Here is a 57,671-nt window from a genome sequence, read left to right as displayed (position 1 = left end):
AGGCTGTTGACCTTGAATACCACGCCGTCGATCTCGTACGGCAGGTCGTTACGCCGGGCGCCGATGTCGTGGTAGTAGGCCAGGCATTCTTCGATGCCGGCGGCGTGCTTGAGCTCGCGGCTGATGGGCATGCCCCAGGCCTTGAGCTGTTCGAGGATGCCGATATGGGTGTCGCCCACGGGTGCGGACACCTGGCCGATGCCGTAGCAGCAGAATTCCAGCGGGCGGCTGGCGGTGATCTTCGAGTCGAGCTGGCGCAGGCTGCCAGCGGCAGCGTTGCGCGGGTTGGCGAAGGTCTTGCCGCCGATCTCGGCCTGGGAAGCGTTGAGCTTTTCGAAGCCGGCCTTGCTCATGAAGACTTCGCCGCGCACTTCCAGCACCTCCGGCCAGCCCTCGCCGTGCAGCTTGAGCGGGACGTTGCGGATGGTGCGGACATTGACGCTGATGTCTTCGCCGGTGGTGCCGTCGCCACGGGTGGCGCCCTGGACGAGCTGGCCGTTGCGGTAGAGCAGGCTGACGGCCAGGCCATCGAGCTTGGGCTCGCAGCTGTAGTCGACCGGGGCGCCGCCACCGAAAAGGTCGCCAGCCGGCAGGTCGAGGCCTTCGACGACGCGGCGGTCGAATTCGCGCAGGTCGGTTTCCTCGAAGGCGTTGCCGAGGCTGAGCATGGGGATTTCATGGCGAACCTGGGTGAAGGCCGAGAGCGCGGCGCCACCGACGCGCCGGGTCGGGGAGTCCTCGGTGACCAGCTCCGGATGCTCGGCTTCCAGGGCCTGGAGCTCGCGGAACAGACGGTCGTACTCGGCGTCGGGGATGCTGGGTTCGTCGAGCACGTAGTAGCGGTAGTTGTGCTGGTCGAGTTCGGCGCGCAGTTCGAGGATTCGGGTTTCGGCATTCATGGTTCTGGGTCTCTTGCTATGAAGAGCAGTCGGGCGATGGTCGGTTGAAATGGACAACCAGAGAACGGCGCTGACCCTGTGGGAGCTGGCTTGCCAGCGATTGCTGTGGTGAGTTCACTGCCGCTATCGCTGGCAAGCCAGCTCCCACAGGGTTCGCGTCTCTCTGTAAGCACAAGGGCCGCTAAGCGGCCCCTGTGGTATCAACTGCGTGCTTCAGCGTTTCTGGGTCAGCGCACGGCGCTCGAATTCGACGATGCGCTGGCGGTAGTGTTCGATGGTTTGCGCGGTCATGACGCTGCGCTGGTCATCCTTGAGTTCGCCATTGAGTTCGTGGGCCAGCTTGCGTGCGGCAGCCACCATCACGTCGAAGGCCTGCTTCGGATGACGCGGGCCCGGCAGGCCGAGGAAGAAGCTGACGGCGCGGGTGCTGAAGTGGTCGATGTCGTCCAGGTCGAAGACCCCCGGCTTGACGGCGTTGGCCATGGAGAACAGGACTTCGCCGTTGCCGGCCATGCTTTCGTGACGGTGGAAGATGTCCATTTCGCCGAAGCGCAGGCCGCTCTCGAGGATGTTCTGCAGCAGGGCCGGGCCCTTGAAGCCGCCTTCGTCGCGGGAGATGACGCTGATCACCAGCACTTCCTCGACCGGTGGCAGTTCCTTGCCTTCAGCGGCGGTACCGTAGCCGGTGGTCGTGGTGGTGCGGGTGTTTTCCGCCGGGAAGTCGTCTTCGGCGTCGGCGAACAGGTCAGGCTCGCGCGGTTCGGCGCTGAGGGCGAGGTCGCCCTGCAGCGGCTCGCCGCGCTTGCCACGCTTGCTGGCCTTGCCCGCCTTGGGCTCGCGCGCCGGGGCGCTCATCGAAGGCAGGTCGTCTTCGTCGAGTTGCGGTTCCTGGTGCGTGTCCAGCACGCGGGACGGGCCGAGCACTTCGGCGTTGCTGTCGTCGTCAGGAAGATTGGAGAAGCTGCGGTCCAGACGGAATTTCAACTTGCCCTTGCCACCGCGCATGCGGCGCCAGCCGTCGAAGAGAATACCGGCGATAACTATGATGCCGATGACGATCAGCCATTCGCGCAGACCGATTTCCATGTAATCCCGTGCCTCTGTAAAAAATGCTGAAAAATAAAAGGGTTAAAACCCTTTAAAACGTGGCGCCAACTCTATGTTCTGACTGACGTTTTACCCACGCACGAAAAATTGACATTAAGCTAGCACGACCAAAGATAACTTTACACCGTCTAGGCCACTTGACCGGCGCATTTGCCCAAAGATCGTGCATAAACTCCCGTTTCAGGCGTCGACCATGGCCATCGCCTCCTCCACATCCACCGCCACCAGCCGCGAACAGCCGGGTTCATGCATGGTCACCCCCATCAGTTGATCGGCCATCTCCATGGCGATCTTGTTGTGGGTGATATAGATGAACTGGACGGTCTGGCTCATCTCTTTGACCAGCCGCGCATAGCGGCCGACGTTGGCATCGTCCAGCGGCGCATCGACTTCATCGAGCATGCAGAACGGTGCCGGGTTCAATTTGAAAATGGCAAATACCAGGGCCAGGGCGGTCAGCGCTTTTTCACCGCCGGAGAGCAAATGAATGGTGCTGTTCTTCTTGCCTGGCGGCCGCGCCATGATCGTTACCCCTGTATCGAGTAAATCTTCGCCCGTCAGTTCCAAGTAAGCGCTGCCGCCACCGAAAACTTTCGGGAAAAGTGCCTGCAATCCGGCATTTATCTGATCGAAGGTATCCTTGAAGCGGTTGCGGGTTTCCTTGTCGATCTTGCGGATGACGTTCTCGAGGGTGTCCAGGGCTTCCACCAGGTCGGCGTCCTGGGCATCGAGGTAGCGCTTGCGCTCGGATTGCTGCTGGTATTCCTCGATGGCCGCGAGGTTGATCGCGCCAAGGCGCTGGATGCGGCCGTCAAGGCGCTCGAGTTCGGCTTCGGCCTCCAGCTCGCTGGCCTCCGGGGTCAGGGTGGCGATCACGCCGTCGAGGTCGTAGCCGTCGGCGTGCAGTTGTTCTTGCAGGGTCTTGCGCCGCACGCTGAGGCCCTGCCATTCCAGGCGGTGCTGTTCGAGCTGGCCGCGCAGAAGCTGCGACTGCTGCTCGGCCTGGCTGCGGCGTTTTTCGGCGTCGCGCAGCTGGCGGTCGGCGTCGTCCATGTGCAGCCGCGCCTGACGCATTTCCTCGTCGACGCTCATGCGTTTTTCCAGCAGCTCCTCCAGCTTCAGGCGCAGCTCTTCCAGCGGCGCCTCGCCCTCCTCCAGGTTGAGGCTGAGCTGTTCGCGCTTTTCGGTGAGGCGTTCGGATTGCAGCTCCAGGCGTTCCAGGGCCTGGCGCGTGGAATCATGCTGGGCCCGCAGGGAGCCGAGGCGCACGGCCAGCTGGTGGGCGTGGTCCTTGTGTTGGCGGGCTTCCTGGCGAACGCGGTCGAGGTGCTCGCGCAGGCCGTCGCGCTGGGCCAGCAGCAGCTCGCGCTGCTCGGTGTCCTGGGCCATGAGCTCCAGGGATTCCTGCAGGATCAGGCGCGACTCACCCAGTTGCTCCTGTTCGATCGCGCGCTGTCCAGCGGCCTCGGCCAGTTCATCTTCAAGACGCTGGCGACGCAGGTTGAGCTGTTCGGCGCGGGCCTTGCCGGCGGACAACTTCGCTTTCAATTCACCTTGCTGGCGGGCTTCTTCCTGGGCACGACGACGCAGCTGTTCGCGGCTGTCTTCCAGGTGACGCTGCTGCTCGCGCAGTTCCCCGAGCTGCTCGTCAAGCTGGGCCAGGCGCGCCTCCTGCTCCTCTTGCTCCAGCCCCAGGCGCTCCAGTTCCTGGCCACGGGCAAGCACACCGCCTTGGGCATCGCTGGCCCGGCTGACCCGCAGGAAGTGCCGCCCCACCCAGTAGCCGTCACGGCTGACCAGGCTTTCGCCCTCGCCCAGTTGCCCACGCTGTGCAAGGGCCTGGTCCAGGGTTTCCACCGGGCGTACCCGGCCCAGCCATGGCGCCAGGTCCACGGCGCCTTCGACCTTGTCCAGCAGGCTACCGGGCAGGCGGGTCGCGCCGGGCCTGGCATCCAGCAGGCGCAGTTCGCCCTGGGCGAAGCCGTCGAAGGCCAGGGTGTCGAAATCCTCCACCAGTACCGCTTGCAGGTCGGCACCGAGCACGGTTTCCACAGCCAGCTCCCAACCGTTTTCGACCCGCAGGCCCTCGGCCAGGCGCGGGCGCTGTTCCAGCCCCTGCTCACGCAGCCATTCGGCGGCGCCTTTGCCCGGTTCCAGCGCCGCCTGCTGCAAGGCCTCCAGCGAGGCCAGCCGGCCGCCGAGGCGCTGCAATTCGCCCTGCGCCTGCTGCTGGGCCTGGGTCGCCTGTTGCAGTTGCTCGCGCAGCGTGTCGAGACGCTCCGCGGCCTGTTGTTCTTCCAGTTGCAGGTCTTCCAGCGCCAGTTCGCTGCCGGCGACCTGTTCGGCCAGTTCGAGAATGGCCGCGTCTTCCGGGTCGGCGCTGAGCTGATCGCGCTCTTCGCCCAGCTTGCGCTGGCGCTCGGAGAGGCGTTCGATGCTGTGCTCCAGTTGCTGGATCCGCGACTGCTGCACCTCGGCCTGGCGCCGTGGCTCGGCGGAGCGGGCGTTGAAGGCGTCCCACTGTTCCTGCCAGCCGTGCATGGTGGTTTCCGCTTCCTCGAGGGTCGCGGCAGCTTCCTCGGCGGCGGCCAGGGTCATTTCCTGTTCCGGCTCGAGCATTTCCAGCTCTTCGCCGAGGGTCGCCAGCAAGGTGCGGTCGTGGCCGAGGTGGGATTCGGTTTCCTGGCGCGAGCGCTCGGCTTCCTTGAGGTCGTCCTGCAACTGGCGCAGGCGCTGCTGGCCGTGCTGGATGCTTTGCTCGATGCGCGCGATATCGCCGCCTACCGAATAGAAGCGCCCCTGCACCAGATTGAAGCGCTCGGACAGCTCATGGTGCCCGTCACGCAGCCTTTCGATGCTCGCGTCGGCATTGCGCTGGTCCGCCACCAGCGCCTCGAAGGACACTTCCTGGTCGCCGATCACGCTTTCGCGCTGGCGTACCTGCTCGTCCAGCGCACGCCAGCGCAGGGCCGCCAGCTGCGCCTTGAGCTGGCGTTCCTCGGCCTTGTATTCGGTGTATTTCTCCGCCGCCTGGGCCTGGCGATGCAGGCGCTCCAACTGGCGCTCCAGCTCTTCGCGCAGGTCGGTCAGGCGCTCGAGGTTTTCCTGGGTGCGGCGGATGCGGTTCTCGGTTTCGCGGCGGCGCTCCTTGTACTTGGAGATGCCCGCGGCTTCCTCGATGAAGTTGCGCAGCTCTTCCGGCTTGGCCTCGATCAGCTTGGAGATCATGCCCTGCTCGATGATCGAGTAGCTGCGCGGCCCCAGGCCGGTGCCGAGGAAGATGTCGGTGATGTCCCGGCGTCGGCATTTGGTGCCGTTGAGGTAATAGGTGTTCTGCCCGTCGCGGGTCACCTTGCGGCGGATCGAGATCTCGGCATAAGCGGCGTATTCACCCACCAGGGTGTTGTCGCTGTTGTCGAAAACCAGCTCGATGCTCGCCTGGCTCACCGGCTTGCGGCTGGTGGAGCCATTGAAGATGACGTCGGTCATCGATTCGCCGCGCAGGTTCTTCGCCGAGCTTTCGCCCATCACCCAACGCACCGCGTCGATGATGTTGGACTTGCCGCAGCCGTTGGGCCCGACCACTGCGGCCATGTTGCTGGGGAAGTTGACCGTGGTCGGGTCGACGAACGACTTGAAGCCCGCCAGGCGGATGCACTTGAGGCGCATGGTCAGTCGGCCACCAGGGCCGAGAGCACCAGTTCGCAGCTGCGGCTGCAGTAGGTACTCAACACCTCGCGGACCTTGGCCAGGTCACGAGCGACCACGGCCTGAAGCAACTGGGCAAATAGCACCAGGAAGTCGTTCATCTGCGCCTTTCGCCGGTCCAGCGCCAGGTAATAGGCACGGCTCATGGCCGGCTGCAGGTTCTCGACAGTTTCCTGCAGGTAGGGGTTGTTGGCGAAGGGATAGGCGGCGCGCATCACCGCGAAGCTTTCCTCGACGAAGGTCTGGATGTCCTTGCGCGCGCAGGCCTCGGTGAGCCGTTGCTGGATGCCGAGGAACGGCGCCAGGTCGGCCTGGCTCTGGTGCCCGGTGGCGACCGAGTTGCCCAGCAGGATGTACAGCTCGCCCATCAGCGCGCAGAGGCTGCGCAGGTTGTGCTCGTTGAGTTCGGTCACGTGGGCGCCACGGCGCGGCAGGATGGTCACCAGGTGACGGCGTTCGAGGATCAGCAGCGCTTCGCGCACCGAGCCGCGGCTGACATTCAGCGCCTGGGTGACCTTCTGTTCCTGGATGCGTTCGGCAGGCTTGAGTTCGCCCCGGATGATCCGCTCGGCCAGGTAGTGGGCAATTTGCTCGGAGAGGCTGTCCGGCGCCTTGAACGTCATGGTTGTCCTTCGCAATCGTTGAACGGCTAAAAACCCGGAAGTGTACCGCAAATGCCCTTTGCCAGCATGAAAGACGCCGTCAACCTGCACGAGCTTTTCGTGCCTGGCGTACGACTTTTCATGGGTCCGAGGGCATTCCTCAGCGTACGCCCGACTCCCCGCGAAGAATTCAGTCAAGGCTAGCCGAGAATTGGGCATGCTGCTTGCAACCGTTCACTCATCCATCTCAGCGTTTTCCTACGTGATCGGTGCTTAACTGAAGACAGGGAAAAGCGCTGCGGATGACCGTGCGTGGAAAATTTCCTGACCCTTAAGTCAGAAAATCATTGACCGGAAAGTCAAGGCTGAATACATTCCGCCTCAGTCCGCTCAACAACAATAAATTCGCTTGTGAGGCCCTTCCGTGATCCAGTTTCTCTTGAACCAGGAATTGCGCAGTGAGCATGCCCTGGATCCCAACATGACGGTGCTCGACTACCTGCGCGTGCACCTGGGCAAAACCGGTACCAAGGAGGGCTGCGCCAGCGGTGACTGTGGTGCCTGCTCGGTGGTGGTGGCCGAGCTCGCTACCGACGCCCAGGGCAAGGAAAGCCTGCGTTACCGCAGCCTGAACTCCTGCCTGACCTTCGTTTCCTCGCTGCACGGCAAGCAGTTGATCAGCGTCGAGGGCCTCAAGCACCAGGGCAAGCTGCACAGCGTGCAACAGGCCCTGGCCGATTGCCATGGCTCGCAATGCGGTTTCTGCACCCCGGGCTTCGTCATGTCGCTGTTCGCCCTGCAGAAGAACAGCGACGCGCCGGACCTGCACAAGGCCCAGGAAGCCCTGGCCGGCAACCTCTGCCGCTGCACCGGCTACCGCCCTATCCTCGCCGCCGCCGAGCAATCCTGCTGCCAGGCCAAGCCCGACCAGTTCGATGCCGCCCAGGCGCAGACCATCGAGCGCCTGAAAGCCATCGCCCCGAGCGAAACCGGCGAACTGAACAGCGGCGACAAGCGCTGCCTGGTGCCGCTGACCGTAGCCGATCTGGCCGACCTCTACGGCTCGCACCCGGAAGCCCGGCTGCTGGCCGGCGGTACCGACCTGGCGCTGGAAGTGACCCAGTTCCACAAGACCCTGCCGGTGATGATCTATGTGGGTAACGTCGCCGAACTCAACCGCATCGAGCACTTCGACGACCGCATCGAGATCGGCGCCGCCACCCCGCTGACCGACTGCTACGACGCCCTCAGCGCCGAGTACCCGGACTTCGGCGAACTGCTGCACCGCTTCGCCTCGCTGCAGATCCGCAACCAGGGCACCCTGGGCGGCAATATCGGCAACGCTTCGCCAATCGGCGACTCGCCACCCTTGCTGATCGCCCTCGGCGCGCAGCTGGTGCTGCGCAAGGGCGAGAGCACCCGCACCCTGAAGCTGGAAGACTATTTCATCGACTACCGCATCACCGCGCGCCAGGACAGCGAGTTCATCGAGCGCATCATCGTGCCCAAGGCGCGCAGCCACTGGGCGTTCCGCGCCTACAAGGTGTCCAAGCGCCTGGACGACGATATCTCGGCGGTGTGCGCGGCCTTCAACCTGCGCATCGAGAATGGCGTGATCGAGCAGGCCCGGGTGGCCTTCGGCGGCATGGCGGCGATCCCGAAACGCGCCCGTGCCTGCGAGGCGGCGCTGACCGACAAGCCGTTCAACCAGGCCACCCTGGAGAAGGCCTGCCAGGCCCTGGGCGAAGACTTCACCCCGCTCTCGGACTTCCGCGCCAGCAAGGAATACCGCCTGCTGGGCGCGCAGAACCTGCTGCGCAAGTACTTCATCGAACTGCAAACACCGCACATCGAGACCCGGGTGACCGCTTATGTCTAACCATCATCACGTGGCCAAGAGCCAGGCCGAACTGGCCGAACTGTTCAGCCAGGACCTGACCACCGGGGTCGGTCGCAGCGTCAAGCACGACAGCGCCGACAAGCAGGTGTCCGGTGAAGCGGTGTATATCGATGACCGCCTGGAATTCCCCAACCAGTTGCACGTCTATGCCCGCACCGCGGACCGCGCCCATGCGCGCATCCTGAAGATCGATACCAGCCCGTGCTACGCCTTCGAGGGCGTGCGCATCGCCATCACCCACGAGGACATTCCCGGCCTCAAGGACATCGGCCCGGTGGTGGCCGGCGACCCGCTGCTGGCCATCGACAAGGTGGAGTTCTTCGGCCAGCCGGTGATCGCCGTGGCCGCCCGCGACCTCGACACCGCGCGCCGTGCGGCAATGGCGGCAATCATCGAGTACGAGGACCTGGAGCCAGTGCTCGACGTGGTCGAGGCCCTGCGCAAGAAGCACTTCGTGCTCGATAGCCACACCCACCAGCGCGGCGACTCGGCCAGCGCCTTGGCCAGTGCCCCGCACCGCCTGCAGGGCACGCTGCACATCGGCGGCCAAGAACACTTCTACCTGGAAACCCAGGTGTCCTCGGTGATGCCCACCGAAGATGGCGGGATGATCGTCTACTGCTCCACCCAGAACCCCACCGAAGTGCAGAAGCTGGTGGCCGAGGTGCTGGACGTGCCGATGAACAAGATCGTCCTCGACATGCGCCGCATGGGCGGCGGTTTCGGCGGCAAGGAAACCCAGGCGGCCAGCCCGGCCTGCCTGTGCGCGGTGATCGCTCGCCTGACCGGCCAGCCGACCAAGATGCGCCTGCCGCGGGTCGAGGACATGACCATGACCGGCAAGCGCCACCCGTTCTATGTCGAGTACGACGTGGGCTTCGACGACGACGGCCGCCTCCACGGCATCAACTTCGACCTGGCCGGCAACTGCGGTTACTCGCCCGACCTGTCGGGCTCGATCGTCGACCGCGCGATGTTCCACTCCGACAACGCCTACTACCTAGGCGATGCCACGGTGCACGGCCATCGCTGCAAGACCAACACCGCATCGAACACCGCCTACCGCGGCTTCGGCGGGCCGCAGGGGATGGTCGCCATCGAGGAAGTGATGGACCGCATCGCCCGGCACCTGGCGCTCGACCCGCTGGCGGTGCGCAAGGCCAACTATTACGGCAAGACCGAGCGCAACGTCACCCACTACTACCAGACCGTTGAGCACAACCTGCTCGAAGAAATGACCGCCGAGCTGGAGGCCAGCGCCGACTACGCCGAGCGCCGCGAATCGATCCGGCGCTTCAACGCCAACAGCCCGATCCTCAAGAAAGGCCTGGCGCTGACCCCGGTGAAGTTCGGCATTTCCTTCACTGCCAGCTTCCTCAACCAGGCCGGTGCGCTGATCCATATCTACACCGACGGCAGCATCCACCTGAACCACGGCGGCACCGAGATGGGCCAGGGCCTGAACACCAAGGTGGCGCAGGTGGTGGCCCAGGTGTTCCAGGTGGACATCGAGCGCATCCAGATCACCGCGACCAACACCGACAAGGTGCCCAACACCTCGCCGACCGCCGCCTCCAGCGGTGCCGACCTGAACGGCAAGGCGGCGCAGAACGCGGCCGAGATCATCAAGAAGCGCTTGGTGGAATTCGCCGCACGGCACTTCAAGGTTACCGAGGAAGACGTCGAGTTCCGCAACAACCATGTACGAGTGCGCGACGAGATCATTACCTTCGAAGCGCTGATCCAGCAGGCGTACTTCGCCCAGGTGTCGCTGTCCAGCACCGGCTTCTACCGCACGCCGAAGATCTTCTACGACCGCAACCAGGCACGCGGCCGGCCGTTCTACTACTTCGCCTTCGGCGCGGCGTGCTGCGAAGTGATCGTCGATACCCTGACCGGCGAGTACAAGATGCTGCGCACCGACATCCTGCATGACGTCGGCGCCTCGCTGAACCCGGCCATCGATATCGGCCAGGTCGAGGGTGGCTTCGTCCAGGGCATGGGCTGGCTGACCACCGAGGAGCTGGTGTGGAACGCCAAGGGCAAGCTGATGACCAACGGCCCGGCCAGCTACAAGATCCCGGCGGTGGCGGACATGCCGATCGACCTGCGGGTGAAGCTGGTGGAGAACCGCAAGAACCCCGAGGACACCGTATTCCACTCCAAGGCCGTGGGCGAGCCGCCGTTCATGCTGGGGATCGCCGCGTGGTGCGCGATCAAGGATGCGGTGGCGAGCCTGGCCGATTATCGCGAACAGCCGAATATCGATGCACCGGCGACGCCGGAACGGGTGTTGTGGGGCTGTGAACAGATGAGGAAGAAGGTGGCGCAGCGACAGGCTTCGGTCGAGGTCGAGGCGGTCACCGAATAAAGGGCTGGCCTGTTTATGGAAGGCTGCTGGCCCTATCGCTGGCAAGCCAGCTCCCACAGGTTCACCACTGCCCTGAGTGCGGCGCAGTACCTGTGGGAGCTGGCTTGCCAGCGATGAGGCCAGTAGAAGCACCACAAGATTCCTGGAGAGGACATCAATCATGCACCAATGGATCAACGCCCTCGCCGAGTTGCAGGCCCAGGGCGAGCCCTGTGTCCTGGTGACCATCATCGAGGAGCGCGGCTCCACCCCGCGCAACGCCGGTTCGAAAATGGTGGTCAGCGCCTTCCAGCTGTACGACACCATCGGCGGCGGCCATCTGGAGTTCAAGGCCATGCACATCGCCCGCCAGATGCTCGCCGAAGGCCGCGAAGCGCCCCACCTCGAACGCTTCAGCCTGGGCGCCAGCCTCGGCCAATGCTGTGGCGGCGCCACCGTGCTGCTGTTCGAACCCATGGGCGCGGTGCAGGCGCAGATTGCCGTGTTCGGCGCAGGCCATGTCGGCCGCGCTCTGGTACCCTTGCTCGCCGCCCTGCCCTGCCGGGTGCGCTGGATCGACTCGCGCGAGCAGGAATTCCCCGCGACCCTGCCCGCCGGGGTCAGCAAGATCGTCGCCGACGAGCCGGTGGACGAGGTCGATGAACTGCCCCCAGGCAGCTACTGCATCGTCATGACCCACAACCATCAGCTCGACCTGGAACTCACCGCCGCCATCCTCAAGCGCAACGACTTCACCTGGTTCGGCCTGATCGGCTCGAAGACCAAGCGCGCCAAATTCGAACACCGCCTGCGCGACCGCGGCTTCGATGCCCAGCGCCTGCAGCGCATGCGTTGCCCGATGGGCCTGGCCGAGGTCAAGGGCAAGCTGCCGATCGAGATCGCCGTGTCCATCGCCGCCGAGATCATCGCCACCTACAACGCCAGTTTCGGCCAGCACAACCCGGCCGCGAACGCCGAACCCATTGCTCAATTGCTGCCGCCCTCACGGCGCAGCCAAGCCATTTGACGAGACCGTTATGAGTGCAACCCGCAAAGCCTACCGTTCCGCCATCCTGCACAGCATCGCCGACCCTGCGGAAGTCGGCATCGAGGCCTCCTTCGAGTATTTCGAGGACGGCCTGCTGGTGGTGGAAAACGGCAAGATCAGCCGTGTCGGCCATGCCGGCGACCTGCTGCCGACCCTGCCCGCCGATATCGAAGTGGTGCATTACCAGGACAAGCTGATCACCCCTGGCTTCATCGACACCCATATCCACTTCCCGCAGACCGGCATGATCGGCTCCTACGGCGAACAACTGCTGGACTGGCTGAACACCTACACCTTCCCCTGCGAGAAGCAGTTCGCCGACAAGGCCCATGCCGACAAGGTGGCCAGGATCTTCATCGAGGAACTGCTGCGCAACGGCACCACCACCGCCCTGGTGTTCGGCAGCGTGCACCCGGAGTCGGTGAACGCCTTCTTCGAAGAGGCCGAACGCCTCGACCTGCGCATGATCGCCGGCAAGGTGATGATGGACCGCAATGCCCCGGACTACCTGACCGACACCGCCGAATCCGGCTATGCCGAAAGCAAGGCGCTGATCGAACGCTGGCACGGCAAGGGCCGCCTGCACTACGCGGTCACCCCGCGCTTCGCCCCGACCAGCACCCCGGAACAGCTGCAACTGGCCGGGCAACTGCTGGGCGAATACGACGGCCTGTACATGCACACCCACCTGAGCGAAAACCTCAAGGAAATCGACTGGGTGAAGTCGCTGTTCCCCGAGCGCAGTGGCTACCTGGATGTGTACGACCACTTCAAGCTGCTCGGCGAGCGCTCGGTGTTCGCCCACGGTGTGCACCTGTGCGATGCCGAATGCCAGCGCCTGGCCGAGACCGGCTCGGCCGTGGCGTTCTGCCCGACATCGAATCTGTTCCTCGGCAGCGGCCTGTTCAACCTGCCACAGGCGGAGCAGTTCAAGGTCAAGGTCGGGCTGGGTACCGACGTGGGTGCCGGCACCAGCTTCTCGCTGCTCAATACGCTGAACGAGGCGTACAAAGTTATGCAGTTGCAAGGGGCTCGGTTGCATCCGTTCAAGTCGCTGTACCTGGCAACCCTGGGTGGCGCGCGGGCGCTGAGCCTGGATGACCGGATTGGCAGCCTGAAGGCCGGCAACGATGCCGACTTCGTGGTGCTGGACTACAAGGCCACGCCGCTGCTGGATTACCGCCTGCAGCAATCGAACAGCATCGAGGAGACGCTGTTCGTGCTGACCACCCTGGGCGATGACCGCACCATCAGCCAGACCTTTGCAGCGGGTGTTTGCGTCCATCAGCGCGGCTGAACGCTGAACCTGTGGGAGCTGGCTTGCCAGCGATAGCTATGGTGAATTCACTACAGCAATCGCTGACAAGCCAGCTCCCACAGGGTTATTCATCGCCCACAAAAAGGGGCTCATTCATGAGCCCCTTTTCGCATATGTGCAGTTTTCAGCCCTTGGCCGACACCGCCCCACCACGCTTCTTGCTCTGCAACAGATGCGAGAACACCGCATGCAGATCATCCGAAGCGCTTTCCTCGTCCAGGTTCAGCTTGCTGTCGATGTGGTCCATGTGGTGCATCATCAGGTCCACTGCCTTGGCCGCGTCGCGGGCCTCGATGGCGTCGATCAGTTGCATGTGCTCGTCATAGGAACAGTGCGAGCGGTTGCCGCTTTCGTATTGGGCGATGATCAGCGAGGTCTGCGACACCAGGCTGCGCTGGAAGCTGATCAGCGGCGCATTGCCGGCAGCCTCGGCGAGCTTGAGGTGGAATTCGCCGGAGAGACGGATACCGGCGCCACGGTCGCCACGGGAGAAGCTGTCGCGCTCCTCGCGCACCATCTCGCGCAGTTCATTCAGTTGCTCGGCCGTGGCGTGCTGCACCGCCAGCTCGGTGATCGCCCGCTCCACCATGCGCCGGGAGAAGAACACCTGGCGCGCTTCCTCGACGGTGGGGCTGGCCACCACCGCACCGCGGTTGGGCCGCAGCAGCACCACGCTTTCATGGGCCAGGCGCGACAGGGCGCGGCGGATGATGGTGCGGCTGACGCCGAAGATCTCGCCCAGTGCTTCCTCACTCAACTTGGTACCCGGGGCCAATCGCTGTTCGAGAATGGCTTCGAAGATATGCGCGTAGACAATATCGTCCTGGGTGCCGCTGCGACCGCCGGTCTTGCCGGCCCGCGGGGCTTTCTTGAGGGGTTGTAACTGTTCGTTCATGGGCACTCGCGCACGAAGATTCACCTATCGGGCCTCGACTGTAATACCAGCCAGTGGGGCGATGGCAAGTCCTGGGTAGAAAAATGACGGCATAAGGTATTGCCGCATTGTACACAGCAATTGGCATTTCCGCAGGTGCCATCATTCGTTATAGCCCTTGTGACAAACAAACTGCGCACACCCAATAAAACAGTATTTGCATTCTTTGTATACAAAAGCATAATCCACCGGGCAACTTCCTGACCCAGAAGTCAACTCAGAGTCCGGAGTCGCCGACACCTTCCCTCGCAGAGCCCCCAGTCAACGTGCAGGACCAGCTCTGAAAAACAAGAAAGACTTGAGGAGTACTCGCTGTGGAAAGCCGCAAATCCGACGCCCCTACGCTGGATCTTGCTCCACCGCTCGAAACGAGCTGGCTGGAACGGATTTTCAAACTCAAGCAACACGGCAGCACCGTCAAGACCGAGATGATCGCGGGCCTGACAACCTTCATCACCATGGCCTACATCATCTTCGTCAACCCCAACATCATGGCCGATGCCGGCATCGATCACGGTGCGGCGTTCGTCGCCACCTGCATCGCCGCCGCCCTCGGCTGCCTGCTGATGGGGCTGTACGCCAACTGGCCGGTGGGCCTGGCGCCGGGCATGGGGCTCAACGCCTTCTTCACCTACACCGTGGTCGGGACCATGGGCTACACCTGGGAGGCCGCGCTGGGCGCGGTGTTCGTGTCCGGGGTGCTGTTCATGTTCCTCACCCTGTCCCGCGTGCGGGAGTGGCTGCTCAACAGCATCCCGGTCAGCCTTCGCCACGCCATGGGCGCCGGCGTCGGATTGTTTCTCGGACTGATTGGCCTCAAGACCGCGGGCATCGTGGTCGATAGCCCGGCCACCCTGATCAAGCTCGGCCACCTCAACGAGCCCGGCCCGCTGCTGGCGGCGCTGTGCTTCCTGATGATCGCGGTGCTCAGCTATCACCGGGTGTTCGGCGCGATCCTCATCAGCATCATCACCGTGACCCTGGCCGGCTGGGGCCTGGGCCTGGTGGAATACGGCGGGGTGTTCTCGCTGCCGCCAAGCCTGGCGCCGACCTGGATGGCCATGGATGTGGCCGGGGTGTTCAACGTCAGCATGATCGCCGTGGTCCTGGCCTTCCTCTTCGTGCATATGTTCGACACCGCCGGCACCCTGATGGGCGTGGCCCAGCGCGCCAACCTGGTGAATGCCGACGGGCGCATCGAAAACCTGTCGCGGGCGTTGAAGGCAGACAGCGCCTCCAGCGTGTTCGGCGCCGTGGTCGGCGTACCGCCGGTGACCAGCTACGTGGAAAGTGCCGCGGGCGTCGCTGCCGGCGGGCGTACCGGGCTGACTGCCGTGGTGGTGGGCGTACTGTTCATCGCGGCGATGTTCTTCGCCCCGCTGGCCGGCATGATCCCGGCCTATGCCACCGCCGGTGCGCTGATCTACGTGGCGATGCTGATGATGGGCAGCATGGCCCATATCGAATGGGACGAAGCCACCGACAGCATCCCGGCGATCGTCACCGTGATCATGATGCCGCTGACCTTCTCGGTGGCCGACGGCATTGCCCTGGGCTTCATTACCTATGTGGTGCTCAAGGCCTTCACCGGCAAGCACAAGGAGATCTCGGCCAGCCTGTGGGTGCTGTGCGCGATCTTCATTGCCAAGTTCATCTTCCTGTAAGGGTTGGATGCAGGGCAGAGAGCCTCACCTTCGGGTGGGGCTTTTTTGTGGGTGCTCTCCCGGGCCTCATCGCTGGCAAGCCAGCTCCCACAGGGCAATACAGACCCTGTGGGAGCTGGCTTGCCAGCGATGAGGCCCAGAAGAACACCACAAAAACAGCAGACGAAAAAAAGCCCGCCAGTGTGAGCGGGCCAAGGACCTACGAAGATTCTTCTAGCGACCAACTAGCTTCCGCGATAGGTCGAGTAACTGTAGGGCGAGATCAGCAGCGGTACGTGGTAATGATCCTGCTTGTCGTTGATGCCGAACCGCAGCACCACCACATCGAGGAATGCCGGCTCGGGCAGTTGCACGCCACGGGCGCGGTAGTAGTCGCCGGCGCTGAACTGCAGTTGGTAGACACCACTGCGGTAGTCATCACCCTGCAGCAGCGGCGCGTCGACACGGCCGTCGCTGTTGGTCAGCGCGGTGGTCACCAGCTCCAGTTGCTGGCCTTCGACGCGGTACAGCTCGACCTTGATCGAGCTGCCAGGGCAGCCATGTGCGGCATCCAGTACATGCGTGGTCAAACGTCCCATTGCTTGATCGCCTCGTGTTCACTCTATGGGCAAAAAATACCCGCCTGCACCAGAGGGAAACACAGTGGCAGGCGGCGGTGGAAGCATTAAGACATTTTATCGAAAAATTGTACACAATTTTTCTGGCAATTTTACGATTCAGCGCTACACATGCCCGGCAACCCTCCATTAATCGCCAAGCCGCGCCTGATAAAGACGCGGCCGTCATTAGCTGACCAATCAGGCAGGTTTCTTGCTAGGCATATAGAGCAGGGTGCGACGAAGAAATGGGAAAAAACAGGCTTACAAATCGTAAATAAAGTTGTATACAATCACTCCATCGTCGTGGCCCACCGCAAACCTGCGCATGCCACCACCCTCCGTTTTCACGTACAAGAAGGAAGACTGCAGTGAGCGCTGATTATCCTCGCGACCTGATCGGTTATGGCAATACCCCTCCTCATCCGCACTGGCCGGGGAATGCGCGCGTCGCGTTGTCTTTCGTGCTCAATTACGAAGAAGGTGGCGAGCGCAACGTCCTCCACGGCGACAAGGAATCCGAAGCCTTCCTCTCCGAGATGGTCGCCGCCCAGCCGCTGCAGGGCGTGCGCAACATGAGCATGGAGTCGCTCTACGAATACGGTAGCCGCGCCGGCGTGTGGCGCCTGCTCAAGCTGTTCAAGGACAGCGGCGTGCCGCTGACCATCTTCGCCGTGGCCATGGCCGCCCAGCGCCATCCGGACGTGATCCGCGCCATGGTCGAGGCCGGCCACGAGATCTGCAGCCACGGTTACCGCTGGATCGACTACCAGTACATGGACGAGGCCCAGGAGCGCGAGCACATGCTCGAAGCCATCCGAATCCTCACCGAACTGACCGGCGAGCGTCCGCTGGGCTGGTACACCGGCCGCACCGGCCCGAACACCCGGCGCCTGGTGATGGAGGAAGGCGGTTTCCTCTACGACAGCGATACCTACGACGACGACCTGCCCTACTGGGAGCCGAACAACCCGACCGGCAAGCCGCACCTGGTGATCCCCTATACCCTGGACACCAACGACATGCGCTTCACCCAGGTCCAGGGTTTCAACTGCGGCGAGCAATTCTTCCAGTACCTGAAGGACGCCTTCGACGTGCTCTACGAAGAAGGCGCAACCGCGCCGAAGATGCTCTCCATCGGCCTGCACTGCCGCCTGGTCGGCCGTCCGGCGCGCCTGGCCTCGCTCAAGCGCTTCATCGACTACGCCAAGAGCCACGACCAGGTCTGGTTTGCCCGTCGCGTGGACATCGCCCGCCACTGGCACGCCACCCACCCTTTCAACGCCGAGATTTCGCAATGACCGCTTTCAAGACCCTGACTCCCTCGACCCTGGACCGTGCCGCGTTCATCAAGGCGTTCGCCGACATCTACGAGCATTCGCCCTGGGTGGCGGAGAAAGCCTACGACCTCGGCCAGCTCCAGGAGCTGGACCAGATCGAGAACCTGCACCAGCGCATGAGCGACATCCTTCTCAGCGCCGATCACGCCGCCCAGCTGGCGCTGATCAACGCTCACCCGGACCTCGCCGGCAAGGCCGCGATCCAGGGCGAGCTGACCGAGTCGAGCACCAACGAGCAGGCCGGCGCCGGCATCCACCAGTGCACCGCCGAAGAGTTCGCCCGCTTCACCGAGCTCAACGACGCCTACAAGGCCAAATTCAAGTTCCCGTTCATCATGGCGGTGAAAGGCAGCAACCGGCACCAGATCCTCGCCTCCTTCGAGACCCGCATCCATAACGATGCCGATACCGAATTCAAGGAAGCCCTGGCGCAGATCAACCTGATCGCCCTGTTCCGCCTGCTGCAACTGTAAGAACTGCACCGCAGCGCCTGACGACATACAACACAGAATTCAGAGAATAAAAGCATGCGTACTCTAGTGATCGAGCCCCTGACCAAAGAAGCCTTCGCCCCCTTCGGTGACGTGATCGAAACCGACGGCAGCGACCACTTCATGATCAACAACGGCTCGACCATGCGCTTCCACAAGCTGGCCACGGTGGAAACCGCCCAGCCGGAAGACAAGGCGATCATCAGCATCTTCCGCGCCGACGCGCTGGACATGCCGCTGACCGTACGCATGCTGGAACGCCATCCGCTGGGCAGCCAGGCCTTCATTCCGCTGCTCGGCAACCCCTTTCTGATCGTGGTCGCGCCACTTGGCGATGCACCTGTATCAGGTCACGTCCGTGCCTTCGTCAGCAATGGCAGGCAGGGCGTCAATTACCATCGCGGCGTCTGGCACCACCCGGTGCTGACGATCGAAAAGCGGGATGACTTCCTGGTGGTTGATCGCAGTGGTTCCGGCAACAACTGCGACGAGCATTTCTTTACCGAGGATGAGCAACTGATCCTCAATCCCCACCAATAAGAGAAGGCCGAACACCGTATTTCGGTGGCCGGCAAGAGGTACAAGACTGTGGAAGCACATCTGTTGGAATGGCTGAACCTGAGCGTGCGCTGGGTTCACATGATCACTGGCGTGGCCTGGATCGGCGCGTCGTTCTACTTCGTCTGGCTGGAAAACAACCTGAACCGCGCCAACCCGCGGGACGGGCTGTCGGGTGACCTTTGGGCGATCCACGGTGGCGGTATCTACCACCTGGAGAAGTACAAGCTGGCACCGCCGAAAATGCCGGAGAACCTGCACTGGTTCAAATGGGAAGCCTACTTCACCTGGATGTCCGGCATCGCCCTGCTGTGCCTGGTGTTCTACTGGCAGCCGACCCTTTACCTGCTGGCTCCGGGCAGCACCCTGACCGGCTTCGAAGGCGTGGCCATCGGTGTCGGCTCGCTGATCGCCGCCTGGTTCATCTACGACTTCCTCTGCGACTCGCCACTGGGCAAGCAACCCGCCCTGCTCGGCCTGGTCCTGTTCGTACTGATCATCGCCGCCTGCTACGGCTTCAGCCAGGTGTTCAGCGGTCGTGGTGCTTACCTGCACACCGGCGCCATCATCGGCACCATCATGGTCGGTAACGTGTTCCGCATCATCATGCCGGCCCAGCGCCAGCTGGTAGCGGCGATCGAAGCCAACCAGACCCCTGATCCGGTGCTGCCGGCCAAGGGCCTGCTGCGCTCGCGGCACAACAACTACTTCACCCTGCCGGTGCTGTTCATCATGATCAGCAACCACTTCCCGAGCACCTACGGCAGCAAGTACAACTGGGCGATCCTGGCCGGTATCGCGGTCGCGGCGGTGCTGATCCGTCACTACTTCAACACCCGCCACGACAGCAACAAGTACGCCTGGGCCCTGCCTGCCGGCGCACTGGCGATGATCTGCCTGGCCTATGTCACCGGTCCTGCACGAGTACCGAGCACTGCACCGGAGCAAGCTGCGGCGAAGATCGAATACCAGCCGCTGCCGGAAACCGCACTGGGTGGCAAGACCGCCGCCGAGCGTGCCGAGGAAGAAAAGGCCGCCGCCTGGCAAGCCGCACAGGCCAAGCCTGCCGAACCGGCCGCACCAGCCGCCCCGGCCGAAGCCCCTGCGCAAGCCACCGCCGCTGCGGGCGGTGCCGGTTTCGACAAGATCCATAACGTCATCCAGGAACGCTGCACCGTGTGCCACTCGGCCAAGCCGACCAGCCCGCTGTTCAGCGCCGCACCTGCCGGCGTGATGCTCGACACCCCGCAACAGATCCAGGCCATGGCCCCGCGCATCCAGGCCCAGGCCGTCGCCAGCCAGATCATGCCGCTGGGCAACATCACCCAGATGACTGCCGAAGAACGCAAGCTGGTCGGTGACTGGATCGCCAACGGCGCCAAGGTCAACTGATCCGCCCCGCAACACGCGTAACACCGCTGCAAGCTTCACGCGGCGCCCCGGACGGGAACCACAGGCCGAAAGCCCTGCCGCCCGGGCGCTGCGGCTCAAAAAAATAACAACAAAACTCGAGGTGCTGCATGTCCGAGTCTCGCCAGGCGTACATCCCCGATGCGCCGCCACGACAGCCGCTGCCCCTGCTGCAACTCATCCTCGTGGGTCTGCAGCACGTATTGCTGATGTACGGAGGCGCCATCGCGGTGCCGCTGATCATCGGCCAGGCTGCCGGACTCTCCCGAGAAGAAGTCGCTTTCCTGATCAATGCCGATCTGCTGGTCGCCGGTGTCGCCACCATCGTCCAGTCGTTCGGCATTGGTGCTGTCGGCATCCGCATGCCGGTGATGATGGGTGCCAGCTTCGCCGCCGTGGGCAGCATGGTGGCCATGGCCGGGATGCCGGGCGTCGGTTTGCAGGGGATCTTCGGCGCGACCATCGCCGCCGGGTTCTTCGGCATGCTGATCGCGCCCTTCATGTCCAAGGTGGTGCGTTTCTTCCCGCCGCTGGTCACCGGTACGGTGATCACCTCCATCGGCCTGTCGCTGTTCCCGGTGGCGGTGAACTGGGCGGGTGGCGGCGTCGAGGCGTCCACCTTCGGCTCGCCGATCTACCTGACCGTCGCCGGCCTGGTGCTGGCCACCATCCTGCTGGTCAACCGCTTCATGCGTGGGTTCTGGGTCAACGTGTCGGTGCTGATCGGCATGGGCCTGGGCTACATCCTTGCTGGCTCCATCGGCATGGTCGATCTCACCGGCCTGGACCAGGCGCCCTGGCTGCAAGTGGTGACCCCACTGCACTTCGGCATGCCGACCTTCAGCCTGGCGCCGATCCTGTCCATGTGCCTGGTGGTGGTGATCATCTTCGTCGAGTCCACCGGCATGTTCCTCGCCCTGGGCAAGGTCACCGACCGCGAAGTGACCCCGGGCATGCTGCGTCGCGGCCTGATGTGCGACGCCGGTGCGTCGTTCGTCGCCGGATTCTTCAACACCTTCACCCACTCCTCGTTCGCCCAGAACATCGGCCTGGTGCAGATGACCGGCGTGCGCTGCCGTTACGTAACGGTGGTGGCCGGTGGCTTGCTGATCCTTCTGAGTCTGCTGCCGAAAGCGGCCTTCCTGATCGCCTCGATTCCTCCGGCGGTCTTGGGCGGTGCCTCGATCGCCATGTTCGGCATGGTGGCCGCTACCGGGATCAAGATTCTCCAGGAAGCCGATATCAGCGACCGGCGCAACCAGTTGCTGGTGGCCGTGAGCGTCGGCATGGGCCTGATTCCGGTGGTTCGCCCGGAGTTCTTCGCGCAGATGCCGCAATGGATGGAGCCCATCACCCATAGCGGCATTGCCATGGCGACGGTTAGCGCGCTGGTGCTGAACCTGCTGTTCAACATTCTCGGCGGCGCCGAACGCGCCTCGCACAACCAAGCCGCCGCGCACCATTGAGGCTTTAGGGGTGGCGCACGGCCACCCCGCACTCCCCGAGCAACACGCAGTACCGCCGACCCGTGGGAGCGGGCCGGTCGGGGCGCTTCGCGCCGAAGAAAGCGCAACGAACAACAATAATTAGCCGGGAATCACAACATGAAACGCACCACCACTTCCCTTCTCCTGGGCAGCAGTTTGCTGGCGAGCCTTCCAGCGGTAGCGGGGGACCTTCTGCTGTGGCAATCCAACAGCCTCAGCTATTTGTACGGCAAGGACTTCAAGGTCAACCCTGCGATTCAGCAGACCATCACCTTCGAACACGCCAACAAGTGGAAGTACGGCGACACCTTCCTGTTCGTCGACAAGATCTTCTACAACGGCCAGGCCGACCGCGGCAAAGGCTACCGCACCTACTACGGCGAGTTCACCGAGCGCTTCTCCTTCGGCAAGATCTTCGACCGCAAGATCGAGCTGGGCCCGATCAAGGACGTGCTGCTGGCCCTGAGCTACGAGTCCGGCGAAGGCGACAACGAGGCCTACCTGATCGGCCCCGGCTTCGACCTGGCGATTCCCGGCTTCAACTACTTCACCCTGAATTTCTACAACCGCCACACCGAAGGCAGCCGCGCCGGCGATAACGTCTGGCAGATCACCCCGACGTTCTCCTACACCATCCCCGTGGGTTCGTCCGACATCCTGATCGATGGCTACATGGACTGGGTGGTGGACAACGACGAGACCAAGCGCCGCGGCACCTACCACGCCAACCTGCAGTTCAACCCGCAGGTCAAGTACGACCTGGGCAAGGCCCTGAAACTCGGGGCCAAGCAGCTCTACGTAGGTATCGAATACAGCTACTGGAAAGACAAATACGGCATCGAGAACAGCGACCGGCTCGATACCAACCAGAGCGTGACCAGTGCGTTGATCAAAGTGCACTTCTAAAAAAACCTGATCTGCGTCAGGTGCTTCTGGAGAGGGGCACTTGAGGGCCAGCGCGCAAGCCAGTAATCTGCGCGCCCCCTCGACCCGGGCGGAGGGATTCCGCCCGCGTTTGCTGACCGTCCAGTCAATGAAAACGGGCGGTTGGCCAGCGCAAGCGCCAACAGTCGTAACCGTTGTGAACTGTTCAGAAAGACGTCGAGCAGGATTGCTGCACCCTTCCGGGAAGGTGGGACCAGCGCTTGCCCTTTTTCCGTGGGCGATCGCAAAAAGCTGACCCGAAAGACAACACGCTCAACCCGACGACGCCGACTCAAGAGCGTTGCTAACAGAATCGATCAAGGGAGCTACCCGATGCGCTTTACCAACCGCCTGATCCTCGCCGGGGGCCTGCTGGCCGCCAGTTCCGCGATGGCCGACGACCTGCTGTTGTGGCAGAACAACAGCCTGACCTACCTGTACGGCAAGGATTTCGCCGTCAACCCGGAAATCCAGCAGACCTTCACCTTCGAGCACGCCGATGCCTGGAAGTACGGTGACAACTTCCTGTTCATCGACAAGATCTTCTACAACGGCCAGAAAGACGCGAACAACGGCCCGAACACCTACTACGGCGAGTTCAGCCCGCGCCTGTCGTTCGGCAAGATCCTCGGCCAGGACCTGTCCTTCGGCCCGGTCAAGGACGTACTGCTGGCCATGACCTACGAGTTCGGCGAAGGCGACACCGAGGCCTACCTGATCGGTCCGGGCTTCGACCTCGACGTGCCGGGCTTCGACTACTTCCAGCTGAACTTCTACAACCGCCACACCGAAGGCAGCCGTGCCGGCGACAACGTCTGGCAGATCACCCCGGTCTGGGCCTACACCATTCCCGTGGGCAAGTCCGACATCCTGATCGACGGTTTCATGGACTGGGTGGTGGATAACGACGAGAACAGCAAGGGCACCTACCACGCCAACCTGCACTTCAACCCGCAGATCAAGTACGACCTGGGCAAGGCCCTGAACTTCGGCGAGAAGCAACTGTACGTCGGTATCGAGTACGACTACTGGTCGGACAAGTACGGCATCAAGGACAGCAAGTTCTTCGATACCAACCAGAACACCGCCAGCCTGCTGGTCAAGGTGCACTTCTAACCGCGTCGTTCGCCGCTGCGGCGGCAACCTGTCCGGGCCCTGCACCGCAGGGCCTGAACAGGTCCAGTTCCTCGCGATAGACCGAGGTGCTGACGCCCATGAGGCCCAGCATTGAATGGAACAGGTTGTCGTGGGACAGCGGGCTGTCACGCCGCCCGCGCAGGCACTCCATGCTCGCCCCGCCGCTTCTGGCGAAACCTTCCGACAGCCACGCCACCATTGGTACCCGGGTCTGCTCGCTCGGCGCCATGGCATACGGCAGCCCGTGCAGGTAGACGCCCTTCTCCCCCAGCGATTCGCCATGATCGGACACATAGAGCATGGCCGTGTCGAAACGCTGTTCGCGCGCCTTCAGCAGATCGAGCAGTTGCCCCAGCACGTGGTCGGTGTAAAGGATCGAATTGTCGTAAGCATTGACGATGGCGGCGTTGTCGCATTTGTCCAGCTGGCTGCTGTCGCAGGTCGGGGTGAAGCGGCGGAAGGCCTGGGGATAGCGCTTGTAGTAGGCCGGGCCATGGCTGCCGAGCATGTGCAGGACGATGAGGGTATCGTCGCTGCTGCTGTCGATCCGCTCCGCCAGGCCATGCAGCAAGGCTTCGTCGAAGCAGCCATCGGCGTTGCAGATTCCGGGGATCTGCAGCTTGTCCACCTCCTCGCTGGGCACCCGGTCGCAGGCGCCCTTGCAGCCCGAGTTGTTGTCGCGCCAGAGCACCGCCACACCTGCCCGCTGCAGCACATCGAGCAGGTTTTCGCGACTTTTGCCGTGGATGCTGCGGTACTCGCGGCGGCCAAGGTCCTGGAACATGCAGGGCACCGAGATCGCCGTGGCGGTGCCACAGGCGCTGACCTCGCTGAAACTGACCACCTCGCGGGTCGCCAGCGCCGGATTGGTCTGCCGCTCGTAGCCGTTGAGCGAGAAACTCGCCGCCCGCGCGGTTTCACCGACCACCAGCACCACCACCTTATGCCGGCCGCCGGCGGCGGAATTGACCTGGCGCGCCGCATCCAGCCCGACCTGCTCCAGGGTCAAGGGCGTGCGCAATTGGCGCTTGGCATAGCTGTGCACCGCACCGACCAGGTTCGACGGCACCAGCATCAGGCGCAGTTCACGGTGGTTGCGCAGCAGCGAGGCGTAGGACTGATAGGCCAGCGCCAGGATCAGGGCGATCAGCGCCAATGCCACCAGCACGCTGCCCGCCTTGGACAGGCCCGCCCTCGCATAGCCAGGCCGGGCCACGGGAATGCGGCTGACCACAATCGCCGGCACCACGCCAACCAGCAGCACCCAGAACGCCAGCCCGGGACCGAGCAGATCGAACACTTCACGGCGATCGGTCTGCATTGCATTGATCAACATCGAATAGTCGATCATCACACCGTAGTTGCTCATGAAGTAACTGACGCAGGCCGACAGCAACAACATGATGACCAGGACAAGTTTGCCCAACCTGCCCCATGCCAATAAACACAGGACTACAAAGTTAAACGCCAGCACCACTAATGGAAGCGTGCCGAGAAAGAACGGATTGTCATTTTCAAGGCCACCCGTGGCCGTACAGACCTTGCGCCAGAAAGGTGCGTTCATCACCAGTGTCATCCACAGCGCAACCAGCAACACCAGTAACGGCGCAGGCATGCCCCGCGTGCTCGACGCTTGTACGTTCATAAGTGTGTCTCCTGACACCTGTTCGACTATCCCTGAAACAAACCTGCGACTTAGCGCGAGAGGCGCAGGCGCACACTCCAGATCGCCGCCGTAGGTACCCCGAAGCCCAATAGCAGAAGGGCGGCAAGCATGCCGGCACGGTCGAAGAAGAAGATCACATCAAGCAGCAGCAGACAGCCACTGACGAACACCGCCAACCCCGGTACCAGCCAATGCAGGTACCCGTGCCGGGCGTGAAACAGCAGGCGAGAGTTGAAGGCGAGCAGCAGGCAGAGGCACAACCAAAACAAGATGGCAGCCAGGTAGAACGCCAGATGATAAATATCGAAGGACAACTTCCAGACAGGCATGACACCCCTTCCTTGCGGCAAGAAAAATAGTAATCGTTATTACTTCAATCCGGACTTCCTTGCCCGTTGCAACTGCCCGTTACTTTAGCCGGGCTTTTCATCATTTCCATACATGACATTTACATTTCTTTCTCTTTTCCCTTGTTAGTTTTCCCCGCCTACACTCGCCAGTACCTGCCAAACAAGGCCGTTGCAGGTAATGGACTATTCGAATAAAGGGAATTCACGATGCACACCCCCAAAACAGCGCCCATGCGCTATCTCTTGCTGCTGTCCGCCGTCTGGCTCGGTGTTTTCCTGCTGACCCGCGCGGCCCTGATGTTCAGCCACCTGGATGAAGCCGGACATGCGTTCCTTTCGGTCTTCACCGTGGGCCTGCTCAACGACCTGGTGTTCCTGGTCTATGCCGCCCTGCCCCTGAGCCTGTTCGTCCTGCTCTGCCCGCGCCGGCTATGGCAGGCCCGGGTCACCCGCTGGCTGCTGGTGGGCATCCTCGCGATCAGCCTCTACATCATGCTGTTCACCGCGGTGGCCGAATGGCTGTTCTGGGACGAGTTCGGGGTGCGCTTCAACTTCATCGCCGTGGATTACCTGGTGTACTCGGATGAAGTGCTGAACAACATCCTCGAGTCCTACCCGATCGCCCTGCTGCTGAGCATCCTTGGCCTGCTGACCCTGGCCCTGGTCCTGGCCTTGATCAAGCCGCTGCGCTGGGTCTTCGAGGCGCCCTACCCGAGCCTGCGCCAGCGCGCCCTGCAAACCGCCGGCATCGCCGTCGCGGCCCTGCTGTGCGTGCAGTTCGCCGACCAGGACAGCCTGCGCAGCCAGGGCGGCAATACCTACCAGCGCGAGCTGGCGAGCAACGGCCCGTACCAGTTCTTCGCCGCCTTCCGCAACAACGAGCTGGACTACCAGCAGTTCTACAGCACCCTGCCCGAAGCGGTCACCGCCCGGCAGATGCGCGACGAACTGAACGAGCCGGGCGTGACCTTCATCGGCAATGAGCCGCTGGACATCCGCCGTACCGTGAGCAACCCGGGCACAGCGCGTACGCCGAACATCATCCTGGTCACCATCGAAAGCCTCAGCGCCAAGTACCTGGGCAGCAACGGCGACCCGCGCAACCTCAGCCCCAACCTCGACGCCCTGCGCAAGCAAAGCCTGTACTTCAACAACTTCTATGCCACCGGCACCCGCACCGACCGCGGCCTGGAAGCCATCACCCTGTCGATCCCGCCAACGCCCGGGCGCTCCATCGTCAAGCGCATCGGCCGTGAAGGCGGTTTCGCCAGCCTTGGCCAGCAACTGAGCGAAGTGGGTTACGACACCGTATTCGTCTATGGCGGGCGCGGTTACTTCGACAACATGAACGCCTTCTTCAGCGGCAATGGCTACCGCATCGTCGACCAGAGCAGCGTCGACGAGCAGGAGATCAGCTTCAAGAACGCCTGGGGTATGTCCGACGAAGACCTGTACAAGCAGGCGATCAAGCTGGCCGATGCCGACCACGCCAACCAGGTGCCCTTCCTGCTGCAACTGATGACCACCTCCAACCACCGGCCCTACACCTACCCTGACGGGCGCATCGACATTCCGTCAGGCAACGGCCGCGACGGCGCGGTGAAGTACACCGACTATGCGATTGGCAAATTCCTCGCCGAGGCGCGGACCAAGCCTTGGTTCGATAACACGATCTTCGTCTTCGTCGCCGACCACACTGCCGGCAGCGCGGGCAAGGAAGACCTGCCGGTGCAGAACTACCAGATCCCCCTGTTCGTCTACGCGCCGAAGCTGATCGAGCCGCGCGAGGACGGCAAGCTGGCCAGCCAGATCGACCTGGCGCCGACCCTGCTCGGCCTGCTGAACATGAGCTACACCTCGACTTTCTACGGACGCAACCTGCTGCAGGAAGACGCGTTGCCGCCGCGGGTGCTGATCGGCAACTACCAGCACCTGGGGCTGTTCGATGGCCAGGACCTGGCGATTCTCAGCCCACGCGGCGGCCTGCGCCTGCACCAACAGGCACTGGGTGAAAGCCGGGAGGTTCCGGGCGAGGTGGAGAATCCGCTAATTACCCGGGCGATCGCCTATTACGAAAGCGCCAGCTACGGGTTCAAGCAGCGGCTGCTGGAGTGGGTGCCGGAGAGTCATGAGGTAAGTGCTGCCATCGCGCCTTGAGATGGCTGAACGGCCACTGCGGTGGCCGTTCAGCCGATGGAAGCTCGGCGACCGGCTCGAATATGACTCCAGTTGGCCGAGGCATTCACACCGATCCGGTAGTCCGAATACAGCACATCCTCAAGGGAGCGATTTAGGGACACCTCCTCGGTCGGAGTGGTATCGCGGTAATAAAAGGGCTTGATCGGCAACACCCCGAAATCTTCAATGACCCGGCTGAATCCCAGAACATTCCCGATCATGGTCGGGCCTGTCATGGCCATGGTCAGCTCGAAACGGGAAAACCTCTCGAGCGCCGCTGGCCCGGAACGCTTCTCGACCCAGCTCACCTCGGGCCTGGTGCGTGCACGTAAAGACTGCGGCGAATATTCCAGGACCAGCTGATCAAGCAAACACCGCCCCGTCTCGGATTCAGCCTCGGCAGCTAGGACTACATTCATGACATCTCTCGCACTCGAATACATGTAGAAGTCCCCGCGGAGCTTGGAAAGATCAATGGGCCCGCGCACCGCCACATCACCGTCCATCCATAAGCCGCCATAAACCTCGAGCGCCCCCAGGCGAAACACATCGCCCATCGACGCCAGGTTCGAAAAGGGTCCGTTACCTTCCCGTGCATAGATGCTTCTGACCTTATACGCCTGAGGGTAGATCCCGGCCAACGCAGCGAACATCTCCTCCGGATCCCGATACTGGATCTTGTCCGCGTAGTGATGCGCAAGGTAACGCTGGACAGGGGTACCGTCGTCTTCTATTGCCTCCAGGGTCCGACGCCAATGCTTGGTGGTCGGGGTCCACAGGTTCACCTGCCAATCCGGATTGTGGTACTTGAACATCAAGGTGTTTTGCAGAAAGTCGGCCGGTATTGGCTTGCCTGCCCAGAAGGTGTGCGCCAGGGTCGGTATGCCTTCCCCGCCATTCACATCCCGCAGGTTCAGCGGATTGTTCATCACCATCCGGTACAGATTCAGCCCATCCACTTCGCCCAAGGGATCCGCACTGATCCAACGTCCCAGCCAGGGCGCGTAGTAACGCAATCCGAAGTAATACAAACCACCGGCATCGCGCTCCTTGCCGCAATAGCGGTGGGTCTTCGGCTCATTCCGGACCACACTCCTCGCTGCCCATACCGCCGTGCCGCCGAACGGATAAAACGCCTCGCGGCTGAGCAAGGCGCCCTGCCCGTCCAGTTCCACGGCGATGGAGCCCAGGTGATCGCCCAGGCTGTAGCGCCACTGCTCACCCGAAATGCGCAGGTGTTCATCCACCAGTACGACCCGCCGCGTGTCCCCGGTCACTGCGCGATGCAGTTCCAGCCCCGGCAGGTAGCGCACTTCGCTGTCCAGGCTGCGTGATCGGGCCTGGGCCACCGACACTTTGCGCACACGGTTGCCATCAGCCGAGTAGATATAGCGTTCATGGTCATCGCTGCCTGAATCACGCGTCACCTGCCGCACCCCGGCCAGCTGGTTGCGCGGATTCCAGTGCATCTCGGCAATACCCTCCAGCCGCAGCAGATTTCCACAGCCATCATGGGCGGCGGCGATCTGCGCTTCATCAGGCAGGCTGCCATCGGGTCGCCCAGGCAAAGCGTGATTACTGGTGCCCGACACCGCCATGCGCAAGCCGGCGGCGTTGCTGTGCTGGCGGCTTAGTAAATTGCCGGCAGCATCGTATTCGAAGCGTTGTACGTAGTTGACCAGCCGGGTCGGGTCCAGCGGCAAATCGTACGGCGGTGGCAGCCCGGGGCCATGGCTGGGCTGGTCGACTTCCACGCCACGGGCCTCGATCAGTTGATAAAGCGTGTCGTAGACCATTACCTGCTGCGCCGCGATCCGCTGGTTGCGGTAGAAGGTCAGCGGCTGCGACAGGTCATCGATGACCAGGATATTGCCAGCCGGATCGTACTGGTAACGCAGGTCCTGCAACGCTGCCTGCCCGGGCAGACGGGAAAGCTGGCGCTGCAGTCGGCCATCCTTGGGACAGAAACTGCGCTCGGTGACTACACCGTTGCCGGCCGTCTCGCCGCTGACCCGGCCCATGGCGTCGTAATGGATCGCATCGCGCACCCTTTGCGCCTGCTCGCTGCCGGCCAGTTGCACGGTCGAAGAACGCAAGGCACCCGCCTGGTCGAGCGCCAGCCGTTGGCGGTTGCCGAGGGCATCGATGCGCAGGACAGGATCACCGGGCGGATTGAAATGCGTTTCCGTGGCATAGCCGTCACCGGGCTCGAGCAGTGCATCGCGCGCGGATTCGGCGCCGGGCCAGTCCGGCCCCTCAGCCTCGACAAGAAAACGCCGACGCTGCCTGCGCAATTGACCGCCCAGCGCATAGTCGTCGAACAGCACGGTGCCCGCCGGATCGTCATGGCGCAACAGACGGCCACATTGGTTGCGGGCCTGAAGATCGGCACCGCCGTACGCCAGGCGCTCGATCACCCGGGAAGCCTCACCGGCAGCCTGTTCATGCAAGGCTACAGGGCGCAGTTGCCCGTCATATTCGCTGCGAAAGACGGAACCGCGACTGTCCCAGGCCTGAGCCGCCGGCCCGACCTCGGTAGACAGCGCCAAGCGCCAGCCGGCATCGCGGCTTTCGGTAAACAGGACACGCCCGGAGAGGGAATGTAGCTGTGTACGATTGGGCGGTCCGCCGCTGTTCCACACTCTTGGATCGCAGGCTGCGATATCACGTCCGAGCACATCGAAGGCATGCGCCGTGACCCGCCTCTCGGCCACCTCCTGCGCAGCGACCCGACAATACGCCACGCTACGCACCGTCGCACCGCGCGAATCGCCCACCGACAGCACGGGCGTGTGCTGATGAAGCTGACGACTCGATGACATGCCTGACATCCCCGGTCTGCGGTGGACGCCAGTATGCGCTGCGGCGTGCGATCAGGAACCTGACAAAAATACCAGTCAGCCGCGCACTGCCTTCCACAGCCTGCCGCCCACGCTGACCAGCGCCAGCACCACGGCACCGGCGACAATGCCGAGCACCCCATTGACCAGGGCGCTGGTCAGCGCACCGCCATTGCCCTGGCTGAACGCCTCGACCGCATGATGCAGCGGCGCGATGCCATGCACGAGGATCCCGCCGCCGACCAGGAACATCGCCGCCGTGCCCACCACCGACAGGGTCTTCATCAGGTACGGCGCGGCGCGCAGGATGCCGTGGCCGATGCGCTTGCCGATGCCCTTGCGGGTCTCGGTCATCCACAGGCCCAGGTCGTCCAGCTTGACGATTCCCGCCACCAGGCCATACACGCCGATGGTCATGACCAGGGCGATGCCCGAGAGCACGATGATCTGCTGGGTCAGCGGTGCATCGGCGACGGTGCCGAGGGTGATGGCGATGATTTCGGCGGAGAGGATAAAGTCGGTGCGGATCGCGCCCTTGATCTTGTCCTTCTCGAAGGCCACCAGATCTATTGCCGGATTGGCGGCGGCTTCGCTCAGCGCGGCATGGTTCGCCTGCTTTTCCTCGGTGCCATGCAGAAACCTGTGCGCCAGCTTTTCGAAGCCCTCGAAACACAGGTAGGCGCCGCCAAGCATCAGCAACGGCGTCACCGCCCAGGGGATGAACGCGCTGATCAGCAGCGCCGCCGGCACCAGGATCAGCTTGTTCAGCAACGACCCCTTGCACACCGCCCACACCACCGGGATCTCCCGCTCGGCGCGTACCCCGGTGACCTGCTGCGCGTTGAGCGCCAGGTCATCGCCCAGGACACCGGCGGTTTTCTTGGCCGCCACCTTGGTCATTACGGAAACGTCATCGAGTACCGTGGCGATATCGTCGATCAATACCAGAAGGCTGCTTCCTGCCATGTGTCCTGTCTCGCGCAAAGGATAGTTGCAAAAGGATAGCGGGTTGACCATGCAAATACCCATTGGTGCCATCGCGAGCAGCGCCGGGCCGCTGCCTTGAGCCCCTCGCGAGCCCGGTGCTACCATGCGCCACCGCCTGCCCGGCCTGCCCGGGACGAGACCAAGGAACAGCGCCAACCATGAGCAGCATTCGCGAGCGCAACAAAGAACTGATCCTGCGCGCGGCCAGTGAAGAATTCGCCGACAAGGGTTTCGCCGCCACCAAGACCAGCGATATCGCGGCCAAGGCCGGCCTGCCCAAGCCCAACGTCTACTACTACTTCAAGTCCAAGGAAAACCTCTACCGCGAGGTCCTTGAAAGCATCATCGAGCCGATCATGCAGGCCTCGACGCCGTTCAATGCCGAGGGTGACCCGGAAGAAGTATTGAGCGCCTATATCCGCTCCAAAGTGCGCATCTCCCGCGACCTGCCGTTCGCCTCCAAGGTATTCGCCAGCGAGATCATGCACGGCGCCCCGCACCTGAGCCCGCGCCAGGTCGAGCAACTGAACGCCCAGGCCCGGCACAATATCGCCTGCATCCAGCGCTGGATCGACAAGGGCCGGATCGCCCCGGTCGACCCGCACCACCTGATGTTCAGCATCTGGGCCGCAACCCAGACCTACGCCGATTTCGACTGGCAGATCTCGGTGGTGACCGGGAAGGCGAAGCTGGACGAGAGTGATTACGAGGCGGCCACGCAAACGATCATTCGCTTGGTGTTGAAGGGGTGTGCACCGGACAGTTGATGTCCGGCGCGAGGGCCCCATCGCTGGCAAGCCAGCTCCCACAGGGTCTGCGGCGCCGCTAACCCTGTGGGAGCTGGCTTGCCAGCGATGAGGCCAGTAGTTACACCACAAGCTTCAGATCAGGCAGCAACCCCCGCATCCGCCCGCAGCCCCGCCTCCTCGATCGCACTGATCGCGCACTGCTCATCGATATCCGACGTATCCCCGCTGATCCCGATAGCGCCCAGCACCACGCCCGCCTCATTGCGGATCAGCACGCCACCGGGCGCCGGCACCACCGGGCTCTGACCCAGGCCATTGAGCGCGGCAAAGAATGCCGGGCGCTGCTGTGCGTCCAGCGCCAGCAAACGCGAGCCCTTGCCCAGGGCGATCGCCCCCCAGGCCTTGCCCATCGCCACCTGCGGACGCAGCAGGCTGGCGCCATCTTCCCGTTGCAGGGCCAGCAGATGGCCACCGGCGTCCAGCACCACCACGGTCAGCGGCGCGGCGGAGATCTTGCGCCCCGCTGCCAGCGCGCCATTCACCAGGCCGACGGCGACTTTCAAGCTCAATGCGTTCATGAAACGGTCCTCTTGTTGTTATGAAGCCCTGTGGGCAAGTGAAAATTGATAGACAAAATAGAACACAATGGTAAATGTTTTTGTATACAATAATTCGAAGGCTGCGACCTTATGCCGCGCCAGGCCCGTTTCTACGGCGTTTCGACGAAAGCACAGGTCACGGACGAAAATGGATTGACCAGAGCCGCGTCCCATGAATACACTCTGGCGCAAAGCATCTTGTATACAATTACAACATCAATGAGGCACAAAGCCATGAGCAAAATGAGAGCAATCGATGCAGCCGTTCTGGTGATGCGCCGCGAAGGTGTGGAAACCGCGTTTGGCATTCCTGGTGCAGCGATCAACCCGCTGTACTCGGCCCTGAAGAAAGTCGGCGGTATCGATCACGTCCTCGCTCGCCACGTTGAAGGCGCCTCGCACATGGCCGAGGGTTACACCCGTACCAAGGCCGGCAATATTGGCGTGTGCATCGGCACCTCGGGCCCTGCCGGCACCGACATGGTCACCGGCCTGTACAGCGCTTCCGCCGACTCCATCCCGATTCTCTGCATCACCGGCCAGGCCCCGCGTGCCCGCCTGCACAAGGAAGACTTCCAGGCCGTGGACATCACCAGCATCGTCAAGCCGGTGACCAAGTGGGCAACCACCGTCCTGGAACCGGGCCAGGTGCCTTACGCCTTCCAGAAAGCCTTCTACGAAATGCGTACCGGCCGTCCGGGCCCGGTGCTGATCGACCTGCCGTTCGATGTGCAGATGGCCGAGATCGAGTTCGATATCGATGCCTACGAGCCACTGCCTGTCACCAGGCCAGCCGCTACCCGCAAGCAAGCGGAAAAAGCCCTGGCCCTGCTCAATGAAGCCGAGCGTCCGCTGCTGGTCGCCGGTGGTGGCATCATCAACGCCGACGCCAGCGACAAGCTGGTCGAGTTCGCCGAACTGACCGGCGTACCGGTAGTACCGACCCTGATGGGCTGGGGCACCATCCCCGATGACCACGAGCTGATGGTCGGCATGGTCGGCCTGCAGACCTCGCACCGCTATGGCAACGCCACCCTGCTCAAGTCCGACCTGGTGTTCGGCATCGGCAACCGCTGGGCCAACCGTCATACCGGTTCCGTCGACGTCTACACCGAAGGCCGTACCTTCATCCATGTCGATATCGAACCGACCCAGATCGGCCGCGTGTTCACCCCTGACCTGGGCATCGTGTCCGACGCCGGCGCTGCCCTGGACGCCTTCCTCGAAGTGGCCCGCGAGTGGAAAGCCGCCGGCAAGCTGAAGTGCCGCGGCGAATGGCTGAAAGACTGCCAGGCCCGCAAGTCGAGCCTGCAGCGCAAGACCAACTTCGACAACGTGCCGGTCAAGCCACAGCGCGTGTACCAGGAAATGAACGAGGTGTTCGGCAAGGACACCACCTACGTCAGCACCATCGGTCTGTCGCAGATCGCCGGCGCCCAGTTCCTCCACGTCTACAAGCCGCGCCACTGGATCAACTGCGGCCAGGCCGGCCCGCTGGGCTGGACCATCCCGGCTGCCCTGGGCGTGGTCAAGGCCGACCCGAGCCGCAAGGTCGTCGCGCTGTCGGGCGACTATGACTTCCAGTTCATGATCGAAGAACTGGCGGTGGGCGCGCAGTTCAACCTGCCGTACGTCCACGTGCTGGTGAACAACGCCTACCTCGGCCTGATCCGCCAGGCGCAGCGTGGTTTCGAGATGGATTACTGTGTACAACTGGCGTTCGAGAACATCAACGCGCCGGACGTCAACGGCTACGGCGTCGATCACGTGGCCGTGGTCGAAGGCCTGGGTTGCAAGGCCCTGCGCGTATTCACCCCGTCCGAGATCGCCCCGGCGCTGCTCAAGGCCCAGAAAATGGCCGAGGAGTTCCGCGTACCGGTGGTGGTTGAGGTGATTCTCGAGCGCGTTACCAACATTTCCATGGGTACCGAAATCAACGCGGTCAACGAGTTCGAAGACCTGGCGCTGGTCGGCAACGACGCGCCAACCGCGATTTCGCTGCTCGACTGATCGTCTGCGAGGCCCCGCCCTTCAGGGTGCGGGGCCCAACCCAGCAAGGAGACCACCATGCCACGCTTTGCCGCCAACCTGTCCATGCTGTTCACCGAACAGGACTTCCTGGCCCGCTTCAAGGCTGCTGCCGACGCCGGCTTCAGCGGTGTCGAGTACCTTTTCCCGTACGACTACGCCGCCACCGAGATCAAGCAGCAGCTCGACGCCCATGGCCTGACCCAGGTGCTGTTCAACCTGCCGGCCGGCGACTGGGCCAAGGGTGACCGCGGCATCGCCTGCGACCCGGCGCGGGTCGAGGAATTCCGCAGCGGTGTCGACCTGGCCATCGCCTATGCCCAAGTGCTGGGCAATACCCAGGTCAACTGCCTGGCCGGGATTCGTCCACAGGGCCCGGACTGCGCCACCGTGCGCAAGACCTTCGTCGACAACCTGCGTTTCGCCGCCGACAAGCTCAAGGCCGCCGGGATCAAGCTGGTCATGGAAATGATCAACACCCGCGACATTCCGGGCTTCTACCTGAACACCACCCAGCAAGCGCTGGAGATCCAGGCCGAGGTGGGCAGCGACAACCTGTTCCTGCAGTACGACATCTACCACATGCAGATCATGGAAGGTGACCTGGCGCGTACCGTGGAAACCAACCTGGCGAAGATCAACCACATCCAGCTGGCCGACAACCCGGGCCGTCACGAACCGGGCACCGGCGAGATCAACTACCGCTTCCTGTTCGAGCACCTGGACCGCATCGGCTACCAGGGCTGGGTGGGCGCGGAGTACAAGCCCAGGACCACCACTGAAGAAGGTCTGGGCTGGTTGAAGACCCATAACGCGATCTAACAAGCACCGCCCTCCCCTGTGGGAGCTGGCTTGCCAGCGATGAGGCCCGAGCGGACAACATCGTTGCTGCTGCCGGCCCTATCGCTGGCAAGCCAGCTCCCACAGGGACCGCGTCGCTCCTGATTAAAAGAAGAGGCACATTCTCATGGCTAAAATCGGTTTCATCGGCACCGGCATCATGGGCCGCCCAATGGCGCAGAACCTGCAGAAAGCGGGTCACAGCCTGTTCGTTTCCACCCACCACGACGCCGCTCCGGCCGACCTGATCGCCGCGGGTGCCGTGGCCCTGGCCAATCCGAAGGAAGTGGCCCAGGAAGCCGAATTCATCATCGTCATGGTCCCGGACACCCCGCAGGTGGAAAGCGTCCTGTTCGGTGAAAACGGCGTCGCCGAAGGCGTCGGCCCGAACAAGATCGTGATCGACATGAGCTCGATCTCCCCCACCGCTACCAAGGCCTTCGCCGAGAAGATCAAGGCCACCGGCGCCGCCTACCTGGACGCTCCGGTATCCGGCGGCGAAGTCGGGGCCAAGGCCGCGACCCTGAGCATCATGGTCGGTGGCTGCCCGAAAGCCTTCGAGCGCACCCTGCCGCTGTTCCAGGCCATGGGCAAGAACATCACCCGCGTCGGCGGCAACGGTGACGGCCAGACCGCCAAGGTCGCCAACCAGATCATCGTCGCCCTGAACATCCAGGCCGTCGCCGAGGCCCTGCTGTTCGCCGCCAAGAACGGCGCCGATCCGGCCAAGGTCCGCGAGGCACTGATGGGCGGCTTCGCCTCGTCGAAGATCCTTGAAGTGCACGGCGAGCGCATGATCAAGGGCACCTTCGACCCGGGCTTCCGCATCAGCCTGCACCAGAAGGACCTGAACCTGGCCCTGCAAGGCGCCAAGGAGCTGAACATCAACCTGCCCAACACCTCCAACGCCCAACAGGTGTTCAGCACCTGTGCAGCCATCGGTGGTGCTAACTGGGACCACTCGGCGCTGATCAAGGGCCTGGAACACATGGCCAACTTCTCGATCCGCGACGACAAATAAGCAACACCTGCCAGCCCGCGGATCGAAGGAACCGCGCATCGTTTCCTTCAGCCCCTGAGGCTGGCAGTTGCACTCGAGCAACACCGCCCCTGGTTCAGCCTGCACGGAGGCCGTTCCAGGGGCGTTTTTGATTCTGCAGAACAATAAGATTTGGAGCCCTGAGATGTCGGTCGATCCGCAACACTTTCTCCGCGACCTGTTCGCCACGGCCATCGATGCCGCGCACCCGCGTCAGGTCCTTGAAGCCCATCTGCCTGCCGACCGCAGTGGTCGGGTGATCGTCATCGGCGCCGGCAAGGCCGCCGCCGCCATGGCCGAAGTGGTCGAGCGCGCCTGGCAGGGCGAGGTCCGCGGTCTCGTAGTGACCCGCTACGGCCACGGCGCCAGCTGCTCGAAAATCGAAGTGGTGGAAGCCGCCCACCCCGTCCCCGACGCCGCCGGCCTGGCCGTAGCCAGGCGCGTGCTGGACATGGTCAGCGACCTGAGCGCCGACGATCGGGTGATCTTCCTGCTCTCCGGCGGTGGCTCCGCATTGCTGGCCCTGCCCGCCGAAGGCCTGACCCTGGCCGACAAGCAGCAGATCAACAAGGCCCTGCTCAAGTCCGGCGCCACCATCGGCGAGATGAACTGCGTACGCAAGCACCTCTCGGCAATCAAGGGCGGCCGCCTGGCCAAGGCCTGCTGGCCGGCCACCGTGTACACCTATGCGATTTCCGACGTGCCTGGCGACCTGGCCACGGTCATCGCTTCCGGCCCGACCGTGGCCGACCCGAGCACCTCGGCCGACGCCCTGGCGATCCTCAAGCGCTACAACATCGAAGCGCCGAAAGCCGTCATCGACTGGCTCAACAACCCCGCTTCGGAGACCGTAAAGGCCGACGATCCGGCCCTGGCCCGCAGCCATTTCCAGTTGATCGCCCGGCCCCAGCAGTCGCTGGAAGCCGCCGCGGTGAAAGCCCGCCAGGCCGGCTTCAGCCCACTCATCCTCGGCGACCTGGAAGGCGAATCGCGGGAAGTGGCCAAGGTCCATGCCGGTATCGCCCGCCAGGTGGTCCTGCATGGCCAGCCACTGGCCGCGCCCTGCGTGATCCTTTCCGGCGGTGAAACCACCGTGACCGTGCGCGGCAACGGCCGTGGCGGGCGCAACGCGGAATTCCTGCTCAGCCTGACCGAAAGCCTCAAGGGCCTCCCGGGCGTCTACGCCATCGCCGGCGACACCGACGGCATCGATGGTTCGGAGGATAACGCCGGCGCCATCATGACCCCGGACAGCTACGCCCGCGCCGCCGCCCTGGGCCTGTCGGCCACCGACGAGCTGGACAACAACAATGGCTACGGCTACTTCGCAGCGCTCGACGCGCTGATCGTCACCGAGCCGACCCGCACCAACGTCAACGATTTCCGCGCCATCCTCATTCTTGAGACTGCCCACCATGACGCCTGACAAGAAAGTCAAGATCCTCGCCACCCTCGGCCCCGCGACCAAGGGCATCGACGATGTCCGCCAGCTGGTGGAAGCCGGGGTGAACATCTTCCGTCTCAACTTCAGCCACGGCGAGCATGCCGACCACGCCATGCGCTACCAGTGGATCCGCGAAGTCGAGGCCCAGCTGAACTACCCGCTGGGCATCCTCATGGACCTGCAAGGGCCAAAGCTGCGCGTCGGCCGCCTGGCAGAAGGCAAGGCCATGCTCAAGCGTGGCCAGGCCCTGCGCCTGGACCTCGACCCGACCCCGGGCGACGCCACGCGGGTCAACCTGCCGCACCCGGAGATCATCGCCGCACTGGAACCGGGCATGGACCTGCTGGTGGATGACGGTCGCCTGCGCCTGCGGGTGACCGCCAAGCACGCCGATGCCATCGACACCGAGGTGCTCAACGGTGGCGAGCTGTCCGATCGCAAGGGCGTGAACGTACCGCAGGCCGTGCTCGACCTCAGCCCGCTGACCGCCAAGGACCGCCGCGACCTGGCCTTCGGCCTGGAACTGGGCGTGGACTGGGTGGCGCTGTCGTTCGTCCAGCGTCCCGAAGACATCGTCGAAGCCCGCGAGCTGATCGGTGACCGTGCGTTCCTGATGGCCAAGATCGAGAAGCCATCGGCCGTCACCCAACTGCGCGAAATCGCCGAGCTGAGCGACGCGATCATGGTCGCCCGCGGCGACCTGGGCGTGGAAGTGCCGGCCGAGGCCGTGCCGCAGATCCAGAAGAACATCATCGCTACCTGCCGCCAACTGGGTCGACCGGTTGTCGTAGCGACGCAGATGCTGGAGTCGATGCGCTTCTCCCCTGCCCCGACCCGCGCCGAGGTGACCGACGTCGCCAACGCCGTGGCCGAAGGCGCCGATGCGGTAATGCTGTCGGCGGAAACAGCCTCCGGCGACTACCCGCTGGAAGCGGTGCAGATGATGAGCAAGATCATTCGCCAGGTCGAAGCAGGCCCGGATTACCAGACCCAGCTCGATGTCGGCCGGCCGAAGGCCGAGGCGACCGTCTCCGATGCCATCAGCTGCGCGATCCGCCGCATCAGCGGGATCCTGCCAGTGGCAGTGCTGGTCAACTACAGCGAGTCGGGCAACTCGACCCTGCGCGCCTCCCGCGAGCGGCCACGGGCACCGATCCTCAACCTGACTCCGAACCTGGGCACCGCGCGGCGCCTGAGCGTGGTCTGGGGTGTGCACTCGGTGGTCAACGACCGCCTGCGCCAGGTCGATGAGGTTTGCTCCACCGCGCTGGAAATCGCCCAGGCCCAGGGCATGGCCAACCGTGGCGACACCCTGCTGATCACGGCCGGCGTGCCTTTTGGTCAGCCGGGATCGACTAACTCGCTGCGTATCGAAACACTGCTTTGACGTCTTCGCGAGGCAGGTTGGCGGCCACCGATTCATCCGCGTGAATCCGTGATCGCCGGCCTGCTTCGCGATCAATAACCGTGGGACAAGACCCGCCCAAAGAGGCGACCCACTTAATCCAGACCTACTGCCATGTACACGAAAAACCTAGTCAATCCGTGCCCGGATTGGGCCACCGCGTTGCTCAACGGCTTCAGCCAGGTGCTGCTGCAGCGTAATCCGCTGTGCGGCCTGTGTTGCCTGCTGGCCATTCTTCTCACCGCGCCCCACCTGCTCGGCGGCGCACTGCTGGGCGCCCTCGCCGGCCTGCTCACTGCCCAGCGGCGCGGCTACAACCGCGCCGATCGCCAGGCCGGGCTGTACAGCTACAACGGCGTGCTTATCGGCCTGCTGTTCAGCTACCTGCTGCCCTGGTCGCCGCTCCTCCTGCCGCTGATCATCGCCGTCGCCGGGCTGAGCAGCATGCTGGTGCATCAATGGCTCAAGCGTGGCGGGTCGGTGCTGTTGCCGGCCTATACCCTGCCCTTCGTGCTGGCCGGCTGGGCGCTGTTGCTGATCGCCGAACCGACGGCGCAGGCCAGCGGGCCGGTGCAGGCCAACCCGCTGGATGCCCTCGCCCGGGGACTGGGGCAGATCTTCCTGCTCGACCAGCCGCTGGCCGGGCTGCTGATCGCCCTGGGGCTGCTGCTAGCGGACCGCTATGCGGCGGCCTGGGCCTTCGTCGGCGCAGCGATCGGCGGCAGTGTTGCGCTGATCGGCGGGGAAGCCACGGCCGCGTACCTGGGGCTGTACGGCTTCAATGCAGCGCTGGCGGCCCTGGCCTTCAGCGGCACGCGCTCGCAGCCGTGGAAACCCTTGCTGGCGATCGTCCTGGCGATCGCGGTGCAGCCGCTGTTCAACCTGCTGCCGATCCCGGGGCTGACCGCGCCGTTCATCGTGGCGTGCTGGATGGTGCGGCTGGGGGATGTGAAAGGGACCGGGGTGCAGAGTCGCTGCATCTGACGCTATCGCTGGCAAGCCAGCTCCCACAGGGATCGCGCCGCTCTTGAGGGCAGTGGTGCATCTGTGGGAGCTGGCTTGCCAGCGATTAGGCCCTGGAAGCTTGCACAACTGCCGGATCCCACCCTAGGCTTCGCATCACCACCCGCCTCGGAACCACCACCTCATGGACACCCCCCAGAGCCTGCGCCAGCGGCTCTTCGTCATCGTCTTCCAGACCGACACCGTTGCCGGACGCCGCTTCGACACCATCCTGCTGCTGATCATCCTCGCCAGCCTGGTTACCGTGATCCTCGACAGCATCGACGAGGTCCACCAGGGCTACGCCGGCCTGCTCGCCGCCATCGAGTGGGGCTTCACCGCCGTCTTCCTGGTCGAGTACCTGCTGCGCCTGTACTGCTCGCCCAGGCCCCTGCGCTACGCCTTCAGCTTCTATGGCCTGGTCGACCTGCTGGCGATCGTGCCCGGGATCATCGCCCTGTACTACAGCGACGCCCAGTACCTGCTGATCGTCCGGGTCATCCGCATGCTGCGGATTTTCCGCGTGCTCAAGCTCAGCCCCTACCTGAAACAGGCCCACTACCTGCTCGACGCCCTGCGCGGCAGCAAGCAGAAGATCATCGTGTTCCTGGTCAGCGTCTCGACCCTGGTCACGGTGTTCGGCACCCTGATGTATGTGGTCGAGGGTCCGGAACACGGCTTCACCAGCATTCCCAAGGGCATCTACTGGGCCATCGTCACCCTCACTACCGTGGGCTTCGGCGATATCGTGCCCAAGACGCCGCTGGGCCAGGTGATCTCGTCGATGGTGATGATCACCGGTTACTCGATCATCGCCGTGCCTACGGGTATCTTTACTGCCGAACTGGCCAATGCCATGCGCGGCGAGCAACTGCGCCACGATTGCCCGGTATGCCGCAAGAACAGCCATGAACACGGCGCTGCCTTCTGCTCGCGCTGTGGCAACGCGCTGTTCCGGAAGGTGGAATAAGCAAAGTCGTTTTTAATCTTTTTGTGCCTAAGGGCCATTGGCTATAGTCGCTGGCACAATGCTGTTATCCCAACCAACTCCAACAAGGAATGCACAGTGAAAAAACTCTTTGGCGCCTCGCTCCTCGCCGCGAGCCTGGTCGTGGGCGGCCTCGCCCAGGCCGCTCCCGCACCGCTGCTGAACGTCTCCTACGACGTGATGCGCGACTTCTACAAGGACTACAACCTTGCCTTCCAGAAGCACTGGGAAGCCGAGCACAAAGAGAAGATCAACATCCAGATGTCCTTCGGCGGCTCCAGCAAGCAGGCGCGCTCGGTGATCGACGGCCTGCCGGCGGATGTCATTACCATGAACATGGCCACCGACATCAATGCCCTGGCCGACAACGGCCAATTGGTCCCGGACAACTGGGTCACCCGCCTGCCGAACAACAGCGCGCCCTTCACCTCGGCCACGGTGTTCATCGTGCGCAAGGGCAACCCCAAGGCCCTGAAGGACTGGCCGGACCTGCTCAAGGATGGCGTACAGGTGATCGTGCCGAACCCGAAGACCTCGGGTAACGGCCGCTACACCTACCTGTCGGCCTGGGGCTACGTGCTCAAGACCGGCGGCGACGAAGCCAAGGCCAAGGACTTCGTCGGCAAGCTGTTCAAGCAGGCGCCGGTGCTCGATACCGGTGGCCGCGCCGCCACCACCACCTTCATGACCAACCAGATCGGCGACGTGCTGGTGACCTTCGAGAACGAAGCGGAAATGATCGCCCGGGAATTCGGCCGCGATCAGTTCGAGGTGATCTACCCGAGCGTCTCCGCCGAGGCCGAGCCGCCGGTGAGCGTGGTGGACAAGGTGGTCGACAAGAAAGGCAGCCGGGCGACCGCCGAGGAATACCTGAAGTACCTGTGGTCGCCTGAAGCCCAGGAAATCGCCGCCAGCAACTACCTGCGTCCGCGGGACGAGAAGGTCCTGGCCAAGTACACCGACCGCTTCCCGAAAGTGCAATTCCTCTCGGTGGAGAAGACCTTCGGCGACTGGCGCACCGTGCAGAAGACCCACTTCAATGATGGCGGGATCTTCGACCAGATCTATAGCGGCAAGTAAGATCGGGGCCTGACTTTCGGGCCCTATCGCTGGCAAGCCAGCTCCCACAGGGTCTGCGGTGCATGCAACCTGTGGGAGCTGGCTTGCCAGCGATAGGGCCATCACAGTTTGCAAATCCCTCGCAGAAAAACTCCAAGGATCATTGTCTACCCTTTCCGTCACCCCACGGCTGAAGGAGTATCCCGTGATCCGCCCCCTGCTCACCGTTCTCTTCTGTACCCTGCTGAGCCTGCAGGCGCTCGCCGGCCCCCTGGCGGCCGTCACCGAGGAACAACCGGCCAAGGAACCGGAACCGGTCGTCCAGGGCGGTCTGCTCGGCACCCTCGCCAGCGGCCTCGACGATGTTTCCCAGGAACTGGATATCGATCACCACCTGCTCGACAACTGGCGCCTGCGCACCGACCGGGCGGCAAAGGAGGTCAACCAGCTGGTCGACCGCCACGATGCCGACGACCTGATGGCGATGACCTGGGATTTCCTCATCCTCAGCGCCAGCTGGGCCGCGACCTTCGCCCTGCTGTGCTACCTCGGCCGTCTGGCCGCCCGCGCCAGCCAGCGTACCCGCCTGCTGCGCAGCCATCCGCGGCCGCAAAAGCTGCTGGCCTACCTGCTTCCCTACACCCTGCCGGCCATCGTCAGCCTGCCTGCGGCGCTGTTCGTCAGCCGTCAGCTCGACCCGTCGGTGGGCCGCGCGCTGGGCATGAGCCTGGCCTACGCCACCAGCAGCGGGATCTTCTCCACCACCCTGATCCTGTGCCTGATTACCCTGTTCGATGTCGGCCACAAGCGCACAGCGGTGCAGATCATCCGTGAGGCAGCGCCGCGGCCGCTGTTCCTGATCGGCTTCCTCGCCGCCTGGAGCGACGCCCTGACCAGCCCGCAGATTTCCCGCCAACTGGGCGGCAACCTGACCAGCAGTATCGCGGTGGTCACCGGCCTGCTGGCGACCCTGATCTTCGCCGTGGTGGTGTTGCGCTCGCGTCGTCCGATGGCGCACCTGATCCGCAACCGCAGCCTCAAGGACCGCCTGCAGCACCGCGCCGTGCAGGAAACCCTGCGGATCTTCTCGGCCATCTGGTACCTGCCGATCCTGATGATGATCCTGGTCTCGGGGATCAACCTGATCGGCGCCGGCGAGGAAAGCCAGCGCGCCCTGCAGAAGGCGTTGCTGACCACCGTGCTGCTGATCGGCACGGTATTCCTCAGCATCACCCTGCAGCACTTTCTCAACCCGCCGCGCAATCCGGAACAGCGCCTGCGTCCCTACAAGGAACTGCTCTACAGCCTGGCCCATGCCCTGCTGCGCGTCGCCATGGCGGTCGCCTTCATCGAATTGCTCGGACGCATCTGGGGTTTCTCGGTGCTGGACTTCGCCCTGCGCAACAGCTTCGGCCGGGCGATCAGCGATTCGCTGAGCAGCATCGGCCTGATCCTGCTGGTGACCTGGCTGCTCTGGGTAGTGATCGACACGGCCATCCAGGAAGCGTTGAAGCCGACCCCGGGGCGGCGCAATACACGCCAGCCAAGCACTCGCACGCGGACCATCCTGCCGATGCTGCGCAACGCCACCAAGGTGGTGCTGGTGGTGATCTGCACCATCACCACCATGGCCAACCTGGGGATCAACGTCGCGCCGTTCCTCGCCGGCGCCGGGGTAGTCGGCCTGGCCATCGGCTTCGGCTCGCAGCAACTGGTGCAGGATGTCATCACCGGGCTGTTCATCCTGATCGAGGACACCATCGCCATCGGCGACTGGGTGGTGCTCGACTCCGGGCATGCCGGCACCGTGGAAAGCCTGACCATCCGCACCCTGCGCCTGCGCGACGGCAAGGGCTTCGTGCACTCGGTACCGTTCGGGCAGATCAAGGCGGTCACCAACCAGTCGCGGCAGTTCGCCTATGCCTTCTTCTCGGTGCAGTTCAGCTATGACTCGGACGTGGACGTGGCGTTGAAGCTGATCCGCGAGGCGGGGCAGTCAATCAGCGAGGATCCGATCCTGCGCCACAACCTGCAGGGGCCGCTGCAGGTATTCGGCGTAGACAGCATGAACCTCAACGGGATGACCCTGACCGCACAATTCAGGACCACGTCGGGTGGGCAGTATGCGGTGAACCGGGCGTTCAACGAGCGGTTGAAGAAGCTGGTGGACAAGACGGACGAGGTGAGTTTTGCGCAGTACAGTCCGGTGCCGGCAGCCCAGTGATTGATGGTGTTCTCAGGGGCCTCATCGCTGGCAAGCCAGCTCCCACAGGTTGTGGGAGCTGGCTTGCCAGCGATGAGGGCCTGGAGGTCACCGGAAAACCAGGGCCTTGAGCCCCCCCGGCCACATCCACATCCGCAAACTCCGGCGGGTTTTCCAGGCGCTCGACGAACGTCAGGCCCGGCGCCTGCTCCGCCATGCCCTGGATCAGGAACTCCGGCCCGATCCCCGGATCGTTGACGCAGGCCAGTACCGTGCCGCCCTCGCTGAGCAGCTCCGGCAAGCGGCGCAGGATCTTCGCGTAGTCCTGGGTCAGGGCAAAGCTGCCCTTCTGGAAGCTCGGCGGGTCGATGATGATCAGGTCATAAGGCGCCGGCTTGCGCACCTTGCCCCACGACTTGAACAGCTCGTGCCCAAGAAACCCGACGCGGCCCAGGTCATGCCCGTTCAGCCGGTGATTATCACGCCCGCGGGACAGCGCGGCCTTCGACATGTCGAGGTTGACCACCTGCTGCGCCCCACCGGCAATCGCTGCCACCGAGAAGCCGCAGGTATAGGCGAACAGGTTGAGCACCCGCTTGTCCGCCGCGTGCTCGCGTACCCAGCGCCGGCCATAGCGCATATCGAGGAACAGGCCGTTGTTCTGTTTCAGGCCGAGGTCGAGCTGGTAGCGCAGCCCGTCCTCGTCGATGACCTTGTGCGTGCAGGGCTCGCCCAGTAGCCAGTAGCCCGGGCTGTCCGGCAGGTAACGATGCTGGATCAGCACCGCCATGTCGCCCGTCGCCAACCCGCGCAGCATGTCTTGCAGCGCCGCGAGCTGCCCCTCGGGCGGCTCGCGGAACAGCCCCACCAGCAGCACACCCTGAAGCCAGTCCACGGTGATCTGCTCCAGTCCCGGCCAGCAGCGCCCGCGACCGTGGAACAGCCGCCGGGTTTCACTCGGCGGCGGGTTCAGGGCGGTGCGCAGGTGTTGATGCAGGGTGTCGATGGCAGCGGTCATGGCAGGTGTTCAGCAGGCTAAAGCGGCGCATTCTACGCCTTTGCGCTGCTGGCGCGGGCGGCGGATTTGAACCACCAGCCGCGCTGCATGCCGGCGGCCGCCAGCAGGATCGCCGACACACCCAGCCATTGCAGGGGTTCCAGGCGATGACCGAAGGCCACCCAGTCCACCAGGATCGCCGCGATGGGGTAGATGAACGACAGCGCGCCGGTCAGCGCCGTCGGCAGTTTCTGGATCGCCCCGTAGAGCAGCACGTACATCACGCCGGTGTGCACGATGCCCAGGGTGACCAGGCTGCCCAGCTCACCCGGAACCGTGGGCAGGCCACCGATATTGGCGAACGGCGCCAGCATGAGCACACCAGTGCTGACCTGGATCAGCGCGATTAGGTGCGGCGGCGTCCCGCTGAGGCGCTTGATGATCAGTGCCGCCACTGCATACAGAAACGCCGCGCCCAGGGCCAGGACGATGCCCAGCAGGTACTGGTCGCCGCTCTCGCCTTGGCTGCCATGGGCACTGACGATAGCCAGCATCCCGGCGAAGGACACACCGAGCCAGAACAGCTTGGGCAGGGTGATCTTCTCGCCGAGGAACAGCGCCGCCAGCCCCACCAGCATGAACGGCTGGACGTTGTACACCGCCGTTCCGATGGCGATGGACGCCCGCGAGTAGGAAGCGAACAACAGCACCCAGTTACCAACGATTGCCACGCCGCTGAGCACGGCCAGGGCGAAGGTCATGCGGGTCAGGATGCCCGGGCGCAGGAAACCCATGGCCGCGCAGATTGCCAGCAAGGTGACGGCACCGAACAGGCAGCGCCAGAACACCACGTCCAGCACCGGCTGCCCCGATACCAGGACGAACCAGCCGATGGTGCCGGAGATCAGCATGGCGCCGACCATTTCAAGGGAACCGCGACGTATCGAATTGTCCATGTCACACCTCCGAGAACTTTGTGACAAAGTATGCCGAGGGTGCTCCAGGCCAATCCAGTGGATAAATAAGGCCGGAATCCGCACCTGCCTTTTTTATTGAGGCAATTTACCTGATTAGCCTGACAGGAGCTTTTTCATGACCGACGCCATCGACCAGTTGCTGCTCAATGCCTTGATGGAAGATTCGCGGCGCTCGCTCAAGGCGCTGGCCAGCCTGACCGGACTGTCCTCGCCCAGCGTCAGCGAACGCCTGCGCCGCCTGGAGGAACGCGGGGTGCTCAAGGGCTATACGGTGGAAGTGGACGCCCGCAGCTTCGGCTACCAGTTGCAGGCCATCGTGCGCATCCGCCCGTTGCCGGGGCAGTTACACGAGGTAGAACGGCAGATCATCGCCATTCCCGAATTCACCGAGTGCGACAAGGTCACCGGGGATGACTGCTTTATCGCGCGCCTGCATGTGCGCTCGATGGAACAACTGGACACCTTGCTGGACAAGCTCAACAGCCATGCCGAGACGAGTACGGCAATCGTCAAGAAGACCCCGGTGAAGCGGCGGTTGCCGCCGATGGATTGAGCCTTTTGGTGTTGTTGAGGGCCTCATCGCTGGCAAGCCAGCTCCCACAGGTATCTGTGGGAGCTGGGCTTGCCAGCGATGAGGCCGGAGAGAGCGACACAGCCCTGTGTGTCCAATCCAATACCCATATGAACAAGAAGTGTACACAAGCATGTAACCGAAAGTGCCTTTTTTGTGTGCAATCACCTCAACTGGCGCCCCATAGGGTTACATCGCTCCGCTCTAACAAGTTGACCAATTAATCAGAATTCAACTAAGCAAAAAAATAAAACCTGTTTAATCGGTCAATTTATAAATTCAAATTTTCAGTAACTTATAAAAAATTCCAGAAACTTCAAAAAGATAATGACTCTTCCCTGCGACTCCCCGTGGCATGGATCTGGCTTTAGTGCATTCGTGCTTTGTATACAACTCAGCACGATCAAGAGCACACACCAGATCCGCCCACCTGCCGTCGCCGGGTAGCGGAATGCCCCTAACCAATTGGTTCTCGTGGTTAAAGACCAGGCGTCCCCACGCCACGAGTATCAGGAGCACGCCGGAATGAGCATGAGTCTCTCCAACAAGACAGAACTGGACTTTTCCTCGTCTACCCCCGAACCGACGACGCACCCGCAACACCCCGTGACCCTGAGCCCGCGTCTGCACAACCACGACCTCGCCCCGACCAAGGCCGAGGGCCGCCGCTGGGGGCGCTACAGCATCTTTGCCCTGTGGACCAACGATGTGCACAACATCGCCAACTACTCCTTTGCCATGGGGCTGTATGCCATGGGCCTGGGCGGCTGGCAGATCCTCCTGTCGCTGGGGATAGGCGCGGCGCTGGTGTACTTCTTCATGAACCTGTCCGGCTACATGGGCCAGAAGACCGGGGTACCGTTCCCGGTGATGAGCCGGATCGCCTTCGGCATCCATGGCGCCCAGATCCCGGCGCTGATCCGCGCGGTAATCGCCATCGCCTGGTTCGGCATCCAGACCTACCTGGCCTCGGTGGTCCTGCGCGTGCTCCTTAGCGCCATCGCCCCTGGCCTTGCGGCCTACGACCAGGACTCGATCCTCGGCCTGTCGAGCCTCGGCTGGGTGTGCTTCGTTGCCATCTGGCTGGTGCAGCTGGTGATCCTGGCCTACGGCATGGAAATGGTGCGACGCTACGAGGCCTTCGCCGGCCCGGTGATCCTGCTCACCGTGACCTGCCTGGCGGCGTGGATGTACGTCCAGGCCGGCTTCGAGATCGCCTGGTCGGTACGCGAACCGCTGACCGGCGCAGCCATGTGGCACAACATCCTGGCCGGCGGAGCGCTGTGGCTGGCGATCTACGGCACGCTGGTGCTGAATTTCTGCGACTTCGCCCGGTCCTCGCCGTGCCGCAAGACCATCCGTTCGGGCAACTTCTGGGGCCTGCCGGTGAACATCCTGGCCTTCGCGGTGATCACCGTGCTGCTGTGCGGTGCGCAATTCAAGATCAACGGCCAGATCATCGACAGTCCGACGCAGATCATCGCCAGCATCCCCAATACGTTCTTCCTCGTGCTCGGCTGCCTGGCCTTCCTGATCGTCACCGTGGCGGTGAACATCATGGCCAACTTCGTCGCCCCGGCCTTCGTCCTCAGCAACCTGGCGCCGCGCCTGCTCAACTTCCGCCGCGCCGGCCTGATCAGCGCCACCCTCGCCGTGCTGATCCTGCCGTGGAACCTCTACAACAGTCCGCTGGTGATCATGTACTTCCTGTCCGGCCTCGGCGCCCTGCTCGGCCCGCTGTACGGGGTGATCATGGTCGATTACTGGCTGTTGCGCCGTGGCCGCATCAACGTGCCCGAGCTGTACAGCGAAGACCCCAAGGCCGCCTACCACTACCGTCGCGGGGTCAATCCCCGTGCCCTGGTCGCCTTCGTGCCGGCGGCGCTGCTGGCGATCGTCCTGGCCCTGGTGCCCAACTTCGAAACCATCGCGCCCTTCTCCTGGATGATCGGTGCCGGTATCGCCGGCCTGCTCTACCTGCTCTGTGCGCCGCGCAACCAGCAGTACCTGGACGTGAGCGGCGAATCCATCGCCGTCGACAGCACCAGCCATTGATTGCCTCTTGCGGCCCGGTGCTGCCGGGCCGGTTCACTGCCTAGCGAGACCCGATATGCGAATCCTCATAGTCAACGTCAACACCAGCGAAGCCATCACCGAAGCCATCGCCCGCCAGGCGCAGGCAGTAGCCGCACCGGGCAGCGAAATCATCGGGCTGACTCCGTATTTCGGCGCGGAATCGGTGGAAGGCAATTTCGAGAGCTACCTGGCGGCCATCGCCGTGATGGACCGCGTGCTGGCCTACGACGGCCCCTACGACGCGGTGATCCAGGCCGGCTACGGCGAACACGGCCGCGAAGGCCTGCAGGAATTGTTGAACGTGCCGGTAGTGGACATCACCGATGCCGCCGCCAGCACCGCCATGTACCTTGGCCATGCCTACTCGGTAGTGACCACCCTGGATCGCACCGTGCCGCTGATCGAGGACCGCCTCAAGCTCTCCGGCCTGTACGACCGCTGCGCCTCGGTGCGGGCCAGCGGCATGGCCGTGCTGGAACTGGAAGCGGAGCCGGAACGGGCGCTGGAAGCCATCGTCCGCCAGGCCGAGCTGGCGGTCAGCGAGGACAAGGCGGAAGTAATCTGCCTGGGTTGCGGCGGCATGGCCGGGCTGGACGAGAAGATCCGCCAGCGTACCGGCGTGCCGGTGGTGGACGGGGTCAGCGCGGCGGTGAAGATGGCCGAGTCGCTGGTCCAGCTCGGGCTGTCCACTTCCAAGACCCGCACCTACGCCAAACCGCGGCCCAAGCGCGTGATTGGCTGGCCGGCGCAGTTCGGTCGGTAAACGAACGTTCCTTTTTGCGAGGCGCGATCAACGGTGCCAGGACCTGCAAAGGTCATCTCCCTTGGTACCCGCGCCTCGGTTTTTTCCCATTCTCCGGGCCGACTCGATCCCTGTGGGAGCTGGTTTGACCAGCGATGAGGCCGGCAAGAACAAGGATGTTGTCAGATAGGGTCAAATCGCTGGCAAGCCAGCCCCCACAGGGATCGATGTCAACCCTGAGATAGGGTATGCGGGCAACTCAAGTCCCCACCATCCAGCCCCTGCTTCACATTCCGGCTCAGCATCGTCGCCTTGCCATCACGCCAGGTCAGGGTCAGCACATACAGCGAGTCGAAATCGCCGTTTTCCCAATCCTTGGTGATCACCCGCTCCTCGCCCAGGGCCTTGCCGGCCACGGCGTTGATCAGTTCGGGGAGGTAACCATGGGACCAGGCGGTGTACACCGTCGAGTTACGGTACTTGTTGCTGGTCAGCTCGCGTGCCAGGGCGTTGGTGTCGTTGGCGCCGTAGTCGATGTTCACCGGCAGCCCGAGCTTGATCGCGCTCGGGCTGATGGTCATCAACGGCCGCAGGTAGCTGTAGCTGTCGTCGTTGCTGCCTTCCTCGACCTCACGGGTCGGGTCGGCGGCGAACACATAGTCGGCCTTGCCGAATTTCTCCGGCAGCAAGGTCGCCAGGTCGAGTGCGCGGTTGAGCCCTTGGCAGTTCAGTTGGCCGAGGCCTTCACCGGGCTTTTCCGCATGGCGCAGGAACACCAGGGTCTGGGTGCCGTCGACCGGCCTGGCCAGGCTGTCGAAGGTGGTGAATCCAAGGAGGGCGGCGCCTGCAACGAGCACGGTGCCGAGCAGCGCCTGACGGCGCGAAGGCAGGAATGCGGGGAACTTCATGATCAACCCTTGAGGACAAAGCTTGGGACAAAGACAGTGAACCAACCCGCCAGTGCTGCCCCGCGGCCGAGGCCGCGGGGCATCCCTGTCTGTCGCTCCATCCGTGGATACGGGCATCCTTGAGAGTGCAGCAGGCCCGTTTGGTTCTGTCCCTGGGGCGCTTATCCTTAAGCTGGGAGTGAATCTACGCGTTCCCTGTTACCAAATTAAGACGGTGCTTCAGTCGTCGCGGGTCAGTACTTCGAGCACTTCGATTTCGAAATGCAGGTCGGAACCGGGCGGGATCGAGCCCATCTTGCGCTCGCCGTAGCCCAGGTGCGCCGGGACGAACAGCTTGCGCTTGCCGCCCACCTTCATGCCCATCAGGCCGATGTCCCAGCCCTTGATCACCCGCCCGGTGCCGATCACGCACTGGAACGGCTTGCCGCGCTGGTGCGAGGAGTCGAAGACCGTGCCGTCGGCCAGGGTGCCGGTGTAATGGGTGGTGATCAGGGCGCCCTTGACCACTTCCTTGCCGTCGCCCAGGTGGACGTCGGTGATCTGCAATTCGTCGCTCATGATTGCCTCGCTGTCGGTCGTGCTGCCTTTTCTCAGGAATATCAGGGAATTGCAAGCAAAGGCAGAGCACGGCGCTATGGAGCGACTAGCTGAACTGCGCGACTACCTCGGCGCCGGTCATGTTCTGCGTCTGGTTGGAGAAGCAATAGAAGGACGGTTTTTCGTCGATATAGACCTGCAGGTCAAAGGTCCAGGCCTGATCGCCGTCCAGCAGGCCCACCGGGATGGCGAAGAAATTGCCGCCCTTGAGGCGGTAGAACAGATGGCTGCCGCAGCCGGGGCAGAAGCCGCGTTCGGCCCAGTCCGAAGAGTTGTAGACCGCAGGCTGGCCGCTGAAGTGCGGGGCGCTGCTGCTGTGCACGGTCAGCAGCGGGCCGCCGTTCCATTTGCGGCACATGCTGCAATGGCAGGCGCCGACGCTGTTGTCGTCGAGGGTGACGGTGAACTGGATGGCGCCGCAGAGGCAGGTGCCCTGGTGGGTTTGGCTGGACATGGGGGAGCTCCTTGCTGGCTAGGTTGCTGAGTGTAGCCAATATCCATCGAACACCCGAGAACGCTGTGGGAGCTGGCTTGCCAGCGATTGCTATGGTGAATTCACTAAAGCTATCGCTGCGGTCGGCGGCCCGACAAGCCAGCTCCCACAGGGTATGCGGTGCTCTTACGAACTCACCGGGGTCAGGACCGGTTCGCCGGCAAAGAAGGCCTGCAGGTTCTTGAGCACCAACGCCACCATATCCCTGGCCGCCTCAGGCGTCTGCGCCGCCACATGGGGCGTCAGCACCACATTGCCCAACGCCTTCAACTCATCCGGCACCGACGGCTCGTCATCGAACACATCCAGCCCCGCCCCGGCGATCCGCCCTTCGCGCAGCGCCGCGACCATCTCGGCGGTCGAGACCACACTGGCCCGCGCGATATTCACCAGGAACCCTTGCGGCCCCAGCGCATCCAGCACGTCACGCCCGACAAGCCCGCGGGTATCGGCGCCGCCCGGGGTGGCGACGATCAGGAAATCCGACTCGCGGGCCAGTTGCAGCACGCTCTCGCAGTATTGGTAGGGTACGTCTCGCCGCGAGCGGCTGTGGTAACGAACCTGCATGTCGAAACCCAGTGCGCCACGCCTGGCAATCGCCATGCCCACCGCCCCGAGGCCGAGAATGCCCAGGCGCTTGCCCGCCAGCGACGGGCTGATCACCCGGTTCCACTGCCCTTGTCGGGTGGTGGCGTCAGCCCGGCAGATATCCCGGACCACGGCGAACAGCAGGGCCATGGCATGGTCCGCCACCGCCGAGGCATTGGCCCCGGCGCCGTTGGTCACGACGATACCCCGTGCCCGGGCAGCATGCAGGTCAACCGCTTCGTAACCGGCACCGATCACGCAGATCAGGCGCAGCAACGGCAGCGCGGCGATTTCCTCGGCGGTGATCCCCAAGGGCCCACGGGTCAGTACCACATCGATCTCGCCGCCCTGGCGGGCAATGGCCTCGGCCCGCAGCGCCGGCGTTTTCGCGTGGATCAGGCGGTAACCGTGTTCTTCCAGCAAGGGCAGGTAGTCATCGACCGTTTCGACCAGCACCAATACCGTCTTCGTCATCACATGCTCCCAGGCGTTCAGCGACGGAGCATTATGCCGGCATTACTGGGCGAACGCGCGCCCCAGGCCGCCTGGCACGCCACTGGAGTCGGTGTCCTGCCATGGTCCTTCGGGGTTGGTCGCCCAGCTCCAGCCGTTGTTCCAACGGTAGTAGGTGCGCTGGCGGTAGAAAGTATTGGTCTTGCCTTCGAGCACGTAGACCCCGAGCTTCGGATCCCAGTGGCTGGCGCCGCCTGGTGGCGGGGCGAAGCTGGCCGAGGTGCGCGGCATGGGTTTGGGCGTCGGGGTGACGGAGGGCTTGGGCGTGCCCGGGCCCGGCTTGATCACCGGGCCCGGTCGGGGTGCCGTCTCGATCGGCGGCAAGGGTTCGCGCTCCGGCTCGCGCGGCTGCTGCACCGTACATGCGCTCAACCCCAGGGCCAGGGAAATCAGGGTCAGGCGTACGGTGCTGTTCATGAAGTCGCTCTCTTCTACTTGTCCGGATTGTCCGGGCTATCGATGGTCAGGTGTTGCGGCGTCCGGGTGTCGCTGGGCAGCGGCGAGCTGCGGCCGATCCACTCGCCCTTGCCGGGTTGACCGGCACGGGAGACGCGCGCCATCAGTTGGACTTCAGGGAAGTTCGACAGTTTCATGTTGGGCATCATCGCGTCGCTGTCGCTGAGCACCACCTCGATCGGCAACTGCGCCACGGTGATCCGCCTGGCCGCCAGCGGCAGGCTCGGACCGGACGCGGCGCGGGCGAAGATGAAGACCACGTCGTCCGGCCTGACCTTGTCCTTGAGCGCGTCGGCCAGTTCGACCTTGACCGTCAGGCTGGCAGCCGAGGCCGTGGCGACCGCTGCGGAGCCCTTGCCCTCGCCCGCTGCGATCTTCTCCTTGGCCCGTTCGATACCGCCCAGCAGCGCGGTACGAGAGCTGTCACCTTGCGGCAACTGGACCAGCAGGCGGTTCCAGTAGTCCACCGCTTCCTGGTAGCGCTCGCCCTCGAAGGCCGCGATGCCCAGCAAGCCGAGGCTGGTGACCTCGTTCGGATCGGCTTTCAGGGCTTCGTCGGTCAATGCCTGGAACTGTGCGGTCCATTGCTTGTTATTGGCGAAGTACAGGGCCTGGGCCCATTGCCCGAGCAGCTCGGGCGCACGGCCGGCGACGCCGACGGCACGCTCGAAGGCCTTGGCCGCATCGCCCGGACGCTCCTGGGCCATGTAGGCCCGGCCGAGGAAATACAGGCCCTCGGCATTGTCCGGCTGGGCGGCCACACTGCGCTCCAGGCGCGACGTCATTTCCTCGAGGCTCTGCGGCGCCGTGGCGAACTCCTGGGTCAGGGCGACCTTGTCGCTGGCGCCGAAGTGCAGGTACAGCCCCACGGCCATCACCGGCACCAGGAAGGCCGCGAGGATCGGCAGCGCCTTGCCCAGCCGCGCGCTGCGCAACGGTTCGGCATTCTCGGTGTCGTCCAGCAGTTCGCGGGCCGCCTCATCGCGGCCACGGGCCAGTTGCTCGGCGTTCAGCACGCCCTCCGCCCCCTGGGCCTGAAGTTCGGCGACACGTTCCTGATAGAGCGCGACGTTGAGGGCGGTACGGTCTTCTTCCTGCTGCGCACGACGGCCACGCAACACCGGAATCAGCAAAAAGCTCAGGGCTACCAGCAACAGCAGGCCTGAAGCGAGCCAGAAATCAGTCATGGGTCTGTTCTTTGTCCAGCAGTTTGGCGAGGCGCTCGCGCTCCTCGGGGGAAAGGTCGGCCGTCACGTTGCCCGCCGGGACCCGGCGCTTGCGCACGATCACTGCCATGACGCCGATACCGCCCAGCAGCAAGGCCGCCGGACCGAACCAGAGCAGCCAGGTTTTCGCCGTCAGGGCCGGTTTGTAGCGGACGAAATCACCGTAGCGATCGACCATGAAATCGACGATCTGCTGGTTGCTCTTGCCTTCGCCGAGCATGCGGAAGATTTCCCGGCGCAGGTCGGCGGCGATCGGCGCATTCGAGTCGGCGATGTCCTGGTTCTGGCATTTGGGGCAACGCAGCTCCTTGGTCAGCTCGCGGTAGCGCTCGCGTTCGGCCTCGTCGGCGAACTGATAGGTGTCGATGGCCGCCCTGGCCACGCCGGTCAGGCTCAGGCCAAGCACGGCGGCAGCAAGCCAGCGCTTCATTGCTTCGCCTCGTCGACCAGGCCCTGGTAGACCGGCGCCAGCTTCTCGCGCCAGACGGTTTCGTCGATCACTCCGACGTACTTGTCGCGGATCACACCCTTCGCGTCGATGAAGAAGGTTTCCGGCGCGCCGTACACACCCAGGTCCAGGCCGAGGGTGCCCTGCTCGTCGCGGATATCCATCTGGTACGGATTGTGGAACTCGGCCAGCCATTTCAGCGCGGCAGCGTTGTCGTCCTTGTAGTTGACCCCGTAGATGTTCACGCCCTGCTGCGCCAGCTTGTTCAGCACCGGGTGCTCGACCTTGCACGAGATGCACCAGGTGGCCCAGACGTTGACCAGCGCCGGCTTGCCCTTGAGGTCCGCCTCGGTCAGGGTGCGGTCGCCCTGCACGTTGGCCAGGGAGAAGGCCGGGAACGGCTTGCCGATCATCGCCGACGGCAGTTCCGCCGGGTCCAAGTACAGCCCGCGGTAGAGAAACACCGCCACCAGCAGAAACACCGCCAGCGGTACAACCATGATCCAGCGCTTCATGCCGTCGCTCCTTGCAGGCCAAGGGCGTCGCGCACCTTGGTCTTGACCTTGATTCGATAACGCCGGTCCAGCGCCGCGAGCACACCACCCAGGCCGGTCAGCAGACCGCCCAGCCAGATCCAGCGCACGAACGGCTTGACGTGCACGCGCACCGCCCAGGCGCCGTTTTCCAGGGGCTCGCCCAAGGCGACATAGAGGTCGCGGGTGAAGCCGGCGTCGATGCCGGCTTCGGTCATCATCGACTGCTGCACGGTGTACAGGCGTTTTTCCGGGTGCAGCACGCTGATCTCGCGGCCCTCCTTCAGCACCCGCACGGTGCCTTTGTCGGAGGTGAAGTTCGGGCCTTCGTGGTGTTTCGCGCCTTCGAAGACGAAGTGATAACCGGCCAGTTCCACCGCGTCGCCCGGCGCCATGCGCAGGTCGCGCTCGGCGCTGTTGTTGCTCGACAGCACCACGCCCATGGCGCACACCGCCAGGCCCAGGTGGGCCACGTGCATGCCCCAGTAGCTGCGGTTGAGGCCGCGAATGCCCTTGAGCAGGCCCTTGTGGCGGGTCTTGTCGAGGATGTCGCGCACCCCGCCGAGCACGATCCACGCCGCCAGGGCGAAGGTGGTCAACACCTGCCAGTCGAAGTCATCCACCAGCAGGCCGCAGATCGGCGCCAGCACCGCGCTGCCTACCAGCACCGGGGTCAGCATGCCGGCCAGCCAGCGGCCGGGGGTGTCTTTCCAGCGCACCAGCACACCCACCGCCAGCACCACCATCAGCAGGGCCATCAGCGGGATGAACAGGGCATCGAAGTACGGCGGGCCGACCGACAGCTTGGCGCCGCTCAGGGCATCGAGGATCAGCGGGTAAAGGGTACCGAGCAGGATCATCGACGCAGCCACCACCAGCACCAGGTTGTTGGCCAGCAGCAGGGTCTCGCGGGACCACAGGGCGAAGCCGACCTGGCTCTTGACCACCGGTGCGCGCAGGGCGAACAGGGTCAGCGAGCCGCCGACCACGATCAGCAGGAAGAACAGGATGAAGATGCCGCGCTCCGGATCGGAGGCGAAGGCATGCACCGAGGTCAGCACCCCGGAACGGACCAGGAAGGTGCCGAGCAGGCTGAGGGAGAAGGCGGCGATGGCCAGCAGCACCGTCCAGCTCTTGAACACGCCACGCTTCTCGGTGACCGCCAGCGAGTGGATCAGCGCAGTGCCCACCAGCCAGGGCATGAACGAGGCGTTTTCCACCGGGTCCCAGAACCACCAGCCGCCCCAGCCGAGTTCGTAGTAGGCCCACCAGGAGCCCAGGGTGATGCCGATGCCGAGGAAGGCCCAGGCGACGATGGTCCAGGGCCGCGACCAGCGTGCCCAGGCTGCGTCGAGGCGCCCGCCGAGCAAGGCGGCGATAGCGAAGGCGAAGGCCACGGAGAAGCCGACATAGCCCATGTACAGCATCGGCGGGTGGACGATCAGGCCGATATCCTGCAGCAGCGGGTTGAGGTCGCGACCATCACCGGGCATCTGCGGCAGCAGGCGGCTGAACGGGTTGGAGGTGACGATCAGGAACGACAGGAAGCCGACGCTGATCATGCCCATCACCGCCAGGACCCGGGCCAGCATCACCTGCGGCAACTGGCGGGAGAAGATCGACACGGCGAAGGTCCAGCCGCCGAGGATCAGCGCCCAGAGCAGCAGCGAGCCTTCGTGGGCGCCCCACACGGCAC

General features: G+C 63.7%; 47 protein-coding genes and 1 pseudogene (2 of these 48 cut by a window edge). 26 read left to right on the top strand and 22 right to left on the bottom strand.

Annotated features, from left to right (window positions below; all coding sequences use genetic code 11):
• The 4 genes from ligA to N7650_RS08110 form a co-directional block, all read right to left on the bottom strand.
• A protein-coding gene (gene ligA, locus N7650_RS08125) for an NAD-dependent DNA ligase LigA (protein WP_279897764.1) crosses the window boundary here: on the bottom strand, positions 1 to 899 show its 5' end (the start). 1,459 nt of this gene lie to the left of the window's left edge; only the first 899 of its 2,358 coding nucleotides appear in the window; the start codon lies at positions 897 to 899; the stop codon falls past the left edge of the window.
• A 213-nt stretch (positions 900 to 1,112) separates the two neighbouring features.
• Positions 1,113 to 1,985, bottom strand: a complete 873-nt coding sequence (gene zipA / locus N7650_RS08120) for a cell division protein ZipA (protein WP_009396170.1) — start codon at positions 1,983 to 1,985, stop codon at positions 1,113 to 1,115.
• 201 nt (positions 1,986 to 2,186) lie between these two features.
• Complete coding sequence (smc, locus tag N7650_RS08115) at positions 2,187 to 5,675, bottom strand: chromosome segregation protein SMC (RefSeq protein ID WP_279897762.1); 3,489 nt, start codon at positions 5,673 to 5,675, stop codon at positions 2,187 to 2,189.
• Positions 5,676 to 5,677: 2 nt separating this feature from the next.
• Positions 5,678 to 6,337, bottom strand: a complete 660-nt coding sequence (locus N7650_RS08110; protein ID WP_009396167.1) for a GntR family transcriptional regulator — start codon at positions 6,335 to 6,337, stop codon at positions 5,678 to 5,680.
• A 403-nt stretch (positions 6,338 to 6,740) separates the two neighbouring features.
• On the opposite strand from N7650_RS08110, the gene xdhA reads away from it, so the two are divergent.
• The 4 genes from xdhA (at position 6,741) to guaD (ending at position 12,911) form a co-directional block, all read left to right on the top strand.
• On the top strand, positions 6,741 to 8,195 hold the full coding sequence (xdhA, locus tag N7650_RS08105) for a xanthine dehydrogenase small subunit (RefSeq protein WP_279897759.1): 1,455 nt from the start codon (positions 6,741 to 6,743) through the stop codon (positions 8,193 to 8,195).
• Positions 8,188 to 10,587, top strand: a complete 2,400-nt coding sequence (gene xdhB, locus N7650_RS08100) for a xanthine dehydrogenase molybdopterin binding subunit (protein WP_279897758.1) — start codon at positions 8,188 to 8,190, stop codon at positions 10,585 to 10,587. The genes xdhA and xdhB overlap by 8 nt, the downstream gene beginning before the upstream one ends.
• 160 nt (positions 10,588 to 10,747) lie before the next feature.
• Positions 10,748 to 11,593, top strand: coding sequence for a xanthine dehydrogenase accessory protein XdhC (gene xdhC, locus N7650_RS08095; protein WP_009396161.1), 846 nt, complete (start codon positions 10,748 to 10,750; stop codon positions 11,591 to 11,593).
• Positions 11,594 to 11,603: 10 nt separating this feature from the next.
• Positions 11,604 to 12,911, top strand: a complete 1,308-nt coding sequence (guaD, locus tag N7650_RS08090) for a guanine deaminase (protein ID WP_009396160.1) — start codon at positions 11,604 to 11,606, stop codon at positions 12,909 to 12,911.
• Positions 12,912 to 13,056: 145 nt separating this feature from the next.
• Here the strand turns inward: guaD and N7650_RS08085 are convergent, their stop codons facing one another.
• Positions 13,057 to 13,827 (bottom strand): GntR family transcriptional regulator, encoded by a 771-nt coding sequence (locus tag N7650_RS08085; protein WP_009396159.1) that lies wholly within the window; start codon positions 13,825 to 13,827, stop codon positions 13,057 to 13,059.
• Positions 13,828 to 14,294: 467 nt separating this feature from the next.
• Here N7650_RS08085 and N7650_RS08080 point away from each other — a divergent pair, with 467 nt between their 5' ends.
• Positions 14,295 to 15,530, top strand: a complete 1,236-nt coding sequence (locus N7650_RS08080; RefSeq protein ID WP_240160561.1) for an NCS2 family permease — start codon at positions 14,295 to 14,297, stop codon at positions 15,528 to 15,530.
• 224 nt (positions 15,531 to 15,754) lie between these two features.
• Here N7650_RS08080 and uraH read toward each other — a convergent pair whose 3' ends face one another.
• Entirely contained in the window at positions 15,755 to 16,108 is a 354-nt protein-coding gene (gene uraH, locus N7650_RS08075) for a hydroxyisourate hydrolase (RefSeq protein ID WP_009396156.1), read from the bottom strand.
• Positions 16,109 to 16,497: 389 nt separating this feature from the next.
• Between uraH and puuE the strand changes: the two genes are divergently transcribed.
• The 7 genes from puuE to N7650_RS08040 all read left to right on the top strand — a co-directional run bounded on the left by puuE (position 16,498) and on the right by N7650_RS08040 (position 23,452).
• The gene (gene puuE, locus N7650_RS08070) at positions 16,498 to 17,427 is read left to right on the top strand and encodes an allantoinase PuuE (protein WP_009396154.1); all 930 of its coding nucleotides are present in this window, start codon (positions 16,498 to 16,500) and stop codon (positions 17,425 to 17,427) included.
• Positions 17,424 to 17,939: a 2-oxo-4-hydroxy-4-carboxy-5-ureidoimidazoline decarboxylase gene (gene uraD / locus N7650_RS08065; RefSeq protein ID WP_009396152.1), complete on the top strand. Its 516-nt coding sequence runs from the start codon at positions 17,424 to 17,426 to the stop codon at positions 17,937 to 17,939. The genes puuE and uraD overlap by 4 nt, the downstream gene beginning before the upstream one ends.
• A 54-nt stretch (positions 17,940 to 17,993) precedes the next feature.
• Positions 17,994 to 18,497 carry an ureidoglycolate lyase gene (locus N7650_RS08060; RefSeq protein WP_009396150.1) on the top strand — a complete coding sequence of 168 codons (504 nt, stop codon included), beginning with the start codon at positions 17,994 to 17,996 and terminating at the stop codon, positions 18,495 to 18,497.
• Between the two features lie 48 nt (positions 18,498 to 18,545).
• Positions 18,546 to 19,907, top strand: a complete 1,362-nt coding sequence (locus N7650_RS08055; protein ID WP_009396148.1) for a urate hydroxylase PuuD — start codon at positions 18,546 to 18,548, stop codon at positions 19,905 to 19,907.
• Between the two features lie 128 nt (positions 19,908 to 20,035).
• On the top strand, positions 20,036 to 21,391 hold the full coding sequence (locus N7650_RS08050; protein WP_009396146.1) for a nucleobase:cation symporter-2 family protein: 1,356 nt from the start codon (positions 20,036 to 20,038) through the stop codon (positions 21,389 to 21,391).
• A 138-nt stretch (positions 21,392 to 21,529) separates the two neighbouring features.
• Positions 21,530 to 22,318, top strand: a complete 789-nt coding sequence (locus N7650_RS08045; RefSeq protein WP_064302570.1) for an outer membrane protein OmpK — start codon at positions 21,530 to 21,532, stop codon at positions 22,316 to 22,318.
• Positions 22,319 to 22,669: 351 nt separating this feature from the next.
• Positions 22,670 to 23,452 (top strand): outer membrane protein OmpK, encoded by a 783-nt coding sequence (locus N7650_RS08040; RefSeq protein WP_009396142.1) that lies wholly within the window; start codon positions 22,670 to 22,672, stop codon positions 23,450 to 23,452.
• Here the strand turns inward: N7650_RS08040 and N7650_RS08035 are convergent.
• Positions 23,436 to 25,118, bottom strand: coding sequence for a phosphoethanolamine--lipid A transferase (locus N7650_RS08035; protein ID WP_279897751.1), 1,683 nt, complete (start codon positions 25,116 to 25,118; stop codon positions 23,436 to 23,438). The two genes, N7650_RS08040 and N7650_RS08035, sit on opposite strands and share 17 nt — an antisense overlap.
• A gap of 50 nt (positions 25,119 to 25,168) precedes the next feature.
• Entirely contained in the window at positions 25,169 to 25,468 is a 300-nt protein-coding gene (locus N7650_RS08030) for a hypothetical protein (RefSeq protein ID WP_009397621.1), read from the bottom strand.
• A 228-nt stretch (positions 25,469 to 25,696) separates the two neighbouring features.
• On the opposite strand from N7650_RS08030, the gene N7650_RS08025 reads away from it, so the two are divergent.
• Positions 25,697 to 27,646 (top strand): LTA synthase family protein, encoded by a 1,950-nt coding sequence (locus N7650_RS08025; RefSeq protein WP_279897750.1) that lies wholly within the window; start codon positions 25,697 to 25,699, stop codon positions 27,644 to 27,646.
• A 29-nt stretch (positions 27,647 to 27,675) separates the two neighbouring features.
• Here N7650_RS08025 and N7650_RS08020 read toward each other — a convergent pair whose 3' ends face one another.
• Positions 27,676 to 30,489 (bottom strand): RHS repeat-associated core domain-containing protein, encoded by a 2,814-nt coding sequence (locus tag N7650_RS08020; RefSeq protein WP_279897749.1) that lies wholly within the window; start codon positions 30,487 to 30,489, stop codon positions 27,676 to 27,678.
• A 75-nt stretch (positions 30,490 to 30,564) separates the two neighbouring features.
• The gene (locus N7650_RS08015) at positions 30,565 to 31,473 is read right to left on the bottom strand and encodes a DUF808 domain-containing protein (protein WP_279897748.1); all 909 of its coding nucleotides are present in this window, start codon (positions 31,471 to 31,473) and stop codon (positions 30,565 to 30,567) included.
• Between the two features lie 179 nt (positions 31,474 to 31,652).
• On the opposite strand from N7650_RS08015, the gene N7650_RS08010 reads away from it, so the two are divergent.
• A complete protein-coding gene (locus N7650_RS08010; RefSeq protein ID WP_009397626.1) occupies positions 31,653 to 32,261 on the top strand; it encodes a TetR/AcrR family transcriptional regulator in 609 nt (202 codons plus the stop codon).
• 119 nt (positions 32,262 to 32,380) lie between these two features.
• Here N7650_RS08010 and N7650_RS08005 read toward each other — a convergent pair whose 3' ends face one another.
• Complete coding sequence (locus N7650_RS08005; RefSeq protein WP_009397627.1) at positions 32,381 to 32,821, bottom strand: heme-binding protein; 441 nt, start codon at positions 32,819 to 32,821, stop codon at positions 32,381 to 32,383.
• 255 nt (positions 32,822 to 33,076) lie between these two features.
• Here N7650_RS08005 and gcl point away from each other — a divergent pair, with 255 nt between their 5' ends.
• The 9 genes from gcl (at position 33,077) to N7650_RS07960 (ending at position 44,871) form a co-directional block, all read left to right on the top strand.
• Entirely contained in the window at positions 33,077 to 34,852 is a 1,776-nt protein-coding gene (gene gcl, locus N7650_RS08000) for a glyoxylate carboligase (protein WP_009397628.1), read from the top strand.
• Between the two features lie 57 nt (positions 34,853 to 34,909).
• Positions 34,910 to 35,692 carry a hydroxypyruvate isomerase gene (gene hyi, locus N7650_RS07995; RefSeq protein WP_009397631.1) on the top strand — a complete coding sequence of 261 codons (783 nt, stop codon included), beginning with the start codon at positions 34,910 to 34,912 and terminating at the stop codon, positions 35,690 to 35,692.
• Positions 35,693 to 35,837: 145 nt separating this feature from the next.
• Positions 35,838 to 36,731: a 2-hydroxy-3-oxopropionate reductase gene (locus N7650_RS07990; protein ID WP_009397636.1), complete on the top strand. Its 894-nt coding sequence runs from the start codon at positions 35,838 to 35,840 to the stop codon at positions 36,729 to 36,731.
• A gap of 163 nt (positions 36,732 to 36,894) precedes the next feature.
• Positions 36,895 to 38,175 carry a glycerate kinase gene (locus N7650_RS07985; protein WP_064302561.1) on the top strand — a complete coding sequence of 427 codons (1,281 nt, stop codon included), beginning with the start codon at positions 36,895 to 36,897 and terminating at the stop codon, positions 38,173 to 38,175.
• Positions 38,165 to 39,580 (top strand): pyruvate kinase, encoded by a 1,416-nt coding sequence (gene pyk / locus N7650_RS07980; RefSeq protein WP_279897745.1) that lies wholly within the window; start codon positions 38,165 to 38,167, stop codon positions 39,578 to 39,580. Before N7650_RS07985 ends, pyk begins: the two co-directional genes overlap by 11 nt.
• 132 nt (positions 39,581 to 39,712) lie before the next feature.
• A complete protein-coding gene (locus N7650_RS07975; RefSeq protein WP_037059774.1) occupies positions 39,713 to 40,582 on the top strand; it encodes an urea transporter in 870 nt (289 codons plus the stop codon).
• 163 nt (positions 40,583 to 40,745) lie between these two features.
• The gene (locus N7650_RS07970; protein WP_009397644.1) at positions 40,746 to 41,570 is read left to right on the top strand and encodes an ion transporter; all 825 of its coding nucleotides are present in this window, start codon (positions 40,746 to 40,748) and stop codon (positions 41,568 to 41,570) included.
• Positions 41,571 to 41,666: 96 nt separating this feature from the next.
• Positions 41,667 to 42,668, top strand: coding sequence for a sulfate ABC transporter substrate-binding protein (locus N7650_RS07965; protein WP_009397646.1), 1,002 nt, complete (start codon positions 41,667 to 41,669; stop codon positions 42,666 to 42,668).
• Between the two features lie 184 nt (positions 42,669 to 42,852).
• Positions 42,853 to 44,871 carry a mechanosensitive ion channel family protein gene (locus N7650_RS07960; RefSeq protein WP_009397648.1) on the top strand — a complete coding sequence of 673 codons (2,019 nt, stop codon included), beginning with the start codon at positions 42,853 to 42,855 and terminating at the stop codon, positions 44,869 to 44,871.
• Between the two features lie 87 nt (positions 44,872 to 44,958).
• Here the strand turns inward: N7650_RS07960 and N7650_RS07955 are convergent.
• Together N7650_RS07955 and N7650_RS07950 are read right to left on the bottom strand one after the other, a co-directional pair.
• Positions 44,959 to 45,868 (bottom strand): annotated as a pseudogene (locus tag N7650_RS07955) (class I SAM-dependent methyltransferase).
• A gap of 32 nt (positions 45,869 to 45,900) precedes the next feature.
• The gene (locus N7650_RS07950; protein ID WP_009408722.1) at positions 45,901 to 46,803 is read right to left on the bottom strand and encodes a DMT family transporter; all 903 of its coding nucleotides are present in this window, start codon (positions 46,801 to 46,803) and stop codon (positions 45,901 to 45,903) included.
• 136 nt (positions 46,804 to 46,939) lie between these two features.
• Between N7650_RS07950 and N7650_RS07945 the strand changes: the two genes are divergently transcribed.
• The 3 genes from N7650_RS07945 (at position 46,940) to N7650_RS07935 (ending at position 50,234) form a co-directional block, all read left to right on the top strand.
• Positions 46,940 to 47,377, top strand: coding sequence for an Lrp/AsnC family transcriptional regulator (locus tag N7650_RS07945; protein ID WP_009408720.1), 438 nt, complete (start codon positions 46,940 to 46,942; stop codon positions 47,375 to 47,377).
• A 543-nt stretch (positions 47,378 to 47,920) separates the two neighbouring features.
• Positions 47,921 to 49,450, top strand: a complete 1,530-nt coding sequence (locus N7650_RS07940; RefSeq protein WP_009408717.1) for an NCS1 family nucleobase:cation symporter-1 — start codon at positions 47,921 to 47,923, stop codon at positions 49,448 to 49,450.
• Between the two features lie 55 nt (positions 49,451 to 49,505).
• A complete protein-coding gene (locus tag N7650_RS07935) occupies positions 49,506 to 50,234 on the top strand; it encodes an aspartate/glutamate racemase family protein (protein WP_009408716.1) in 729 nt (242 codons plus the stop codon).
• Positions 50,235 to 50,443: 209 nt separating this feature from the next.
• Here N7650_RS07935 and N7650_RS07930 read toward each other — a convergent pair whose 3' ends face one another.
• The 9 genes from N7650_RS07930 to N7650_RS07890 all read right to left on the bottom strand — a co-directional run.
• A complete protein-coding gene (locus tag N7650_RS07930; RefSeq protein ID WP_279897739.1) occupies positions 50,444 to 51,121 on the bottom strand; it encodes a histidine phosphatase family protein in 678 nt (225 codons plus the stop codon).
• Positions 51,122 to 51,340: 219 nt separating this feature from the next.
• On the bottom strand, positions 51,341 to 51,679 hold the full coding sequence (locus N7650_RS07925) for an FKBP-type peptidyl-prolyl cis-trans isomerase (RefSeq protein WP_009399911.1): 339 nt from the start codon (positions 51,677 to 51,679) through the stop codon (positions 51,341 to 51,343).
• A gap of 85 nt (positions 51,680 to 51,764) precedes the next feature.
• A complete protein-coding gene (locus N7650_RS07920) occupies positions 51,765 to 52,172 on the bottom strand; it encodes a GFA family protein (RefSeq protein WP_279897735.1) in 408 nt (135 codons plus the stop codon).
• Between the two features lie 165 nt (positions 52,173 to 52,337).
• On the bottom strand, positions 52,338 to 53,273 hold the full coding sequence (locus tag N7650_RS07915; RefSeq protein ID WP_279897734.1) for a 2-hydroxyacid dehydrogenase: 936 nt from the start codon (positions 53,271 to 53,273) through the stop codon (positions 52,338 to 52,340).
• 42 nt (positions 53,274 to 53,315) lie between these two features.
• Entirely contained in the window at positions 53,316 to 53,729 is a 414-nt protein-coding gene (locus N7650_RS07910) for a hypothetical protein (RefSeq protein WP_009399916.1), read from the bottom strand.
• Positions 53,730 to 53,743: 14 nt separating this feature from the next.
• The gene (gene ccmI, locus N7650_RS07905; protein ID WP_279897733.1) at positions 53,744 to 54,955 is read right to left on the bottom strand and encodes a c-type cytochrome biogenesis protein CcmI; all 1,212 of its coding nucleotides are present in this window, start codon (positions 54,953 to 54,955) and stop codon (positions 53,744 to 53,746) included.
• Positions 54,948 to 55,424, bottom strand: coding sequence for a cytochrome c-type biogenesis protein CcmH (locus N7650_RS07900; protein ID WP_279897732.1), 477 nt, complete (start codon positions 55,422 to 55,424; stop codon positions 54,948 to 54,950). The genes ccmI and N7650_RS07900 overlap by 8 nt, the downstream gene beginning before the upstream one ends.
• On the bottom strand, positions 55,421 to 55,957 hold the full coding sequence (locus N7650_RS07895; protein ID WP_009399922.1) for a DsbE family thiol:disulfide interchange protein: 537 nt from the start codon (positions 55,955 to 55,957) through the stop codon (positions 55,421 to 55,423). Before N7650_RS07895 ends, N7650_RS07900 begins: the two co-directional genes overlap by 4 nt.
• Positions 55,954 to 57,671, bottom strand: the 3' portion of a protein-coding gene (locus N7650_RS07890) for a heme lyase CcmF/NrfE family subunit (RefSeq protein ID WP_279897775.1). It continues 256 nt past the right edge of the window; only the last 1,718 of its 1,974 coding nucleotides appear in the window; its start codon lies off the right edge, out of view; it ends in the stop codon at positions 55,954 to 55,956. The genes N7650_RS07895 and N7650_RS07890 overlap by 4 nt, the downstream gene beginning before the upstream one ends.

Origin of the sequence: Pseudomonas sp. GD04058 (assembly GCF_029836855.1) — a bacterium.
Lineage (GTDB): Bacteria > Pseudomonadota > Gammaproteobacteria > Pseudomonadales > Pseudomonadaceae > Aquipseudomonas > Aquipseudomonas bharatica.
Note: the sequence above shows the minus strand (reverse complement) of the source record. Positions and strands in the feature narration are given on the sequence as shown.

What these genes read in the sequence shown, in the direction of transcription:
- uraD (WP_009396152.1), top strand. Translation starts at nt 17,424, where the DNA reads ATGACCGCTTTCAAGACCCTGACTCCCTCGACCCTGGACCGTGCCGCG.
- N7650_RS08035 (WP_279897751.1), bottom strand. Translation starts at nt 25,118, where the DNA reads ATGAACGTACAAGCGTCGAGCACGCGGGGCATGCCTGCGCCGTTACTG.
- N7650_RS07900 (WP_279897732.1), bottom strand. Translation starts at nt 55,424, where the DNA reads ATGAAGCGCTGGCTTGCTGCCGCCGTGCTTGGCCTGAGCCTGACCGGC.
- zipA (WP_009396170.1), bottom strand. Translation starts at nt 1,985, where the DNA reads ATGGAAATCGGTCTGCGCGAATGGCTGATCGTCATCGGCATCATAGTT.
- N7650_RS07990 (WP_009397636.1), top strand. Translation starts at nt 35,838, where the DNA reads ATGGCTAAAATCGGTTTCATCGGCACCGGCATCATGGGCCGCCCAATG.
- N7650_RS07915 (WP_279897734.1), bottom strand. Translation starts at nt 53,273, where the DNA reads ATGACGAAGACGGTATTGGTGCTGGTCGAAACGGTCGATGACTACCTG.
- N7650_RS08025 (WP_279897750.1), top strand. Translation starts at nt 25,697, where the DNA reads ATGCACACCCCCAAAACAGCGCCCATGCGCTATCTCTTGCTGCTGTCC.
- N7650_RS08110 (WP_009396167.1), bottom strand. Translation starts at nt 6,337, where the DNA reads ATGACGTTCAAGGCGCCGGACAGCCTCTCCGAGCAAATTGCCCACTAC.
- N7650_RS08085 (WP_009396159.1), bottom strand. Translation starts at nt 13,827, where the DNA reads ATGAACGAACAGTTACAACCCCTCAAGAAAGCCCCGCGGGCCGGCAAG.
- N7650_RS08030 (WP_009397621.1), bottom strand. Translation starts at nt 25,468, where the DNA reads ATGCCTGTCTGGAAGTTGTCCTTCGATATTTATCATCTGGCGTTCTAC.
- gcl (WP_009397628.1), top strand. Translation starts at nt 33,077, where the DNA reads ATGAGCAAAATGAGAGCAATCGATGCAGCCGTTCTGGTGATGCGCCGC.
- N7650_RS08060 (WP_009396150.1), top strand. Translation starts at nt 17,994, where the DNA reads ATGCGTACTCTAGTGATCGAGCCCCTGACCAAAGAAGCCTTCGCCCCC.
- N7650_RS07985 (WP_064302561.1), top strand. Translation starts at nt 36,895, where the DNA reads ATGTCGGTCGATCCGCAACACTTTCTCCGCGACCTGTTCGCCACGGCC.
- guaD (WP_009396160.1), top strand. Translation starts at nt 11,604, where the DNA reads ATGAGTGCAACCCGCAAAGCCTACCGTTCCGCCATCCTGCACAGCATC.
- N7650_RS07940 (WP_009408717.1), top strand. Translation starts at nt 47,921, where the DNA reads ATGAGCATGAGTCTCTCCAACAAGACAGAACTGGACTTTTCCTCGTCT.
- N7650_RS08020 (WP_279897749.1), bottom strand. Translation starts at nt 30,489, where the DNA reads ATGTCATCGAGTCGTCAGCTTCATCAGCACACGCCCGTGCTGTCGGTG.
- pyk (WP_279897745.1), top strand. Translation starts at nt 38,165, where the DNA reads ATGACGCCTGACAAGAAAGTCAAGATCCTCGCCACCCTCGGCCCCGCG.
- uraH (WP_009396156.1), bottom strand. Translation starts at nt 16,108, where the DNA reads ATGGGACGTTTGACCACGCATGTACTGGATGCCGCACATGGCTGCCCT.
- N7650_RS07910 (WP_009399916.1), bottom strand. Translation starts at nt 53,729, where the DNA reads ATGAACAGCACCGTACGCCTGACCCTGATTTCCCTGGCCCTGGGGTTG.
- xdhC (WP_009396161.1), top strand. Translation starts at nt 10,748, where the DNA reads ATGCACCAATGGATCAACGCCCTCGCCGAGTTGCAGGCCCAGGGCGAG.
- N7650_RS08040 (WP_009396142.1), top strand. Translation starts at nt 22,670, where the DNA reads ATGCGCTTTACCAACCGCCTGATCCTCGCCGGGGGCCTGCTGGCCGCC.
- N7650_RS07935 (WP_009408716.1), top strand. Translation starts at nt 49,506, where the DNA reads ATGCGAATCCTCATAGTCAACGTCAACACCAGCGAAGCCATCACCGAA.
- N7650_RS07945 (WP_009408720.1), top strand. Translation starts at nt 46,940, where the DNA reads ATGACCGACGCCATCGACCAGTTGCTGCTCAATGCCTTGATGGAAGAT.
- N7650_RS07950 (WP_009408722.1), bottom strand. Translation starts at nt 46,803, where the DNA reads ATGGACAATTCGATACGTCGCGGTTCCCTTGAAATGGTCGGCGCCATG.
- N7650_RS07930 (WP_279897739.1), bottom strand. Translation starts at nt 51,121, where the DNA reads ATGAAGTTCCCCGCATTCCTGCCTTCGCGCCGTCAGGCGCTGCTCGGC.
- N7650_RS08050 (WP_009396146.1), top strand. Translation starts at nt 20,036, where the DNA reads ATGTCCGAGTCTCGCCAGGCGTACATCCCCGATGCGCCGCCACGACAG.
- N7650_RS08015 (WP_279897748.1), bottom strand. Translation starts at nt 31,473, where the DNA reads ATGGCAGGAAGCAGCCTTCTGGTATTGATCGACGATATCGCCACGGTA.
- xdhB (WP_279897758.1), top strand. Translation starts at nt 8,188, where the DNA reads ATGTCTAACCATCATCACGTGGCCAAGAGCCAGGCCGAACTGGCCGAA.
- N7650_RS07925 (WP_009399911.1), bottom strand. Translation starts at nt 51,679, where the DNA reads ATGAGCGACGAATTGCAGATCACCGACGTCCACCTGGGCGACGGCAAG.
- hyi (WP_009397631.1), top strand. Translation starts at nt 34,910, where the DNA reads ATGCCACGCTTTGCCGCCAACCTGTCCATGCTGTTCACCGAACAGGAC.
- N7650_RS07895 (WP_009399922.1), bottom strand. Translation starts at nt 55,957, where the DNA reads ATGAAGCGCTGGATCATGGTTGTACCGCTGGCGGTGTTTCTGCTGGTG.
- N7650_RS08010 (WP_009397626.1), top strand. Translation starts at nt 31,653, where the DNA reads ATGAGCAGCATTCGCGAGCGCAACAAAGAACTGATCCTGCGCGCGGCC.
- N7650_RS08005 (WP_009397627.1), bottom strand. Translation starts at nt 32,821, where the DNA reads ATGAACGCATTGAGCTTGAAAGTCGCCGTCGGCCTGGTGAATGGCGCG.
- N7650_RS08045 (WP_064302570.1), top strand. Translation starts at nt 21,530, where the DNA reads ATGAAACGCACCACCACTTCCCTTCTCCTGGGCAGCAGTTTGCTGGCG.
- N7650_RS08080 (WP_240160561.1), top strand. Translation starts at nt 14,295, where the DNA reads ATGATCGCGGGCCTGACAACCTTCATCACCATGGCCTACATCATCTTC.
- N7650_RS07920 (WP_279897735.1), bottom strand. Translation starts at nt 52,172, where the DNA reads ATGTCCAGCCAAACCCACCAGGGCACCTGCCTCTGCGGCGCCATCCAG.
- ccmI (WP_279897733.1), bottom strand. Translation starts at nt 54,955, where the DNA reads ATGACTGATTTCTGGCTCGCTTCAGGCCTGCTGTTGCTGGTAGCCCTG.
- smc (WP_279897762.1), bottom strand. Translation starts at nt 5,675, where the DNA reads ATGCGCCTCAAGTGCATCCGCCTGGCGGGCTTCAAGTCGTTCGTCGAC.
- N7650_RS07975 (WP_037059774.1), top strand. Translation starts at nt 39,713, where the DNA reads ATGTACACGAAAAACCTAGTCAATCCGTGCCCGGATTGGGCCACCGCG.
- N7650_RS07970 (WP_009397644.1), top strand. Translation starts at nt 40,746, where the DNA reads ATGGACACCCCCCAGAGCCTGCGCCAGCGGCTCTTCGTCATCGTCTTC.